Source organism: Paenibacillus plantarum (genome assembly GCF_013141695.1).
Taxonomy (GTDB): Bacteria; Bacillota; Bacilli; order Paenibacillales; family NBRC-103111; genus Paenibacillus_E; species Paenibacillus_E plantarum.
Genome location: NZ_WHNY01000028.1, coordinates 115,344 through 171,780 on the forward strand (window position 1 = coordinate 115,344; position 56,437 = coordinate 171,780).

The following is a 56,437-nucleotide window of genomic DNA, read 5'->3' on the forward strand; positions in this document are numbered from 1 at the left end:
AAAACCAGTCTAAGTATGAGGGCAAGCAGAAGCATGAATCCTAAAAGAAAAAATGTATAGGGAGCTACTCCCCGTTGCTTGAACCAGCTGACCATGCGGCATCTCCTTAGCATTGAACTATCCTTATTATACCTGTCCACACTCTTGCAGAAAAGGAAAAAAGCACCGACGGTTAGTCAGTGCTTAGGTTCAATCTTTTCGATGCGCTCACAAATGTCATGCAACCAATCATAATCCCCTGTCAGTGAGGCACAGAGCGATAAATTTTCTAGTTTTAATCGATTCCATACATAAGTCGCGTTCGCTTCCATGCATAGCATTAATTCCTCTTGTTCGCCTCGAGTTAGCTCTCGGGCTCTGCGTAGTGTCCATAATTCCGCCATACGTTGATGAACGGCTAACATCATTCTTAGCCTCCTGCCGGGTGGAGTCGCTTTCATTAACTAGTATAGACAAAGTTAGGAGACTCGAAACAGTGTCCTACTCTCTTTGTCGTCATGGCTATTTATGTTAAAAAGGAAGAAAGCAAGAGAGCTCGTCCACTCTCTTGCTCCTTCTTGCTTTCAGTTGGGTACGATCATTAAGGGATATGAACCACAGCAATTCTATCGATGGCAACAAAGAAAACCGTACCGTTATTACTTGCTAGAACAACATTCCCATGTTCAATACCAAGAAATTTACCTGTATGATTCGGTGTAGTACCTGCGTGAATTGTGATGACCGTACCAAGTCCGATGCGAGACAAAGTAGCAAATACGGAGCAACTCATTGTGTTTTCCTCCCTTCAAGCTTTATATGATATCGTATGCTAGTTCTTTACTTTTGGTATAGACAAATGAATACTAGGATTCGTATATTTTGAGACTAGTAATCTGACGAAAGGTATACAAACGAAAAATAACCCCTTCAGTCTCAATTCTCATTGAGATCGAAAGGGTTATTGGTTTCTAGCTATGCAGAGGATACTTCTTCAGAATCACTAGCGGAATCCGTGCCTTCTAGGAAGAATTGCACGAGCTTCGCATGTTTTTTCAACGATTTCTCGTGGATGAGGTTGATTTTCCCATTGTCCAATGAGCCAAATACATAGATTAACTCTTCATTGTCATGTGACCAATCGAAGCCTTCTAGCAATTGTAAGGACTGCGTCCACTCATCATTATATTCGCCATTCGGGAATAAGAATCGATTCGCATACAGGGCAATACTTTCCTGAATCACACGGTTCGCGGATGTATATTGTGCCAAACCTGGCTGCTCTGGCATCATTGGTAGAATCGTATTGAAGAATTGATGCAAGATTTCAACATACGTCGATGGATCATGTCGAATTTTACGCTGCAGTTCATAAGAAGGCTGCATTCTGCCTGAGAACAGCATCGTCGCCGTTGCATACAACCAGCTGAAGCATGTAAAGTTGCGGTTAAAAGAGGTCAGGTTACTGCGTCTCTCCACACCCGCTGCCTTCAGATACACATTGTGATCCACGACCTGCTGAATAACCAGATTAAGCGGATCAATGGAGTCAAAGGAATGACCGAGTTCTTTACTAACCAGCTGCACTTTGGAGTTGATATCGCCAAATAACTGCTGCTCTTCTTCCTCCGTTAAGCCGATATAAATTTGCACAGCAAGTTGTGTTTCCATCAGGTCCAAACGTCTACCCTCAAGTTGATTAATCGTGCCTTCTGTTTCCTCAACTTCTTGCTTAATCTCCGCGTCGTCACTAAACTTCCGTTGCTTAATCTTCAGTAGAGCCAGCTTCTTCTCGTAGCGTCGTACTTCTTTCTGCATCTGATCATTTACATAACCAAGCGCTAGAATCCGATGTTGCCCGTCAAGAATGGACAGCTTCGAGCCGTGTCGCAAGAGGAATTCCTTCACTCCTTTGGAGAGTTGGTTCACTTCGCGAAGCGATAAGGTTACAGGACCGAAGAACACATGGTCCAATTCGCGTTCTTGCAAATAAGTCGAAATCTTCCTGCGCTGCATGTTACTCAGCTTCCGTTGAACCATGGGATCGATCATCGTATAGTTCAGCAGGTCCTGAACGCGCAAAGCCACAGTCGCGAGACCGAACTTTTCGCAGAAAGGATGGATAGTCATTTTCAGGCGTAATCCTTCCATTAGCTCACGTCCTCCTTATTCGCAAAACTAGCTTTATAGTCTTCTGCATCACTGATTAGGAATGCATTCTGATCTTGATAGAAGCTCTTAATGTGGTTGTAAGCTTTCATGATACGTGTACGTCTTGGGAGACGATCCTTCTCTTCTCCAGCATAAATACTATTCCAGTTGACATGTGGCAATATTTTCAAAGCATGCTCAAGTGCATAGCGATTAAAGCTGCCTGTTTTCGTCGCTTCTTCATGCATGAAGAGGGCTAACGCAATTTGGATATTCTCAGACCACACAATTTCACCCTTGGTCGGTGATGGTAAGTGTGTCAATAATCCGTTAAAGTAGCCGCCTGCCAGCGAAATAAGCTCCTGCAAATCTTTATCCGCATACTGATAGTTGTTATTACGAGCAGCAGATTTCATTCGTCCTTCAAACAATCCCACTAGAATTTCAATCAACAAATGGTAAGAGAAAAGATACTCCGGCGATTTGCCACGCTCTGAGAACATATCGACAGTTAGCTTCTGCATCGCAGGCGCTTTCGCTGCTAGCTCTGTAGCTGCCACATGATAGAACCGGCGTTGATCACGAAGGACAGCCAAGTTGCCTCCAAGCTTACGAGGAAGCTTGTTAATATCGGAGAACAATTGACGTTCCTGACGCGCATTAATGTCTAGATAGGTCATTGTTGAGATTGGGAACGCATATAAACGGCGAAGCTTTTCCGTAATCTCATCCATTTTGTCATATTCACGACGATCTTTCGCTCGTGCCATCTGACTTTGCAACGTTTCCATAATCCGTTGGAAAGCTGCCAAGCGATGCTGACCGTCAACGACATACAATTTCTCAATTGGCTGTAAGCGAAGGGCTTGTTGGTCCTCATCGTAATGTCCTGCGCCTCTTGCTGAGAAAATGATGCCAGGGAAATAGATTGGCTGGCGATCTTCCAAATATAAATTCACATAGTCAATTAACTTAGAGAGGTTACGCGGAATGATCGCACGTTGTACTTCTAAATCCACCTCAAAAATAGAAAATAGTTTGCTAATAGGTAATGTAGCAGCAATTGTCGCTTGACCGAACGTCTGTCCTAAAATTCCGGGAATCTCTACGTACGATGACGGCTTCTGTTCAGCTAAAAGCTCTGATAGTGAAGAAATGGCATCCATATACTTACCCCTTTCAACGTATAAATTTTCTCAATCTTCTACCTAAATATGTCTCTCATTCTCCTATTTTTACCAAAATCTCTAACTTTCATTCTAAGGACCGAAGCCAATCTCCTATTCGCCTTGCTGCCTCAAGTAATCGAGCTTCTTCTTGCACTAAAGCAATACGGACAAATCCTTCTCCTTCAGCGCCAAATGCATCGCCAGGAATGACAACTACACCTGTCTGAAACAACATTTCCCGGGAAATTTGTCGAGATGTCCATCCCTTGGGGATAGGAGCCCAAATAAACATCGTTGCTTTCGGTGGCGGAATGATCCAACCCGCATCATTTAATGCCGAAATAAAAGAATTTCGTCTTTTCTCATACATACTTGAGACAGAATGATCGCTTTCCATATCTTCTTCTAATGCTGCAATACCTGCTGCTTGTATAGCTCCAAATACACCGTAATCAATATTCGATTTCAGCGTCTTGAGCGCCTTAACTGCATCTGCATGACCTGTTAGAAACGCGATGCGACAACCTGCCATATTGAAGCTTTTCGATAAAGAATGGAATTCAATAGCAACCTCCTTAGCACCTTCAATCTCCAAAATACTCATGGGCTTATAGCCATCAAAAGCCATTTCGGAATAGGCAAGATCATGTACTATAAGCAAATCCTGCTTCTTCGCATACGAAATCAAATACTCGAAGAAAGCACGATCTGCAACAGCAGATAACGGATTGCTTGGATAGTTTAGCAAGATGAATTTCGCCTTAGCAGCCACGTCATCTGGGATGTCCTCTAGTTGGGGTAAAAAATGATTTGCTGCACGCAGCGGTAGTAAATAGGGTTCAACCCCTGCCAAGACAAGACTTGCCGAATATATAGGATAACCTGGATCAGGGACAATGGCCATATCCCCAGGATCACAGAGAGAAAGCGCTAAGTGAGCAAGCCCATCTTGTGAGCCCATTAAAGTTAAGATCTCCGTTTCAGGATCGAGCTTGACACCGAATCGATAGTCATACCATTTGGCTACCGCTTCGCGAAAGGCCAAACTTCCTTCGGATGTTGGGTAACCGTAATGAACAGGATTACGAACTGCGTCTGCCATTGCTTCCAAAATACGATCTGAGGGAGGCTGGTCAGGACTTCCTATACCTAAATCTATGACGTCTACCCCTTGGTTCATAACCTCTCTCTTCCATTCTGCTACTTCCGAAAAAATAGCCGAGCCTAGCTGCTGCAGCCGTCTGGATCCTTTAAATGTCATAGATAGCTTCCTTATTATGTGAAATGTGATGTTAGGAAATGATGCCGACCTGATGAACGAGTCTTATCATATAGAGCAAAAATAAAATTAATACCAAATAGGAGATCCCAAACTTCCAGCGAGTTTTAACGGGTACTTCATAATAGCTTTCTTGCATCCCTAGTGGGGAGTATTCCACTTGAACCTGAAGACCAAGGTGCAAGCCATCCTCTTTATTAATGCGTTCTGCTTTTACCAATTGCACTCTCTTAACAATCGCCTGCACAGGCAAGTATGCGTGCCCTTCAAATCCAATCGCATGCCATGACATAGTCAACGTTTGTCGGCCAGCGCCTGGCCCTTGCAATTCCGAATAGGTGATATAGTCCAAATCACGCGTATGGCTCTCACCTGGGATCATATAGCCTTGTTGCAGCAAATGATTGGCTGGAAATTCGAATCGTGTAGCGACAGTTACGCGTTCTTCTTTATGACGATACCGCACATATTTCTTGTATAAATCCCATGCAAACATCGCCCAGATGATCAAGAAAATAATCTTACTCGAAAAGTAACTATCGATATAGATTATGATGATGAGCCCGCCAACTAAACCAACTAACCATAACCAGCGTGTTACGGCTGTTGAGATTCGTCCGCCGTCCAGGGGATGTATAGGCAGCAAGTTGATCAGATTCAGATAAAAAGCAGCGTAGGCAACAGAAACGATCACTGCTGAATCCAAATAAACACCTACACCAAAAGCAGCTACGCCTCCGAGCGTCCCCAGAATAGGGCCTCCAATACCTATGAAGGCTTCTGTGGCTGCATCAGTTGGATTCTTTTTCATCGTGATCAACGCACCGAGGAATGGGATGAAGACTGGTGCCGACACGGGTAACCCCTTGATCTTCGCTGCAAGCACATGTCCTAACTCATGGATGAGGATCATAAGCACCAGACCAATCGCAAACGGCAACGGCGCCAAGTAAGCGTAAGCCCAAATCGTGATAAACATCGAGATGACAGCGCCGCCAACTTTTCCAAACTTCAAAGCGGCAAGCAGCAGCTTGCCTTGTGATAAGAGGACAGCGATGAATCCGCCAATAGCTAGTGGTGACTTTTTGCGTGTTGGTTTCTGGTTGTCTTCCACGTCCCTATCACCCTTTCGCCCAAACATCCTCAAATACATCTTCTTTGAAGCCTACCGTCACTTTATGTCCATCCGTTACAATAGGTCGCTTAATTAATCGCCCATTCGAGGCTAGCAAATCAAGCATTTGTTCTTGTGACATACCTGCCAGCTTGTCTTTCAAATTCATCTCTTTGTAGACGTCGCCTGATGTATTGAAAAACTTCTTAATCTCAAAGCCACTTAACTGAAGCAAATCTGCTAGTTCCTTCGCTGAAGGCGGCGTTTCAAATAAAGCGATGGAATCAGTAATCTCAATATCGTGTGCTTTCAGCCACTTTATAGTACTCCTGCAGGTCCCACATTTATCGTAACCATACACTTTAACTCCCACGTTGTAATAACTCCTTTATGCCGTATGATGATCAAATAGAACTACTTAAAATTTTGGGCTAATTGCCATGGAAAGTCAAGTAATTGCAAAGAAAAACCATCCAGAAATTGGAGTGATTTTCGATTTTTTACCTTTTATTGGCTAACCATTGCTCAAGATCGGATAAATCGGCAGGTAATGGCGCATTAAATTCGGTCCATTCCCTTGTACCTGGGTGTACAAAGCCTAGTTTAAACGCATGCAGCGCCTGACGCTCTAATCGATCGCTGGCTTCCAGTTCAGCTGCAACGTCCCTATACTGTTCCAGTGTGTACATCTTATCCCCTAACAGTGGATGCCCTAAGTGGCGCATATGCACACGAATTTGATGCGTACGCCCAGTTTCAAGCCAAATCCGAACGAGTGCGGCTTTCTCGAATTGTTTCACGACCTCATAATGCGTTACAGCAGCATAACCATCAGGGCGAACGATGCGTACATGAGGCTGCTCGGGATCACGATCAATAGGTTCATTGATCGTCCCTGATGGTAAGGCTACCGTACCCCAAACGAATGCGAGATACTCTTTTTTCACGAGATGCTGAATCATTTGCTCGGAAATTTGCTGATGTACATAAGGTGTTTTGGCAATGGCGAGGACACCAGATGTTTCTTGATCCAGTCGATGTACCGGACGGAAACGGCACGTAATCCCCGCTTGCTGCCAGTGATACACGACCCCATTCGCAATCGTATTCACATAATGACCATGCGTTGGATGGACAATGATGCCCGCATCTTTCGCTAGAATGAGCAAATGCTCATCTTCGTGAAGAATATGCAGTGGAAGATCCTGAGGCAGAATATCCTCGGATTGCTCTTCTTCCATTCGAATTTCGACACGGTCGCCAGCCTTCACTTTGATATTGATGTACTGCCTTTCCCCGTTAACCGTAATCCCTCGCTCCGTAAGTTTGATGCGGGATAACAATTTGCGTGAGACCATCAATCTTTTTTGGAGCACCGTTTTGAGGATGAATCCTTCTTCCTCTGACGGGACAATGTATACTAATGGTTCATAGTAGCTCATGATTTACGTTTAAACACCTCAGCACTGCGTATATATTCCACATCTGCAATCCCCTCTCGGAAGTTCGCTGTGCGAGCAATCGTGAAGAAAAAGTCCGACAACCGGTTCAAATATCGGCGCACCTCGGGATTAATCTCCTGTGTGCGGGCTAGTGTAACGACAAGACGTTCGGCCCTACGGCAAACTGTACGACAAACATGCAAGGTAGAGGATACAGTCCCGCCTCCAGGCAAAATAAAGCGAGTAATATCTGGCGTTTCGGCATCATATTTATCAATCCAAGTTTCTAACGCTTCTACCATATCTGCCGTTACTTTATAAGGACGCAAATCCTGCTTCAGCAGTGCTAGATCTGAACCGCAATCAAACAGCTCATGTTGAACTTGCAGTAAATCAAGCAATAAATCGGGGTATTTCTGCGGATCCATGAAACTCATCGCTTGACCTAGAAAGCTATTCAGCTCATCCGTCGTTCCATAGGCCTCGACACGATCATCATCTTTGTCCACACGACCACCAATCACACCGGTTTGGCCTGCATCTCCTGTACGTGTATATATTTTCATCTTAGAACTCCTCCCGCCTTCGTAGAATGTGTGACTTCCATCATCTCATAAACTCGCTTCATATCCAAGTGAGCTCGTACATGGTCAGCTAATCGATCAAATGCCGCTTCTCGGCGTTCCTTATACCGTAGTCCTTCTAAGATTGGGGATAATCCCTTTTGCAATCGAATCTGGTTCAACCAAGCTCTACGGAAATCATCATTGTGCAAAATACCATGGATGTAAGTTCCCCACACACGGCCATCTAGTGAGACTGCTCCGTCAGGATGAAGCGAAGTTTCAAGAAGCTCCTCTGAATCGGTGCCTAATTGAGGAGCAATTTGGAAAGGAGGTACGATTTCATGCACATATTGCGTCCGTCCCATGTGGATTTCATAACCATCGATAACCAAATTAGCAGCGAAAAGCGTACTGACGCCTTGCACCCTTACAGTTCGTTTGTCTGGCGTGAACACCGTTTCTGTCGGAAGCAGCCCTAAGCCTTCAAGCTCAGCATGCTCTGATTCGTACCTTCCTGGATCCGAGAGTGTGACGCCTAGCATTTGATAACCTGCACAAATCCCAACAATCCAACCTCTGTCCTCATGAGCAAAAGAAATTAATCGCGCAGCCAGACCCGACTCCTTCAGATAGTGCAAGTCTTCCATCGTATTCTTACTTCCTGGAAGTAAAACGACGTCCGGCTCACCCCATTCAGCTAACGAATCGATGTATCGGAAATGTATGTCGGTTTCTTCTTGCAGCGGATCAAAATCCGTGAAGTTCGAAAGACGAGGCAAGCGAATGACCGCAACGTCCAATTGATCTGAATTCTTTCCTTGTTGGTTCGAAGATCTTCTGCTTAGCGTACGTTTGGAATCGAGTGATGCCGAGTCTTCGTCCTCAATGCCAAGCTGCTGCAAATAGGGAATGACGCCAAGAACTGGCTTCCCTGTTCGCTCTTCCAGCCAATCCAAGCCAGGCTTCAGCAAGCTGACGTCCCCGCGAAATTTATTAATAATAAAGCCTTTCACCCGGTCTCGTTCCTCTGGGGTCAAGATTTCAAGCGTACCCACAATCGAAGCAAAAACCCCGCCACGATCAATATCAGCAACCAGCAGAACCGGTGAATCTGCCCAACCGGCTAGACGCATATTGACGATGTCACGATCTTTCAGATTGACCTCCGCCGGACTTCCTGCTCCTTCTAGAACGACAATGTCATATGCGCTGCGCAAGCGTTCTAAAGCATCTTTCACGATAACTTCCGCTTTGGGCAAATAGGACTCTCTATACGCCCTTGCCTCCAAATCGGCATATGGCTTCCCATGAACAACAACTTGAGCCACCATGTCTTGCTTAGGCTTGAGCAGAATCGGGTTCATATCTGTCGTAGCGACAATTCGGCAAGCATCTGCTTGCACACCTTGCGCTCTGCCAATTTCTTTGCCATCGAACGTAATGTAAGAATTGAGGGACATATTTTGCGATTTAAAAGGCGCTGTCTGCCAGCCGTCCCCCACGAAAATACGGCATAAGGCCGCCGTAAGAATACTTTTGCCAACATCAGAAGCAGTGCCTTGAATCATGAGAACTGCTGACTTTGATTCACTCATGGCCGGTACCTCCGCTAGTAGTTAAGTCGTTCATCATGCTGCGTAAGGCTTGTAGTAAACGCTCATTATCCTCACGAAGACGAATGGCAACTCGACAATAACGTTCATTCAAGCCTGCGAATAACGAAGCATCCCTAATCAGAATCCCTTGATGCCCCATATGCTGTTGAGCTTGTTTAACGCTAATCCCACTCGATACAGGAAATGAAAACAACAAGAAATTCACATCACTTGGCACAACTTCCAAACCGATATGACTTAATTGCTCGATGAGCCAAGGCCTCTCGATGCGCAACCATTCTCTAGTGGATTGTTCGAACGCATCATCTTCCAGAACCGCCCCCCCCATCTGTTGAGCGAGATAATTCACACTCCATTGTACCTGCTGCTGTCGGAGTTGCTGGATAAGATCAGGGTGAGCTACCATAAAACCTAAACGAATGCCTGGGATGGAATAAAATTTTGTCATTGAACGGATCACAATCAGGTCTTGACTTGTAGAGGCAAGTTGCAGCATCGAATACTCCGACTCCTGTGGAACAAAATCCATAAAAGCCTCGTCCAGCACGAGCTTACGCCCGCTCTGAAGCAGTTTGCTTAGCACGTTGCGAGGAATCAGTTTACCAGTAGGATTGTTGGGGTGCCCGAGGAAAAACAAGTCCAGGGCTGGCAGCGCTGCTTCGACATCCTGCCATTGTAATTCGAATTGATGCTCAGGGAGTAAGGGGATATTGATTATCCTGCCACCCGTCTTGTGAACAGCTTCCTCATACTCGCTAAAAGACGGCCTAGCAAGCCCCGTTGTGCTTGGCTTCACTACACGAATGATCAAATCGATGAGCTCTGCGGCTCCATTTCCAACTAAAATACTTTCCGGATCAATCTCGTACTTCTGAGCTAGATTTCGACGAAGCTCACGCACAGCAGGATCTGGATATTTGACGATATCGCGCCAGCTTGCTGTTAGAATCTCTTTGACCACCTCAGGAGGCCCAAGAGGGTTCATATTCGAGCTGTAATCCAGAAATTGTTCCTTCGGCCGATTCCAAGCTTCCTCTGCTGTCCACAGATCGCCTCCGTGTCCATAACGCTCTAACATAATGGTCATTCCTTTCACGAGAAGATGACAGCCCCTACCCTACAGGACAATGATGATGACGGCTAGTAAAAGCACGCTCTCCAGCAGCTCATTTAAAGCGCCATACGTATCTCCGGTAAGTCCGCCAAGCTTGCTGCTGATGTAGGCTGCAATACCGCTTCCAACTAGCGTGGTGATGGTCATAAAGCCTAGAACAATGCTCCAGCTCGGTAACGAAGTTGGGTTCGCAGTGCAAATACATAGCGTAGTCGTTAATAGGGCTACTAATAAAGATATCGTGACATGCTTGCTGTTAACGCCACGGAACAGACTCCCTAATCCCGAATTTGGCCTTGCGTAAGACCAAATTCGAATCGCTGCAACCATGAACCAACGACTCCATATCGGCACGATGGCCAGTAGAAGAAGCAGACTTCCTCGGTCCCCTGTTTGGTAAGTATCCAGCAAGGTATAGAGCAAGGAAAATTTTAGTAACAGATGCAGGACACACACAATAACGCCCATTGCCCCCACACGGCTATCTTTCATAATCTCAAGCATTTGCTCGCGGGGACGGTGACTAAGTATCCCGTCTGCGGTATCCATGAGGCCATCCAGATGCAGTCCACCTGTGAGAATGACCCAGATCGCTAGGAGCAAGACAGCAGCCGGCATCGTTGGCAGCACATAGGAAAGCCCAGCTCCTGCCACCATAAGAAGTAGTCCAATCACGAAGCCCACAAGTGGGTAAAATATGGCGCTGCGCTGAAACACGCGCTCGGTATACTCAATCTGTACCGGAATCGGCAGACGCGTTAGGAATTGAAAGGCGGCTGCACAGGCTCGCAGCCCGTCCATTAAAAAATGAGTACGACGCATAGGAGTCCTCCCATCACTACAAAACTGACGCCGTAGAGCATGCGCACGGCGTTCACGATATCCCGCTGCGTTCGCGGACGCAGCGGCCAGCCCAGGCGGGCGCGCTCACTCGCCGCGCCGCCATAGACGTTCAGCCCGCCGAGCTCGATCCCGAGTGCCCCGGCTACCGCCGACTCAGGGATCCCGCTGTTCGGGCTGGGGTGTAGATGCGCGAAGCGGCGAATCGCCGCCGCCGCGCGCGGAGCTGAGAGGCCCGGCTTCGCCAGGGCCACGAGGATCAGCAGGATCCCGGTGAGCCGCGCCGGGATCCAGTTTAGGGCGTCGTCCCAGCGGGCCGACGCGGTGCCGAAATGACGGTATCTGTCATTTCGGTAGCCGACCATCGAATCCAGCGTATTCGATGCCCGGTATAACATCGCCAGCGGCGCACCGCCGATGAGCGCATAGAACAAGGGCGCGATGACCGCGTCCACGATGTTCTCCGCGACCGTCTCCACGACGGCTCGCGTGAGTTCCTCCTCGTGAAGCGCATCCGTATCCCGGCCAACGATGTAGCCGGTGTACTTGCGAGCATCCGCGAGATTGCCTGCGCGCAGCGGATTGTAGACCAGATACGCAGCATCCTTTAAGCCTTTGATCGCCACCGTCGTGGAGATAAGCCAAGTTGACACCGCATACCCTAACCAAGGATGAATATCATTTGCGAAGTGTACGAGCACAAGTACCACAATAAAACTCAGTGTAATTGTAGAAAGCATGAGCAAGAGACCCTTTATGCGCAGCCTTGTGCGGTGTTCATCCTCTTCGTTGCTTGATGCGGCCTTCCTATGGTGCAGTCTATCTTCCACCCAGCGGATCCAGCGTCCAATGAGTATAACGGGATGCGTGGGCCATTTCGGATCACCAATCAGCCAATCTAATGCTATTGCAGCAGCCGTCATCCAGACGAGTTCCTGCCAAGTATATATCCACATAAGGGCTTCACCATTCCGTACTTACTTGTCTACAAATTAACGGCTACGCTGCCCTCTTAAACGTCTCAAATTGTTTATGAGGACATATAGCCGCCTAATCACATGAAACACAAACATTATTTTTCCACAAAGACTCCTAACACACGGGATTTAAGACGGTATTGGTGTTGTTTATAGATTTGAGGGTCGCGTAGGCTGCACATTTGTATTAAATGGAAAATATACAGCTATTTATGAGAAATTCCTTTGAAAACTCGATTTAACTGTAAAACATGTCGTTAATTTCACCTTTTTTTGTTCATATTGGTTAAATGGACAAAATTAACTACTGTTTTTCCATTTATTCATAATGCGCTCGAAAAATCCCCAAATATAACTGTATAAAATCCATCTATTTGCCTCTGGCCCACCGTATATTTACGATACTTTCAGCTACAACTATTCCCTTTCCACTTAACCCGAACCACACAAACTTATCATTTAGATGTCAAAATAAACGGCTACTCGTCCTTCAAGGACGGAAGATTATATAGACAAATATTTCCAACTTATTATGTGTAACATATAAATTCTTTACAAATAAGCTCTACTTTTTAATTCGATCGGGATACCGACCGTAACCAGAAAAACCTGCTGACAGACTTCAGCCACACGCTGATTCATCCGTCCAGCCAAATCTCTGAATTGACGGCCAAGCGGGTACTCAGGCACAATACCGTCGCCCACTTCATTCGTAACTAAAATAAGTTGTCCACTGTAGGAGGACACGGCATCCACGAGTTCGTCAATTTGATTGGTTACGAGTTGAACTGCATTGTTCTCCTGCTCGTAATAGAGCAGCCAGTTCGTCAGCCACAGCGTCAGGCAGTCTACTAATACTACTGCGCCCTCGCCGCTCTCCTGAAGCTGCGTGAGACAGTCTCGCAGCGCATATGGCTCCTCCCTCGTTTCCCAAGGGAAACCAGAGTGAAGCCTCATCTGCTGGTGCAGACTCACCCGCTCCCTCATTTCCTCATCGTAGATGTGGGAGGTCGCAATGTAAATCCCCTGCTGGCAGCGATGCATGGCCAGCTTCTCCGCGAAGGAGCTCTTGCCGCTGCGCGCGCCGCCCGTTACCAGAACCGCCATCGTGTTCGCCTCCTTCTCTCTGCCTGTTACTCCCTCGAAACGCCTGCGCTTTCGAAGGTCGCCATTTCCTTCATGATCTTGCCTGCGGCATCGATCAAGTTGAACACAAGCACTGCGCCTGTGCCTTCACCCAGTCGCATATCCATTTGCAGCATCGCTGCGAGGCCAACCGACTCGAGCACCTTCGCATGTCCCTGCTCCTGCGATAAGTGCGAGGCGAGCATGTAGGACGCGCTTAGCGGGGCTAATCGGCTCGCCACGAGCGCCGCGGTCGACGAGATGAAGCCGTCGACAATGACCGGGCAGCGATGCTTCGCTGCGCCCAGGATCACCCCAACAAGACCGGCGATCTCCAATCCGCCGACTTTGCTCAACACCTCAAGCGCGTAATCACCGCTTGAGCCTTCTTCTGCACTTGCACTTGCACTCGCACTTGCACTTGCACTTGCACTCGCACTCGCGCCTGCACTGACTCCTGCCCCACGCCCAAGCAACCCATTCACATCCAGCGCCGTATTCACAACCGACTGCTTATGCAGCCAAGTCGCATCGTCAATGCCGGTTCCACGACCTACAGCAATACTAGTGTCTAATCCCGTCAACGCACATAAGATCGCTGCGCTCGCCGTCGTATTGCCAATCCCCATTTCACCCGTAGCGAAAAGCCGGTACCCTTTTGCCACCAAATCGTCCACAATTTCACTGCCAGCTACAATCGCTTGCGTCGTCTCCTCCAAGGTAAGAGCCGCTTCCTTCGCCATGTTGCGCGTGCCTTTTCTAACTTTACAAGAGACGAGATTGGGATGCTCTAAATCCGCATTAACCCCCATATCCACACAAACCACATCAGCTCCAGCATGTCTAGCAAGGACATTAACAGCAGCCCCACCATACAGGAAATTGAGCACCATTTGCGGTGTCACTGCCGCCGGGAAGGCACTGATGCCTTCCTCACAAACACCATGATCACCAGCCATGACAATAACCGCTTTTTTCTCAAAAGTCGGCATCACTTCACCTGTAATCCCAGCGACTTGGCGTGCGATATCCTCAAGCTTACCCAAGCTTCCTTGCGGCTTCGTCAACTGATTCAAATGGTCATTGGCTTGAAGAGCCACCTCTTGATGGATAGGTTCAATCGCGTTAATCAAGTTATGTAAATTGTTCATTATCGACTTCCTCCAGCCTTCATTATTTCCCAGGTTGTAATAAAATCTGCGGAACCTCACTCACGGGGTGTTTAAGTACAATCGGCTCTGTTCCATATACTTCAGCTATTTGTGTACTTGTAATAATTTCTGCAGGTGTTCCAATGGCGGTTACTCGCCCCTCATGTACGATCATCAATCTCGTGCAATACTGCGCTGCCAAATTCAAATCATGAAGAACAGCTATAACCGTTAGTTCCGACTCCTGCTGCCAAGAACGAATATAATCCATCATCTGTATTTGATAACCGATATCTAGAAAAGTAGTCGGCTCATCGAGCATGAGCAAGCTTGGCTGCTGAGCCATCACCTTGGCAAGAGCAACACGCTGCCGCTCCCCACCACTTAGTCGCTCAATCGTGCGATCTACGAGCCCTTCCAACTCAAGCTTTGTGATAATGGCATCAATAAGTCCATCCGATTCAGACGTATCTTCCCCTAGCCAATTTTGGAACGGGTAGCGTCCCATCTCCACGACTTCACGAACCGTGAAGCCAACAGGCGGCAACGCATCTTGCTGAAGTACAGCGAGCCATTTGGCCAGTTCTTTGCGCGAATACGATGATACCTTTTTTCCTTTTAAAAGCACATGGCCATGCATGACCGGATCCATGCCGGATAAGAGTCGCAGTAATGTAGATTTCCCGCTGCCATTCGGACCAATGATCCCAAAAAACTCCCCTTGCTCGACCTCGAAGCTTATATTATCCAACACTTGTTGTTCTCGAAAGCTCTGAAAGAGCCCCTCCACTTGAATCATCGTGATCAACCTCTTAACGTTTTCTTATCTTTATGGAGCAGATAGGCAAAAAATGGTGCACCCAGAAACGCCGTAATCACTCCCAGAGGAATTTCCGTAGGACTTAGGAGAGTTCGAGCTAATGTGTCAGCCCATAACACATAAATACCACCGCAAATCGCGGATAAAGGAATGATTAGTCGATAATCCGGACCAACCAACAGTCGCACCAAGTGCGGTACGATCAGCCCAACAAAGCCAACCACCCCTGCGACAGACACCGCAGCAGCCGTGATCAACGTTGAAGCGATGAGTACAATCAGTTTCGTACGCTCAACATGAACACCGAGATGTGCAGCCTGACGCTCTCCTAATGCCAGCAGGTTTAATGATCTCGCATAGCTTAGCAGAATCACTATACCGATTAGTAGATAAGGTAAAATCATATACGTATATGCCCATCCACGCATCGATAGACTGCCCATGAGCCAGAAAATAATTTCATTCACCGTTTGGTTCGAAATCGAAACTAAGAACGATACAAACGCCCCTAGAAAGGCTTGCATCACAACGCCGGATAGAATCAACGTTTCCATCTTTAGCTTCCCATCAATCATTGCTAGCTTCAAAACCAAGAACAGGGAAATAAGCCCCGTCGCGAAAGCCACAATGGGGATCGACCATTGTCCGAACCAAGCGAACTGCAGCCCGAAATAAATAAGAACTGCAGCCCCAACAGAAGCTCCTGAAGATACGCCCAACGAGTAAGGGTCGGCAAGCGGATTGCGCAGAACCCCTTGGAAACCAGCACCAGCTATGGAGAGTACAGCCCCTACAAGAATACCCAGTAACATGCGAGGGATTCTTACTTTATTAATGATTTGTTCCGAAGATTGCGGCCAGTTCACCTCGACATGACTTCCTATCCAAGGAAGATGCTTCGCTAGAATCCCCACGATTTGTGAAAGTGGAAGCTGTGCCGACCCGATGGATAAACTCACCACAATAGAAAGAAGAAGGAGTAGAACGCCTACTCCTCCTCCAAACATCAATTTTCTTTTCATTATTTCACCAATTCAGGATAGATCCCTTTCGCCATTTCCAGTAGTCCATCCGTCAGTCTCGGACCTGGGCGGCTTACGGAGTTCTGGTCAAGACCTATCACACGTTTATTTTTCACGGCGTCAATCGTATCCCACCCACCGCGCGTACGAATAATTTCTTCTAACGGCTTCTTACTCTTGATATCAACAATCCCGTTTGCGAATAAGATCACGTTCGGGTTCTGTTGAATGATTTTCTCTTCACTGATTTCATACCAGCCTGCTTTATCCGCAGCAACATTAATCCCCCCAGCTAGGGTAATTAATTCATCCATGAACACACCGCTTCCTACGGTCCAGCCTGGAGCAAATTCCATGTACACTTTTTTCTTATTCTCTTGCTTCACATCTTTTACAGCATCGACAACTTTCTGACGATCCGCTTTCATTTTGGCGACAACTTTCTCCGCTTGCTCTTGATGATCGGTAATCAGTCCAAACGTTTGAATATTATTGATCGCTTCATCAAGTGTTTTGGGATCTACTTTAAACACGTTAATGTTCATCGCACGCAGGTCATCCACTGCTTTAGCATTCATGGAAACACCAGTGATAACAATATTCGCATTCGTAGCAATGACTGCCTCCATATTGGGCTTCGTAATGCTGCCTAGCTTCGGCTTCGATTTTGCTGCTTCCGGATAATCGTCATAATCCGATACACCGACAATATTCGCTTCTAGTCCAATCGCAAACAGCGATTCTGTCTCTGATGGCGAGACCGACGCGATTCGTTCTGGCGCTTTGTCGAACGTAAACTCTTTACCTGTCGCATCTTTTACTTTCAATGGATACGTCGTTTTCTTCGCAGCGGCAGGAGTTGCCGATGTTACGGGTGCCTTCGTCCCCGCACCACCTAGTTTCGATGGATCCGTAATTTCTGTTTCCTTCTTCGCACATGCCGCTAACGAGATCGCGGTCGCAACCGCTAATGTAAGAATAAGACTTTTTTTGAAATTGCTCTGTTTCATCACTTAAACCCTCTTTTCCATATTTTCAATTTACAGCCAACAAAAAGTCCCCTTGTTCACTAGGAACGAAGGAGACGATAAATCGCGGTATATGGCAACGAACTTACGTGCGCTGCTTCCTGATTTAACGCGATCCTTTTCCTCGAAGGATGTTGTATCGGAACCATAGGCAGGTATTCTGACTCTCCAGACTTTCACAAGTCTGAATTACAGTGGCGGGACCGTGCCGGATTTAAACCGGCTTCCCCTTAACTAATAATGTTCCATTTGGAATATTACCAGTACCTACAGTTGCAAATTATACATTGATGCTATTTGTCGATTATAAATGTTCTCTTATTTTTGCGCAATAATTTGGATAACTTTCAACGCCTCGTCCATTTTTGGAGCATTCTGAGGAATGAACGCGTATAATCCTTTACCTTCAAAGCCCTGCTCTTTCATCCATTTGTTTCCAGTAAGTGGAATGCCGTACAGATGCTTCTCCGCAGCCTTACCTTCTTCTTTGATCTCGATAACCCCATCTGGATAATCCTTAGGGTTGATAATATTATCCAATGAAACGAATCCCGCTTGGTTGCTGAGGCCTTTGAACTGCTCTTCTCCCAAGATGAAGATCCCGTTCCCACCAGCAGCTAGCTCAACAATCATTTTTTCCAATGAAAAAATAGGTGATGTATTCAGCTTCACTGTAGGAAGTTCTCCTACCTTGGATTTCAGAGATACTTCCAGCTTCTCAGCTGCTTCACTTGGAAACCCGTTAGGTCCCATCATAAATACCGATACATCTGCCTTCGGTCCACCACAAGCTGTAAGCATTAACATCATTCCTAGCATGACAACGAATAACCATTTTGCTTTCATGTGTATGTATTTCCCTCCGTCACGTACTCTCTCTTTATCGATAGTCGCCAGAAAAGTCGGTTTTCACCGACTTTTCTTTCCAGATGTCATATATTCATTTATTTTTTGATCCAGTATCGTACTTAATTCAACTACCGCATCAGATGTCATTTCTCGACCTTCCATGACCATCTGTTCCATTTTACGTCTCAACGTATTGATCTCTTCTTCAAGTAAAGCTAGGGAATTTTGCTTCTTGGCATTTCTGGTCAGCCAACGCTGTCCGAACTCTTGCTCGCGAATTTGAAATTGCTTCTGAAAGTTAGTAAGCTGATATTCCATAAAAGCCATGCTCATCCCTCCTTACTCTTAGAATACCAGTTTTCGTCTCCTATGAACATATGAATTTACAAAGAATATTATAATTTCCGTAAGAAATTACCGATTCTCTCTAATGCTTCATTCAGTTGGGAAACACTATAGGCATAAGAGCATCGTAGAAATCCTTCTCCACCTAAACCAAATACATCACCAGGCACTGCAGCTACCTTAGACTCATACAAAAGTCGCTGTGCGAATTCATCCGAAGTTAATCCTGTTGCCACAATGCTTGGGAACGCATAGAATGCACCCTGTGGTTCATGGCATTCAAGTCCGACTTCACGGAAGCCTTTGACAACTAATCGTCTCCGTTGATTATAAGATTCAATCATCCGGTCTTTCTCTTCCAAGCCATTCGTCAACGCTTCATGTGCGGCTACTTGCCCCATGACAGGTGCACACATGACCGTATATTGGTGAATCTTGGTCATAGCCGAGATGAGCTCTCTGTGACCGCAAGCATACCCCATCCGCCAGCCTGTCATTGCGAAAGCTTTGGAGAATCCGCTAACGAGAATCGTCCGATCCTGCATCCCAGGAACTGCTGCGAAGCTCACATGCTTCTGGCCGTACGTCAGTTCCGCATAAATTTCATCGGAGATGACAATCAGATCATGTTCTTCAACAACTTTGGCAATCGGCAGCCAATCTTCATACGTCATAATGCCGCCAGTTGGATTACTAGGATAGCATAGAATTAATATTTTGGATTTTGGCGTAATCGCATCGCGAAGTGCCTTTTCCGTCAATTTGAACTGATCCTTCGCAAAAGTTTCGATCCCCACTGGCACACCACCACTAATGGCCGTGATTGGCGAGTAAGAAATATAACAAGGCTCAGGAATCAGAATCTCATCCCCAGGTGTAATGAGTGAACGCAGCGCTAGATCAATTGCTTCACTGCCGCCTACCGTTACAAGCACCTCGTTCGAAGGCTCATATTTCACTTTAAAGGATGTATACAAATAGTTTGCAATCGCTTCGCGGAGCTCAGGAATACCAGAGTTTGGCGTATATTTCGTTCTGCCGCGCTCCAAGGAATGTACAGCTGCTTCACGAACGTGCCAAGGTGTGGAAAAGTCAGGTTCGCCAACACCTAGCGAGATGATGTCCTCTTTACTATTGCTTACGAGATCAAAAAACTTCCGAATCCCAGAAGGCTTCATTTCACGTACCGCAGGAGCGAGGTAGTCCTGCATCGATTTTTTGCTTGATTGAATCGTAGTTTCATCCTTGATCATAGCGCTACCTCTCCCTTACGGCGAAACAAGCATTCGGTGATCATCTTCCTGATCTTCGAAAATAATGCCGTCTTGTTTGTATTTTTTCAAAATAAAATTCGTTTTCGTAGAAAGCACACGGTCGATTGGCGATAACTTGTTGGAAACGAATGAAGCCACCTGTTTGAGCGAGCTCCCCTCAATTTCAACGAGCAAATCATACGCGCCCGACATGAGATAAACCGATTTGACTTCCGGATATAAATAGATCCGTTCCGCAATCGCATCAAACCCGCGCCCGCGCTCCGGCGTAATTTGCACTTCAATTAGGGCGGTAACCTTTTCGTCATCTACTTTGCTCCAGTTCACGACTGTCGCGTATTTGACAATGACCTTATCCGCTTCCATCTCGCTTATCGCTCGCGCAACATCGGCCTCCGCCGTTCCTAACATGGTGGCGATCAGATCCGCGCTCCTGCGGGCGTCTTCCTTTAGTAAATCGAGAATTTTAAGCTTCAAAGTATCCATGGTTAAACCTACCTTTCTGAGATATGTTTCATTCATCCATTCATCTTACAATGAATTGCTGTCCTAATTCAATTACTGATCGCGGAAGAAAGGCAGAATATTTATATATATTCGAAAATTCCACTAGAATTGGCAAAATAAAAAGCCACTGGATAACCATCCAAGTGACTCTAGCGCCCATTTCCACCTCGTACAAGGGTTAAAAGAGATCCATACTTAAATATCGCTCACCTGTATCTGGTGCAATGCAAAGCACTCGCTTTCCTGCTCCGAGCTTTCTTGCAACCTGCATCCCCGTCCATACTGAGGCTCCAGCCGAAGGACCGACAAGGATGCCTTCCTTGCTCGCCAAATCCCTCATCGTTTGGATGGCATCCTCATCCGCCACTTGCACGATCTCATCATAGACGTTTGTGTTCAAAATAGCCGGAACAAAGCCTGGACTTGTCCCCACGAGCTTATGTGGCCCAGGGCTTCCACCAGACAGTACTGGTGACCCCTTTGGCTCCACTACATAAATCTGGATATTCGGCAAATGCTCCCGAAGCACTTCACCAGTCCCTGTAATCGTACCTCCCGTTCCTGAGGTAGCAACGAAAGCATCCAACCTGCTCTCCATTTGCTGCAAAATTTCAGGTGCAGTCGTAATGCGATGAATACTCGGATTCGCTGGATTCTCAAACTGCTGTGGAATAAAACTTCCAGGGATTTGATCCCGTAACTCCACAGCTTTCTCAATTGCACCTGGCATCCGTAATGCGGCTGGCGTTAGAACGACCTCAGCGCCGTATGCTTTCAGGATATTTATGCGTTCCTTGCTCATATTGTCCGGCATAATCAAGATAGCCTTATAGCCCTTGGCCGCTGCATTCATGGCAAGTCCGATCCCTGTATTTCCGCTTGTAGGCTCAATGATTGTTGCACCTGGCTGAAGCTGTCCTGACTTCTCAGCCTGATCAATGAGATTCCAAGCAGCTCGGTCCTTGACGCTCCCGCTCGGATTGAAATACTCCAATTTCACATACAGCTCAGCAGCTTCCGGTTCCAACAAGCGATTTACGCGCACCGCGGGGGTATCTCCGATCAGCTCTGTGATGCTATTCACCATTTTTGGCGGCATTGGTGTCCCCTCCTCATACCATACTCATGCTACTCACATTTTCAGCCTGAAACCTAGCCGCTGTCAAGACTTGGCTGCAGGTAACTGGTTTCGAATAAATACCCATGAGAAGAAAGTGGAGCTTCCGATGACGAGTAACAGCACATTGATGACAAGGGGCTCCTTACTCCAAGAAATAACACATATGAATAAAAGCACGCCACATACGCGCCCCACATTCAGTGATAACTCCCGCAAAACAATGTACTCTTCCCGTTGTTTGGCACTTTCATCATCCGATCCAATCAAATCAAACACTGCGGATACCATTGGAATCGAGTACATGGGAAAAAAGAGTGCAGAACCAATCCCGAATATCAGCAAGGTGCTGAACGACATTTTCCAAAAAAATGGCAAGATTACAAGAACAACCATCACCGAGCCGATGAACATACTCTTTTTACGAAAAGAAGGTCGAATGAAGCGCCCTGCTGCCCAGAAGCTAACTAACGCTACGGATGAAGTAATTAGAGCGAAATTACCTAAACTTGCTTCACTTGAAGTCGATATGTACACGAGTAATCCAATCATAAATCCAAATACACCTTCTCGCACGCCTTGAAAAAGTAAAGCCAGACTAACTCGCTTCCAAGGTGTTTGAGGTTGCCTAAGGATTCGCAGCGGCAAGAGCCACTCGTAAGTGCCACTCAATTTCCGTTTCTTCAGAAAAAAACTAACCACAACGCCTAATAGAAATATGCCTAACGAGATGGAAAAGATAAGACGATACCCTGCTCCGTCCCCTAATGAAACGATGAGTAAACCTGAAATCCACGGAGCAATAATACCAGCACCTGCGCCCAATAGGCCAACCCAACCATTGAATCGATCACGATTATCTGGATCTGTCACTTCAAAGTAAACAACGTTAAAAGATATCCAGAACAAACCTACAGAGATTCCTTGGACCATACCTAACCAAACGAAGTAATGGACACTGCTAGTCCCCATCCAGAGCACCAGCATGTAAAAACACGCTGATATGGATACACCAATACGCAAACAATTCATTTTATTGTGTTCTTTCACCCACTTCCCGGCTAACCAAAAGGTAATAGCCATCGTCAAATGGGTCGTTAAGGTGAACCAGCCGATTAACGTAAAGTCGTTTTTGGCTTTCCATAAATAAACACCGACGAATGTACCTGATAAGGCATTGGCTCCGCCGAATAGTGCATGAACAACGAGCAGAAGGATCGCTTGAGCGTCCAGCTTTCCTTTGCTTTTCACATTCGTTTGATTCGTTTGCATATTCCTCCTCCTAACTAAGACCGAATATGGGCTCTTGTTAAGCTTCCCCTTTGGAGTGAAAATATGAGGCACATGCATGCAAAAAAAACCGAATCCACGAGGACTCGGTTCCATTTTCAACGATCTTATTCTGATTTGATGCGTTCAACCATCAGCAATCGGTCCGTATCTGAGAGCACTTTCTCAACTCGGAAACATGATGGACACACATAAACATCCGTCGTGAAAGGGCCTGTTAAGAACGCACTTCCCAACGTTTTGGGAATCGTAGGTGTGAAGGAAGCTCCGCTTGTCACTTCAGTTCCAGCAAGCAGCAAGAATTCATGACAACTCGAGCATTCCGGTGCTTCTTCCTGCTCATCTGTTAATTGTTGAACCTTCTCGCCATACTTATCAAGCGGCTCATCGGAATCATCCCAAGCCAATGATAAATCCTCATCGGATTCGGCATATTCTTGCTCATTGAAACGAAGCTTCTGCCCTGTTTGCTTAACCTTCAAATCAATGCTGCGGTAATCATTCAATTCATTAAAACAGTGTGGACACTCATCCTCAGGCCCAATTTCGGGATCCCAAACGATCTCGGTTTGGCACCATGGACATACAACTTCTTCACTACTACTCATTGCGAAATCCTCCAGCTAATTGCATCTATGCATATTTCCATACATAATAAACCCCTGCCGCTACAAACACAAGCGCAATAGCAAACAAGGTTCCCCACAGGTATTTCATTGTTCAAGCCTCCAAGACTATGTATGATACTAAGTTACACAAGCTCCAACCACATAGGATAAGGAGACAGACAACGTTAAGGATAAGAAACCTACCGCACGATTATCCTTCTTAATTTCCTCATCAATTTTGAAATAAGGCGTTAGGAACTCAAAGATAAAGTAGGCAACCAACAACAGCACGAAGCCATATCCGGCCCAAACGAGAGAGTGAATCATGGTGTCATTGTTTAAAATGGCGAAACGGAATAAGTTGCAAATCCCAAAAATTTTCCCACCAGTAGCCATGGCAACCGATAGATTTCCTTTTTTAATTTCAGCCCAATCATCATACTTCGTAACCATTTCGAAGATGGTAAGGAAAACAACAAGCGCGACCACTGCTACAGCAAAAAAAGCAAGCGTTGCTAAATACGGATTACTTAACAAGACATCCACCTCTTCGTTCATATCATCTCCTGCCTTCCTTTACACAAGTAGAGAGACTCGAACTAAATCCCTTATTCCCTATATATGGTAGTAGAGACTGAGTATGACTCAGTCTCTCGCAGGTACAACTAGTATAACATTAGGATTGTTTTTTTTCAGCAAGCTTAGCTTTCATTGCAGCCAATTCATCATTGATTGCACTGCTGCTTGAACCTAAACCGTCAAGCTCATCGTCCAAGCTGCGGTTTTTGGCACGAATTTCTCCGCTTGCTTGTGCTTCGGCTTCCATTTGCAACACTTTTTCGCTCATGCGATCGAAACCTTTAGCAGCATTGTCTGTACCAAAGCCAGACATTGCTTGGTTGATTTGTTTTTGTGCTTTCGCTGTTTCTGCGCGAGCAATTAATAAATCCTTTTTGTTTTTCATTTTGTTGAATTCGTCTTTCATCTCTGTCAATTGTGCACGAAGTTGATCCGCATTCGTTTTGGCTAGATCATATTGACGTTTCAATTCATCATAACGACCTTGGTGCTCTTTCTTATCTTCCAGTGCGCGGCGGGCCAAGTCTTCATTCCCTGCTTCCAGGGCTTTCATAGCCTGCTCTGTACGTTTTGTAACCATTTCTTCGGACTCTTCAAATTGTAGTTTAAATTTCTTTTCGATAGCAATTTGTTTCGCAACTGCCGTCTCAGCTTCCAAAATATCTTCTTCCATATCGCGTAAAAACTGATTTAACATTTTGACAGGATCTTCTGCCTTATCCAATAAATCATTAATTGAAGCCATTGTCATATCACGAAGTCTTTTGAAAATTCCCATCTAAAATTCCTCCTAAGGTTTCATACTCTTTTATATCTATTTCATACGCATTACCAAAGAATGAGTTTCAAAAAGGATCAAAAATTTATAAGTTATTTCAATTCGACAACTGTAACCCCAGCTCCGCCTTCATTGTAATTACCCATCCGATAGCTTTTCACGTGTCTATGTCGACGCAAATATTCTTGCATCCCCGTTCTAAGCACACCTGTGCCTTTACCATGAATTAAATACACTTGGCCAAAATTACTCAAGAAGGATTCATCTAAGAAGCGGTCTGCCTCAATCAAAGCTTCTTCCATATTCATGCCGCGCATATCCAATTCCATTTTGACATTATCATCGCGCGTTCGCTTCAGCGTCGTTGCCACTTTCTGCGGTTGCTTTGACTGAGGCGCATTGCCAGTTTTCTCAAGGTTGGATAACTGAACTTTCATTTTCATAATACCCATTTGAACATTGGCTTCGGTTGTTCCTACTAGCTCAACAACGTGTCCTTTCTGTCCTAATGAAATCACCCTGACTTCATCCCCTGCTTCAATTTGCTCGGGACGCTTCTTCAAAGCACGCACTTGCTTGCTGCGCAGTTCTGGTGTCGCTTGATCCAGACGTCGCTTCGCCTCAACTAGCTTGTGGTCCTTGACCCCTCCGGCTTCTTCCAACGCCATGCGACGCAGGTCCGCGATGACCTCGTCGGCTTCGCGGCGAGCTTTGATAACAGCTTCGCGTGCATCGCGCTCCGCTTTTTCGAGCAGCTTATCACGTTGCTCGTCGAATTTGAGCTGCTGCGTCTCCAGTGATTTGCGCATCGCTTCAGCTTCTTTGCGCAGCTCTTCCGCAGCATAACGCTCAGATTCTGCGATCAGACGATTCTCCTCGAGGGATGCTATCATCGACTCTACGCGCTGATCTTCCTCTCCTACCTGCGTGCGCGCATGTTCAATAATGCGACGAGACAATCCAAGTCGCTCAGCAATAGCAAAAGCATTACTTCGCCCAGGAACACCGACTAACAAGCGATATGTCGGGCTAAGCGTTTGAATATCAAACTCCATGCTAGCATTAATCGTGCCTTGCTTTTGATAAGCATACGCCTTCAATTCGGAATAATGCGTAGTTGCAATAATGCGGCAGCCAATTTGATGAATGTAGTCCAAAATTGAAATCGCAAGTGCGGATCCTTCAGCAGGATCGGTACCCGCGCCTAGCTCATCCAGTAATACTAAGCTTTTCGGTGTCATATCGCGTAAAATGCTTATGATATTCGTCATATGACTGGAAAACGTACTTAAGTTTTGCTCAATACTTTGTTCATCGCCAATATCCGCATAAATGGCATCGAACACGCAAAGCTGTGTCCCTTCTTCGGCGGGTACAAACAGTCCAGACATCGCCATCAGACTCAGAAGTCCAACAGTTTTAAGAGACACCGTCTTACCGCCTGTATTCGGGCCTGTGACGATAATTTGTGAGTAATCATTGCCTAACTCCAGATCGAGTGGCACAACGGCATCCGCCGCGATCAGCGGGTGTCTTCCTCTTTTAATCTTAATAAATCCTCTATCATTCAATCTTGGCATTGTCGCCTTTAATTCTCTTGCTAAACCTGCTTTGGCAAAAGTAAAATCAAGCTCTGCCAACTGATCCACATCCAACACAAGTACTTCCACTTGTTCAGCAACTAGCTCAGTCAATGCCCGCAGTATTTTCTCGATCTCAGCTTCTTCTTTAAATTTGAGTTCACGAATTTTATTATTTAATTGCACGATCGCATCTGGTTCGATATAGAGAGTCGCTCCTGAAGCCGATTGATCATGAATCATACCGCCAAAGCTGGAACGATACTCTGATTTCACAGGAATAACGAATCGGTCATTTCGAATCGTAATGAGCACATCCTGCAGCATCTTTTGGACAGAAGAGTTACGAATCATTTGTTCCAATCTTTCGCGAACTCTACCTTCACCTGTGCGAAGCTCACTTCGAACTCGCCCTAATTCAGGGCTAGCTCCATCCACAACTACTGCCTTCTCATCAATGCAGCTATTAATTTTATCTTCTAGTTGTTTATTTTCTGTCAACAATTCCACTTGCCCTTTTAACATAGGGATCGCATATTCCTCATGTGCAGCAAGTACAAATCGCTTCAATCTACGCGATCCAAACATCGTGGTTGAAATCTCCAGCAACTCTGTTGGATTTAACATGCCACCAATTCTAGCTCTATGCAGAGGCGCACGAATATCTCGGATGCCTCCGAAAGGTGCATTACCTTTTAACCTCTCTACATTTACCGCCTCATCTGTAGCTTGTAAGCGAAGCTTAACGAGTTCGAAATCCCCTTTAGGCTCCAGCTTCTCAGCTGTCTCTTTACCTAATGATGTCGAAGCATGATGAGCTACTTTATGTAAAATCTTCTGATATTCTAATGTTTTTATTATTTTCGGATTCAATGTTCCAACCTCTTTTCTCTAACCTATATTATAAACCAAATAGATCCTGATTAGCTACGGAGACAATGATTATATGGAAGTTACTGCCCGCCATAATTATTACAAAGTTGGTTACACTAAGCCCACGCATCTAATCCTCTGCCAAAAGGAATTGCAAATCATCACAATCAAAGCATTCTGCTCAAAAAATCGTTTTTTTGTCAATGGTTCCATACCATGACAGAAAGAAGGAGGTTCACGACATGCATCTTCTTGGACATCTGGTAAGGTTTATTGTTTCAGCTTTGGTTTTAATGTTTGTAAGCTGGTTAGTCCCTGGATTTAAAGTCGGTGGTTTCTGGAGTGCATTTTTCTTGGCGCTCGTTATCGCAATCGCGGCTTGGATCATTGAAGGAATCTTCGGCAAACAAATCACTCCATTTGGCAGAGGTCTCGTAGGTTTTATTGTGAGCGCATTAGTCATTTGGGCCGCTCAATTTATTGTGACCAATGTGTCTACGAGCATGATAGGTGCCATTTTAGCTGCTTTAGTCATAGGGATCATCGACCTATTCATACCTGTAAAAACCCCTTTCGAACAAGGGCTCACAGGCAGAGAAGACCGTCGATAAACTTGTCAGTTTCCATAACTGATAACTAAGGTAAAGCCAAAAAAAAAGATCGGCCTGCAGCGTTCTCACTCGCCGGGCCGATCTTTTCTTTGTGGTTTCACCAGTTTGTCACTGTAATTTGGAAATAGGTCGTGTACAATAATGAGGATATTATTATGTATACGGAGGGGTACCCATGAAAAAACTTACAATTCTTATGATGGGACTAGCAGTACTTATTGCCATCACAGCATGTGGAAACAAAGACTCCAAAACAACACCAGCAGCAACTACACAAACTACTACAACGCCAGCCGCTACTACGAAAGCTGCAGCAGGTGGACAAGAAGTTGTATTAAAAGCTACAAATTTTCAATTCGATAAAACCGAATACCGCATCAAAAAAGGCGAGTCTGTCACAATCACACTTGACAATTCTCAAGGTATTCACGGAGCATCCATTAAAGAGTTTAACATCAACCTCAACAATGGAAATAAAACCGCTACCTTTACACCAGATAAAACAGGATCATTCCCTATCACTTGCTCCATCATGTGCGGATCTGGCCATGCGAATATGAAAACGACGTTAATCGTTGAATAATTACTAGTGCTTGCTCAATTAAACCTTTTCACGACTTCTGTGATAAGGTTTTTCTTTATTTTCAGACGACTTGAAAATATCGTAAAAAATGCGGATACAAAAACACAGATATACACGCATGCATCCACTTTTTAAACATATCTTCTTCAGCATATTTAACGTCTCTAGAAGTCCTAAACAGGAAGCTTGCTAGAATACTCGTATTCTTCTTAACTCTGATGCTTTTCTCTTCACTCTTTGGTTGCTCAATATTGCCTGCTTTAGATTCTGTAGCCAGCATTTCTGTCTTAAGCTTCCCCATACGGGCATATTGCTTGTGTAAGGCTAATTGAATTTTTTCAAGTATCAACTTAGCAGTCCGATAGTTCACACTAAGCAAATTTGCAAAAGCTGGGACCGAATAGGTCAATTCATCTTGAATCAATATTCGAATGGCCTTGAACCAGAGTAATAAAGGCAACTTCGATTTATGCATGACAGTACCAGCAGTAATAGATATTTGAGTCCGGCACTCCTTACATTCGAGTAAACCGCGTGTTTTCACTTTATAAAATGAATTATGATCGCATCTTGGACAAGAGAACCCATTCGCCCAGCGACTTCTCATTAAGAACTGCTCACACTCTTCCTCTGATTGGAAAGCATTACTCATTGAACCTATTAGATGCATTTCCATTATCAGATCCACCCCATCAATAGAACTTGTGTTCCTATATATTATATCGAACATTTGTTTCCATGTAAAGAAAAAAATGTTTATTTTGGCGAGAGTACTCTGGATTATTATCTTTTCTGAGATACCTACAATTGATAGAGTCCACTTTATTGAAATGTAATTGCCATGCACCACTCGCGGAACTTGTATGGGGGAAAGATCGGTAGCTGCTTTGAATGGAGGAGGAGTCTTAAAAGGCAGAGTTACAGTGTGGGCTTGATTTGGATGACGTAGCGTTTAGATGACTTGTGTAGTTGAGATTGAGAAACTCTTTCGAAGTAGCGTAGCCCAAAGGGCTTGGTTTGGAAAACGAATTGTTTACCTGATTTGTGGGAGAGAAAGTCTTTCGGGGATATGCAAGCAATTATCTATTAGGGGAGAACAGATTAAATCGAAGTTGTAGATACTTCAGAAAAAGTATTTTGCGATATAGATAGCCCGGACGGGTGGACGACTTCCCTATCCCTATCCCTATCCCTATCCCTATCCCTATCCTATCAAAGGGTTTCTCCCCGTAAAACAAATAAAAACTACCCCATTTTTTTCAAATGGCAGTAGTTTCTATAGAGAGATTCCTTGTTTCCACAGGTCATGGAGTTTACCCGCAACCTGCGGCAGCTCGTTAATCAAATAAGGAGCTATAGATGAGCTTGCTAGCAGCTTCTGGGAGCCATCTGACGGGATGATGGTCATGACATTTACAGCAATTACAATGATGAGCAGCGCTTCTGCTAACCCCAGTAATGCGCCGCTCCAACGGTTAATGACGCTTAGTCCTGGCGTTTTGGCAAGAAGATTCAAGGCTCTGCCAATGATCATAAGTGCAAGTTTAACACCAAAAAACAGGAGCGCAAAGGCAATGGCATTTAGAATATAAGTATCTAAATTGAGTCCTTTTACGATGAATTCATATTTTTGATAATTTTGATAGGTTGGTAATGAGATCGCACTCTTGAGTAACGGAGCAAGATCCTTGTAAAAATAAAAGGCAACTAGATAAGCTAGGATCATACCCGAAATAGAAACGATTTGTGAAATAAATCCTCGAAAGTAGCCAATCAACAGTCCTAAGGCAATGACCGACATTAAGACGTAATCTAATAGGTTCACTGTCACTTAGGGCTACCCAATTGGACTATCGGCTTCTACAAGCTCAATCCATTCGTTGTATTCGATTTGAAGCTTCGCATATTCTTCACGCAATTTCCGATATTCCTCTTTGACCGCATGAAGTTCTTCTTGTTGAGCTTCGTCGTTCATACTCAGCTGTAGAAGCTCTTCCTTTTCCTGCTGTGCTTGAGCCCAAATAAGTTCTTTCTCTTCTTGGAACTCTTGTGCTCGTGTTTCTCGTTCTGTCTGCATTTGTGCAAGTAATTGTTCAATTTTCCCTTGATAATGCTGAATGATCGCTGCCTTCTGCTCCTCAAGCTGTTGTTGGAACGATGCTTGTTGTTTGTGATAGTGACCTTCTAGATCACCCTTCGCCTCTTCGAATCTGCGGGTTTTAGCCTCTTCTTCTTCCTGATATAACAACGCGAGCGAGTCGATATCCTCTTTATAAGCGCTTGCTGCTACTTCTAACTCAGCTTGATGTTTCTGTTTAATCACATGAATCTCAGCATGGTGGCCTCGCACAATGGCTGCTATTTCGTTATGATTTTTCGTATTGTTCAAGGTTAACTCATCTCGGTGCTGCTTAGAGAGCGATTCCAATTCATTTTGATGTTTCTCTGAAATTGCACTCAACTCAAATTGGTGCAGTTCCGAAACTGCTTGCAGTTCACTTCGATGGTTCTTTGTAATTACACTCAGTTCATTTTGATGGTTCTCAGAAATTGCACTCATTTCATCTTGGTGTTGATTTGTGAGTGAAGCAATCTCATTTTGATGATTTTCTGTCAATGAAGCAATCTCGAAATGGTGCTCATCAATTTGATTCGCTAATTCACCTTGGAGTTTATCCGTAATGGCTGTTAACTCCGTTTGATATTCATCTGAAATTGTTTCAATTTCATTGAGATGACTATCTGAAATAGCTACTAATTCTGCTTCATGCTCTTCTGTTTTGAGTGCGATTTCCTCTTGTTGTTCTTCAATCAAGATCGCGATTGCTATTTGATGTTCCTCTGCCAAAAGTGTTATTGCAGCTTGATGACCGTCTGTAAGTGTCCCAATAGCAGATTGATGCTCTTGTCTCAAAGACGCTATTTGAAGTTGATGCTCTCGAGCCATGGAAGCTTGCACTTCCTGATGTTGCACGGTTATAGATTTGATTTGTGCTTGGTACTGCTTATGGATGACATCGATATCAGATCCGCTTTGCTTAGATAGTAATGCCAACGCTTCTTGGTGCTGAAGTTCTGCGTTTTCTTTATCTTGCAGATGTAGCTGGATAAGCGATTGTTTCTCTTCTTGAAGCTGTTGGTGCAAACTTTCATTTTCTTTGCGATGCGCGTCCGCAATGGCATCCAACTCAACTTTATGTTGTTCAGTTAACTTTAGAAGCTGTTGCGATTTATGTTGCTGCGCTTGCTCAAGCTGCTTTTTGCTTTGTTGATGCTGTTGCTTTTCTTGATCAAGCAGCTGCTTGCTTTGTTGATGCTGTTGTTTTTCTTGGTCAAGTTGCTGTTTGACTTGTAAGCCTTGGCGTTTCTCCTGGTCAAGCTGTTGCTTGAGTTGATCTATTTGTTTATTTGCTTGCTCTTGTTGTTGTTTCACTTGATCATGCTGTTGTTTCACTTGATCATGCTGTTGTTTCACTTGATCATTCTGTTGTTTAGCTTGTTCGATCTGTTGCTTGGCTTGTTCAATCTGTTGTTTCGTTTGATCAATTTGTTGTTTGGCTTGAGCCTGCTGTTGCTTTGCTTGTTCGAGTTGTTGCTTGGTCTGGTCTAACTGTTGATTACCAAGTTCATATTTCTGTTTCATTTGCAGCATTTGCTGATTCGATTGTTCTTGTTCTTGTCTTACCTTACTAATTTCTTGCTTATATTGTTTTTCTAGTTCTGGGATTTGTTCCAACTTCCCTTTTTGCTCAGCGAGTAAGGCTTGGTTCTTGTCGTCCTCTTGCTTCAATTCATGATACCGTGTTGTTAGCTTCTCGTAGGCGATTTTCGTCGCTTCTTGCTCTTTCTGAACTTTGCTAAGCTCTTCCAAAACTTCATTCATTCGGAAGCACTCATCAGCCATGTTTACTGCGGCTAAAACAGCGATCCGCTGCGAATCCAAACGAGGGTAGCCTTTGGCAATACGGAACATTTGGTCATTCACATATTCTGCAACGGCCTTCATATGGTTGGTGCTTGTATCTGCTTTGAGCTTGTATTGGTGTCCATATATATCAACAGTAATTCTTGTTTTATCTTCAGTAGTCAAATTAAAATCCTCCCTTAAGATGAAAGGCTGGCCCTATCGAGAATAATTTCGATAAGACCAGCCTATATTCCTGCAACCTATAAGGAAAGTTACACTATTTTCTTAACTCTGCCTCAAATTGTTGTTCAAGTGTTGTCACAACTTTGGCGTGGAGGTCAGTTACTTCTTCATCAAGCAAAGTTCTGTCAGCATGACGGTACACAAGTGCGATTGCTACGCTTTTACGATTAGCACCAAGGCGCTCTCCCGTGTAGATATCAAATACCTGAATGGACTCCAACAATTCCCCTGCAACTTTAGAAATCGCTTGCTCCATAAGTCCAACTGGGACGCTTGTATTCACTACTACTGCAATATCACGTCCGATAGACGGATAACGAGGTAACAGCTTATAAACAATCTCCTCGCCAGCAGTTTCCAAGATAGGCGCTAGTTCAACTTCAAGCACATAAGTATCGTCCAGATCACGCTGTTGTTGCGCAGTCGGATGTAGTTGACCTACACGACCAATTACTTTTGGACCTTCAGCGGAAGCTAGTGAGATTTCTGCAGTACGACCTGGGTGGAAGCCTTCTGGTGCTGCGGACGTATATGTCAGTCCCTTAATGCCAAGGTACCCCACTAAACGATCAAAAATCCCTTTGATGTCGTAGAAATCAACAGCTTCTGCCTTCTGAGCCCAGTGAGCTTGTCGGCGTTTGCCTGTCAATACGATAGACAGTAACAGCTTTTCTTGCGGTAGAGCCGTAAGCGCTGCTTCGTCCGTAATAAATGCTTTGCCAATTTCGAAAATGGCGACATCATCCATTGTACGATTGCGATTATAGCTAACAACATCAAGCAAATGTGGTACTAAGCTTGTGCGCAGTTGACTGCGGTCTTCGCTCATCGGCATCGCGAGTGAAATCGGCTTCGCTGCCCGGTATAAACCAGGAATAGCATCGACTTGTGCTTGTGGATTCGCTTCAGCATCTGTGCCACCGTGTGAACGCGGGTTGGTGAAGGAATACGTAATCACTTCATTCAATCCGCTTTGTGTCAAAATATTGCGTGTAATCCGGCGGATGGATTGCTCTTTGGATAGAGACCCTGGCGTCGTAACACCGGTCATCAAGGTTGTCGGGATGTTATCGTAGCCGAAGAGACGTGCCACTTCTTCGATCAAATCGACATCACGCGTAATGTCTCCGCGGCGGCTCGGCACATGCACGAGCAGCTTGCCTTCGCCAGCTTGCTCGAATGTGAAATGCAAGCGCGAAAGGATTTGCCCCATCTCGGTCAAGGAAAGCGCTGTGCCGAGATAGTTGTTCACGCGGTCAGCTGCTAGCTCGATGCTGACCGACTTGTGCGTTCCGCTAGCGGCTTCTACGATGCCGTCAGCGACTTTACCGCCTGCGTATTGCGCAATCAGCGCAGCAGCACGGTTCAACGCCGGAATCACCGATTCCGGGTTCACTTCTTTCTCGAAGCGAAGGCTCGCTTCCGAGCGAAGACCTAGCTGGCGCGATGTGCGGCGCACAGAGCTGCCAGCGAACTTCGCGGATTCAAGGAGGATCCGCGAAGTTCCATCCGTCACTTCGGAGTTGGCTCCGCCCATAACTCCGGCGATCGCCACAGGCTTGGTGCCGTCCGTGACGAGCAGCATGTGCGGTTCTAGGGTCCTTTCCACATCGTCAAGTGTAACGAGCTTCTCGCCAGCTTCAGCGAGTCGTACGTCGATGTGTCCGTTGTTTAGTTTCTCCGCGTCGAACGCGTGAAGCGGCTGGCCGTACTCCAACATCACGAAGTTGGTGATGTCGACGATGTTGTTGATGGGGCGGATGCCCGCAGCCATCAAGCGGTTCTGGAGCCACAGCGGTGAAGTGCCCACGCGCACGCCTTCGATCAGGCGAGCCGCGTAGTGCGTGCACTGCTCCGTCGCTGTGATCTTCACGCTGATGCGGTCCGCAGCCTTCACACCGGCAGTTCCTGCCGCTTGAAGTGCAGCTTCCGCATCTGGCAGCTTAACTTCGCGGCCAAGGATCGCCGCGATCTCGTATGCCGCTCCGAGCATGCTCAAGCAATCGGAGCGATTCGGCGTCAAGTCAAGCTCCATCACTTTGTCGCTAATTGCCAATACGTCTAGAATCGATTGGCCGATTTCCGTATCCTCAGGCAGGACAAGGATACCTTCTTGAATTTCTTTTGGAAGCAGCTTGTCGTTAAGCCCCAACTCTTTCGCGGAGCAGATCATCCCTTGGGATTCAACACCACGCAGCTTAGCGCGCTTGATTTCCAGCCCGCCCGGCAGGACGGCGCCGATCATCGCGACAGGAACCTTTTGTCCAGCATCAATATTTTTGGCACCACACACGATTTGCAAGTCTTCGCCTTGTCCGGCATCGATCACACAAACGCTCAGTTTGTCGGCATCCGGATGCTTCTCGCGGGATTTTACAAATCCGACTACAACATTCGATACTCCTTTATTACGATCCTCGACGATATCCACTTCGATACCGCTGCGGGTTAATTTTTCAGCTAATTCTTCGGCAGTGAAGCCAGTAACGTCAACATATTCCGATAACCATTGATAAGAAACTTTCATGCTTTATACCCTCCTTTTCCTAATGCTTACACATGTAAAAATTGCTTTAAGAAACGCAAATCATTCGTATAGAAATGACGAATATCTTCGATGCCATATTTCAACATTGCGATACGCTCAACACCCATACCGAATGCGAAGCCTGTGTATTCCTTCGGATCATAGCCACCCATTTCAAGAACTCGCGGATGAACCATGCCCGCTCCGAGAATTTCCAACCAACCTGTTTGCTTACACGTACGACAGCCTTCACCGCCACACATGGCACAGCTAACATCGACTTCAACACTCGGCTCTGTGAACGGGAAGAAACTTGGACGCATACGGATTTTGGTTGCTGGGCCATACATTTCTTGTACGAACTGAAGCAATGTCCCTTTGAGGTCACTCATCCGCACATTGCGGTCAATGACCAAACCTTCAATTTGTTGGAACATGTGCGAATGAGTCGCATCGTCGTCATCGCGGCGGTATACTTTGCCTGGGCAGATGATTTTGATCGGAACTTCACCTTTACGCTTCTCCATTGTTCTTACTTGAACAGGGGATGTTTGCGTACGCATCAAAATTTCTTCCGTAATATAGAACGAATCCTGCATATCACGAGCCGGATGATCCTTCGGCAGATTCAAAGCTTCGAAGTTGTAATAGTCTTGCTCAACCTCTGGACCCTCTGCAACGGTGTAGCCCATCCCGATGAAAATATCTTCAATCTCTTGAATAACTTTGCTTAGCGGATGTATAGCACCTTGCTGGGAAGGACGTCCTGGCAACGTAACGTCGATCATTTCAGAACGAAGTCTGTTTTCAGTTTCTTCCTTCGTGTACGCGGCTTGTTTCTCTTCAATAACAGCTTCAATCGCTGCACGAACATCATTCGCCACTTGGCCGATAACTGGTCTTTCCTCAGCACTCAACGCGCCCATGCCGCGAAGAACCTCGGTTAACGGTCCTTTTTTGCCCAAATACTTAACTCTTAAATCGTTCAGCTCCTGCTGACTTGCAACAAAGCTTAGCTCCTGCAGCGCTTCCTGCTTCAAAGCCTCTAACCGCTCTTTCATCGAAATCCCTCCTGATTTAGGCCTCTGAATCGCCCTTTATAAAAACACAAAAAAGACTTTCCGCTCCCTCGCAAGGGACGAAAAGCCGTGGTACCACCCTAATTAGATTCGTCTATGTCCAGTTGACAAATAAACGAGTCTCACTTCATTCCAGATAACGGACGATGTGTCCGGTTCCCTCTAATGAGAAGCTGCTTAGCACTTCTGTTCAAAGGACTGCTCGGGAGCGAACTTCCGCAGCCTGATTCTCGGGGCCAGCTCTCAATCATCGGCTTTCCCTCCCTGTCAAGAAGCACTGCATACTCTTCTCCGTCAAAGCATTTCCACGTATATGTACCAGTTATTATATGCAAGATACAAAGGATATGCAAGTACATCACTCCTTGGTTTTCTGAAATTTTCAGAAATGACCTATTGACTTCATTCATCGACAGGTTTATATTTTACTTAAACAGTTTAACTATTACTTAATTTAATTATTATATTGTTTAATTATTAGACAATTCTAACAATTTATAAGGAGGTTATGACTTGGAAGATGAATTGACTGAATATACCAATCGCTTCCGAACAACATTTGAGTTGGCTCACCGCAAAATCAGTCAAACCGTGCTCGCGGAATTGAATTCCGAGCTTACGGCTCCTCAAATATTCATGTTAGCGATGATCTCGAAGGAAAACACACCGAAGCAATCACATCTTGCCGATAAATTGGGTGTTAAACCAAGTGCGATTACGGTCATGATTGATCGACTTGTCCAAAGTGGGCATGTTATACGTAAGCACCATGAGACGGACCGTCGTATTGTTCTGGTTGAAAATACAGCAGAAGGATCCGCAGTACTTGCTCAAGCCAACGAAGTTCAGAAGAAAGTAATTGCCCGTGGATTATCAAAGCTTCCTCCGGATGAACTTCATATTTTCGTAAGTGCATTCGAAAAATTAACTTCATTTTATTAATTTCATTACAACATAGGAGTGATACACATGGAAAATATTCAAAAAGCAGCGCCTAAGGATGTCTCCGAAGCAGCTGCACCTGAGCTCAAAAATAGGGGGCTCCTCCTCACCGGTTTGATCATTGCCATGCTCTTCGGAGCCTTGGACGGTACGATCGTAGGAACAGCAATGCCGCGTATCGTCGGTGAATTCGGTGGACTCGGACTGATGACCTGGTTAACGACAGCATACATGCTGACTTCCACGGTTATCGTACCCATCGCTGGTAAACTGGCTGATTTAATGGGCCGCCGCGTCATTTATGTAACAGGACTCATCATCTTCATCGTAGCTTCAGCGCTTTGCGGAATGTCTCAGAATATGACTGAACTTATTTTGTTCCGCGGACTGCAAGGTCTTGGTGGTGGTATCATGATGCCAATGGCCATGATTATTATCGGGGATTTATTTACAGGTAAACAGCGTGCCAAATGGCAAGGTGTTTTCGGAGCGATCTTTGGTTTATCCTCCGTTATCGGGCCGCAAGTTGGTGGCTGGATCGTAGATGCTTGGGACTGGCGTTGGGTATTCTATATCAACCTGCCTGTTGGTATTCTAGCTGTTATTCTTATCTCTATTGCCTTACCGAAGCATAAATCAGTAGGAAAAGTTAAGTTCGATGTACCAGGTATCGTCACGATGATTGTCGGTGTAGTGAGTTTACTTCTTGCTCTCACATTTGGCGGTAGTGAGTATGCTTGGGGCTCTTGGCAAATTATTGGTCTGTTCATACTAGCTGTCGTATCATTAGTTTCGTTCGTCTTCATTGAAAGTAAAGCACAAGAACCAATCCTTCCAGTTCGTTTGTTCAAAAATAGAACCTTCTCCACCATAAATGGCGTAGGCTTCCTGATGGCGGTTGGCATGTTCGGTGCTATTATGTTCGTTCCTCTCTTCATGCAAGGGATTGTCGGTATTAGCGCGTCCGCTTCTGGAACTGTCATGACACCGCTCATGATTACAATGATTGCTGCCAGCGTCGCTTCAGGCCAATTAATTGATAAGATTGGTGTTCGCAGACAAATGCTCATCGGTATGATTGTCATGGCTGTTGGCTTTGTTTTACTTAGCACAATGGGTATTTCTACAACGAAGTTGATAGCTTCTAGCTACATGGTTCTACTTGGTTTAGGAATGGGGCTTGTCATGCCAATTCTGACACTCGCTTTACAAGAAAGCTTCCCGAAATCGGAGCTTGGTGTTGTAACGTCTTCCAGCCAATTTTTCCGTCAAATCGGTGGTACCTTCGGGATGACGATTCTCGGCGCCATTATGAATCATAAATCAACCGTTTTACTTGAACAAAATCTAGAGCCAGTAGTGAAACAGTTCCCCGCGGAAGTAGGGAGCCCGTTAATTGATATGATCCATAAGAACCCGCAGTCGCTTTACTCCTCCCTATTAAGTCCTGAGGCGTTGGCCAAATTGCCAAAAGAATTAGTGGAGAAGTTGCCAATCATTAAAGATGCGCTTGTTGCCTCTCTCCATCAAGTGTTTATCTACGGTCTGGTATTCGTGCTACTCGGCGCGGTCCTTACGCTATTCGTTGGGAACATTAAGCTTTCCGACCGTAAAAAGAAAAAAGAAGATGACGGTGAAGATGAGAACCAGGTTTCTCCTCATCTTGCTCATTGAAAAAAGCTCCCTTCCTCTAAATGAGGTTGGGAGCTTCTTTTCTCTTAATCAATTGTCCCGATCTGGCTCAGAGGGAAAATGCGAAATACGGCTTTGCCGATAATATCTTTTTCAGCTACAAAAGGTGTTGCCGGCCACAAATGAGAATCATAGCTTTCGTTGCGATTATCGCCTAAGAAGAAGTATTTTCCTTCGGGCACAGTTACTTGATGGAACGTATACGTCATAGGCGCTTGGATATAGGGCTCGTCTACCTTCGCTCCGTTCCTATATAAAGCTCCATCTTTGACCTCAATCGTATCACCAGGCAATCCAATCAGACGCTTCACATAGCGATCTTCATTCCCCTCGATTGGCGGCCAAAACACAACGATATCGCCGAATTCGAAGTCGGTTAAAGGCTTCATTTTCTCAACAATCAGCTCATCTTTTAATTGAATAGTAGGCAGCATGGAACCTGTTGGAACTGTCATTGCTTGAGCAACATAGGTATTGACGACAAGCGCGATAATAATGGCAAACGCTATAGTAGGCACCCATTCTTTCAATAGGCCTAGCACATATTTTTTGAACAATAGAAACAACATCCTTTCGCCTTAAATTATTCCTATTTACACAGTAACCCATTTATGAAAAGCTTACATTAAGGTGAGATAAAATAAAATGTTGTTGTATAATGAATTTGGATACCCTATATAAGGAGAGTGCTACACATGAAATTTCGTAGACTTGGCAAAACAGATCTGAAAGTTTCCATCGTTGGTGTTGGTACTTGGCAATTCGGCGGTGAATGGGGATTAACCTATACACAAGCAGAAGCAGACGCGATTTTGGATCAAGCTGCTGAGCTTGGTATCAACTTAATAGATACGGCAGAATGCTATGGAGATCATCTTTCCGAGTCATTCATCGGTAATTACTTATCCCGCCGCGATCGCGATAAGTGGGTTGTAGCGACGAAGTTCGGTCATCATTTCCATGATTTATTCACACGCACTGATGAGTTTAGCGCTGAATCCGTCATCAAGCAGCTGGACGCATCTCTACAAGCTTTACATACGGACTATATTGACTTATACCAATTCCATTCCGGACCTGATGCTTTATTCGATAATGATGATCTATGGACGACCTTAGATAAACAAGTACAAGCTGGCAAAATCCGTCACCTAGGCACGTCGATCGGCAGCAATGCCAATATCCATCAGACTGCCGCTTCTACGAAGGTGAATTCCAAAGCAATTCAAGTTGTCTACAACCGTCTGGATCGCGCGCCGGAAGATCAGGTTTTCCAATCTTGTATCGATCAAGACCTCGGCGTACTCGCACGTGTACCGTTAGCCAGTGGCTATCTCAGCGGTAAATATAAGCCAGGTGCTGTATTTAGCAACACGGACGTTCGTCATCGTCACGATGCTGACAGCGTGAGACATAAGCTAGAGGAAGTTCAGCGCATTCAGCAAAACGAAGTGCCTGAAGGCATGGATATGGCCAAGTGGGCATTGGCTTGGTGCTTGAAGCATGACGCGGTTACATCCGTTATTCCAGGCTGCAAAAACCCTGAGCAAGTCATTGCGAATGCAGCTGCGACAGAGCTGATCAGCGACAATCATCCGCAGGCTTGGAAAGCCTAGAGAAGAGGAAGGACTGACTTCGCCATGCCTCACCAACAGCACGATGAAACCTGGAAGAAGCTTCATAGCCACATCGACGAATGGGTTGCTGTTAGTACAACGCATACGTCAGAAGGTCATGTCGCTTCCTATATCCCTGAGCTGGCTAATGCTTCTGGGGATATTCTCGGTATATGCATCATGGATAGCGAAGGGCAAACTATCCTATCCGGTGATTCTGACTTTCGCTTCACCTTGCAAAGTATTTCGAAAGTTTTTTCACTCATTCTTGCGCTCATGGATAATGGCGAAGACGTTGTATTCTCCAAAGTTGGGATGGAGCCGACTGGCGATGACTTCAACTCGATGCTGAAGCTCGAGCTTATCGAGCCAGGCATCCCTTTCAATCCGCTCATTAATGCGGGAGCGATTGCGATCTCTTCTTTAATCGCAGGGAATAGCACGGATGAACAGGTTGATCGGATCTTGCATTTTTTCAGAGATATTGCGGATAACCCTTCGCTCTCCATTAATCAAAATGTGTTCAAATCCGAGTCAGATACCGCTCACCGCAATCGGTCTTTAGCTTATTTTCTTAAGGATAACGGTGTCTTGGACAAGGAAGTGGATGATGTCCTTCGTGTGTACTTCAGTCACTGCTCTATCGAGGTGAATTGCACGGATTTAGCCAGAATGGCCCTCGTACTCGCGCATAACGGCGTAGATCCGATCCGCAAGCAACGTCTCATTCCGCGGCGCTTCGTGCAAATTGCTAAGACCTTCATGTTCACCTGCGGGATGTACAATGCCTCTGGCGAATTCGCCATGAATGTCGGACTGCCTGCGAAGAGCGGCGTGTCCGGCAGCATCCTGACGATGGTGCCAGGGCAATACGGCATCGGCATCGTTGGACCCGCACTGAACCGTAAAGGCAACAGCACAGCAGGTGTGCATCTGCTTGGCATTCTGTCGCAGGAGTTCGACTGGAGCATGTTTTAACGCTTTTAACGCAGCTACCTCCATGCGTACAAAAAGAACCTTCCCTTCTGATTATCTTCAGTCGCAGGGAAGGTTCTTACTTATGTGTATGTGTAATGTTGTATACCCTTATTGCATCGATCTCTTGATTCGTTGTAGGGCTTCTATCAATTCATCAACTTCATGCTCATTCAATCGAATCGTCACATAGTTCGGCGAAATGCCGCCGTCATTGATTTCAATTAGAGCTGAATCATCTTTGTCATCGAGTTTAACAGAAAGATGGTCTTTATCTAGGATTTGAACCCAAGCCATGGTTATCCTCCTCGCATAGTCAATCTACCTTTTCAAACTTAATACACAATGAAGTCTTTGGTATACACCGTCTCATTATCTTCTGTATCCATGACGCGCATTTCTAACTCCCAATTGCCAATAAAAGGCAGGTAAGGCCCTTCCGATTTGTAACTAAATTTAGCAAAACCGTAGGACTCCTCTTCCTTATTATCTGTATAGATCGTTAACGGGATAGAAATCGGTGCAATCTCTTTATCATCCTTATTATGCAAAATCAAAAGAACCTGCTTAGGTTGACCTGATTTTTCAGGCAGCCATACTTTGGCGACGAAGTTGTTATTTCCTGGAATTTTAGGCGTAATATCGACCGAAACATGGACCTTTTCTCCCATCTGATGCCACTGAAGCGGCTCATTCGCAGGAATTGGTGCCATATACGTAAGCAGTCCGACAAGCACAACAATGATGACCATTAGGGATAGATCTAGCTTGACCCAAACGATCGATTGATTGACTTGCTTCTTGCGTAGGAAGAGTCGAATCACGAACCCCAGCACGGCCACAAGCACCACTACGCCTACCTTCACAAGCAGGAGAATTCCCCACGTTGTGTAAGTCAAGTAACGCAGACTCGGTAAGAATAGCAAAACTGACAGGATCCCTGAAACGGTTAAAACAACAATCGAGATCAGTGCAAATTTGGAAAACTTCTGCATGTAACTTCCCAGACCCGTCTTGTTATGGCGCCATTTCACATACAGCAGAATTAATCCGCCAACCCAACAAGCTGCGGCTACAAGATGAATAAAATCGAGCCCAATCGTCGCCCACAGAGGTGAGAAGGAGGCTGCGTGGCCGCTGAAGCTTTTGACTGCCAGAAGAGCCAAAGCCCAACTCACATCCAACCATGCCGCCCTGCCCAGTATTACAAAGCCTATGAATGATAAGACGAGTAGCAGTACCCAAGATATCCCGATATTGGTCGCGCTCAGCAGCTGCCATATTTCATCCACACCACCGCCGCCCAATAGATCCTCAATATGAGTGAAAATGAGCAGTAATAGGGCAACAATATGACCGCGTTGAAGATTGAGCGACCAACTTGAGACCGATTTCTGAGCTTCCTCACCTTGGGTTCTCACCAATCGTAACCAGAATGCCCAACCCGTCAAGGCCAGCAGCATCAGAAACCATAAGCCGCGGGAAGCGTATTGCAGGAGCCCCTTGGTCGTCAGTGGTCCTGCGCTGTGATCGTGTCCTGAATGAGCGGATGGTACATCGAGTAGATCTTCCTGAGGCGGATTCCCAACCGTGATCGGATAACTTCCACCCACAGGATGACCATCCGCTGAGATGACGTGATAACTAATCAAATACACACCTTCTGCCAGCTTCGGCACATCCAGCTTGATACCCATTTGATCCTTATTCATCATCGCTTTGCGATTCGTTACTTCCGCTCCGCTATGATCATAAACCTTAATATAAAAGAGTCCGCTGTCTAATTGTTCATTGAACGTGACGGACACCACAGCTGGCGAGCTTTCAAGCTTTGCTCCCGCTTCTGGTGTCGCTTCAACTAGTGAAGCATGCGCAGAGACGGATTGGGGCGCAAGGACAGCACTCATCAGCATGATCGCTAACACAGTAATCACGCCTAGCGGCAGCCGCAGGAACCACATTTTACTTCGTTGATGTAATATTCCCATTCGTATCCCTCTAATCCGCTATCGGTCTACGACCAGCAAAACCATCTTGCTCGCCGTGATAATAACGAATCTTATCCTCTCCTTGCTTCCAACACAGCAACACTTCTTGTCCATTCATGAACGCCGGGAAATCAACAAGTCCCGTATCGATATCCTTCAGCTCAATGCCCGTCTTTTGAAAGCTTTGAATGAGTCCACGCGCTTCAATTTGAAGAAATTCAAGCGCAGCTTCCATAACGAAAAAGGGATCCTTCTCCGTGCTAGGCTTTTCCGCATATTCATTCTTCTTATGGCGTAACTCCATATATTTGTCCTCAAATTCACGCTTCAAGGCTTGCATCTTCTTCAATTCCTGATCAACAAATGGCAATAAATGATTGGCCTCTTCCAAAGAGAACCATCTCTTCTCCGACATAACGCACCTCCATATCCTTTATTTTAGCAAAAAAATAAACGAACTACGAATCCCACTAATCCGTCTCAGCCTTAACATGAGAGTGATGATGCCCATGATGATGGCTGTGTCCATGACTTTGACTATGCTCGTCCACATGTGTAACAGACAGCTCTGCGTAAGCAACACCTTTTAACACTTGTATGCGCTGCTGCAGCTCCCGAAGCTTCTGAACTTCACCGCGCACGACGAGTATTTCCAAGCATTGCTGATGGTTTAAATGGATATGCATCGTTGAAATGATGGCATGATGATAGTCATGCTGAAGATCCATTAAGGTGATCGGCAAATCACGGCTATCGTGGTCATATACCATAACAATGGTGCCCGCGACCATTTCTGTTGGCTGCATACTGCTTGAGGTCAAAAGCGCCTTGCGTGCCAGATCACGAATCGCCTCCGAGCGATTATCATACCCTTGTAAGGAAATTAACCGGTCGAATTGCTCGATTAGAGACTGCGGCATCGAAATTCCAAAACGTACCAGATTGTCTTTATCCGACATGCATCTTGCTCCTTCATCTGTATCTTCGTCTATCATTCTACTGTATCAGAAAGTGCTGGAGTCGCAAACCTCATTGAAGGGAAATTGAACCACCGACAGCTTACATATGGCGAAAAAGCAAAAAAAGGAGAGGACATGTCCCTCCTTTTCTAGATAAGTTTCATTAATTGTTTGACGCGATTCTCCAGCTCCACGAGTGAGAACGGCTTCGTCATATAATCGTCGGCTCCCATTAGCAGACCTTTCGCCACATCCGCTGCCTTCTTCTTACCAGAAAGCATCAGTACCTTCAGATCCTTGGATCGCACATTCGTATCCGTCTTGAGCTTCTCTAAGATCGTAAACCCGTCAAGTCCTGGCAAGATGCCGTCCAAAATACAAGCATCGAACACTTGATCACTCAATAGCTGCCATGCCGCTTCACCATCAGAAACCTGCGTAATTACAATCGGCAAGTGCTCCAATTGCGAAATCAGAATCGCTCTGAGAATCGGATCATCGTCAACGATCAAGAGCTTTTTCTTCTGCAGCTGGGCGTTCGCATGGGCAACCAACTTCGTGAATTGTGCACCCTCATCTTCTAAGTCAGCCAGAACAATGCGATTCTTACCTTGCTGTTTCGCTTGATACATCGCATCGTCTGCTTTCGCTACCCACTCCGCAATCGTCATCCCTACCTGCCATTCGGCTACACCAGCTGAGAACGTAATGGAGAACGTTTGACCCTCATTCTGCGCTACGGGCTTCATACGAACTTTATCTAAAATATCCTGCATAATAGACCTAGCTTGATCCACAGTCGTATTCGGAAGTGCGATGACAAACTCTTCACCGCCAAAACGAGCCAATAAATCTGTCGAACGCAGATTGACCTGCAACAGATGCGCCAGACCTTGGAGAACCAGATCCCCTACATGATGGCCATACGTATCATTGACGTTTTTAAAGCTGTCAATATCGATAAACACGAGAGAAATTGGCGCTGGGTAGCGCTCGATACGCTGCAGTTCTAATCCAATTTGCAGATCAAAATAGCGGCGATTAAACACACCCGTCAGCGGGTCGCGGAAAGCCAGCTGTTCAAAATTCCGGGTCCGCTTGAGGAGTCCATAGATACGCGCTGCCAATTCCTCATATTGGAATGGCTTCGTCACATAATCATCCGCCCCTAGATGGAAACAACGAACTTTATCGCTGATATCATCACGACCGGATAACACGATAAGCGGCAACCATTTCAGCGTAGGATCTTCTTTGAGAAAATCGAATAGCTCATAGCCTGACTGCGGATGCATCATAAGATCTAGCGTAACCAAATCATACGTATGCTCGCGCAGTAACTTTTTCGCTGACTCCACATCAGCAGCTTCATCAACCACACAATCATCGAGTTGCAATCGTCTAGTCAAATAAGAGCGAAGCGCATCGTCATCATCAACGAGTAAAATACGACTTCTGAGCGTTCGAAGCATGGAGCCTGAGGCAGGATCCTTCTCCTCATCCAGCTGAATTTCCGTTAAGCCGATATCCAGTTCCATTTTCAATTCAAGCAATAACTCATCCGTTCGTTCAATACTCTCATGTACAGGGCTCATCGAAAGAAGCAACTCATTGTCGGGCTTCTCAATCGCTAGGGTCCATTCCCATTTCCGCACCATGTCTTCCGCTAGTTTACCAATTCGTATATAACCAAAGACTGGCGCACTACCTTTGAGTGTATGTGCAATCCGATAGCATTGTTGCAAATCCTCTAGGATCGGCTTCATCTGAACCGCTGTCAGCAAGGACTGCAACTGCTGCAGTTGCTTGTCATATTCACGAATAAACAGTTTTTTTCCTTGTTTGAGGATTCTTGCATCACGATCGGATTCAGAAGCTGAATCCTTGGCTCTCTCTATATTCCTATGGCTCATAGCAGACAATCACCCTTTATAAGCTTAATCTAGCTGATTCCAGCGCATCCATCTTCTCCAACTTAGCGTTGCAATAGCTGTCCGACGGTATCTAATAATTGAAGTGGACTGAAAGGCTTTACAATGTACGTGGTGACACCCGCTGCCTTCGCTTTCTCTTTATCTTTCTCCAGTGCTTTCGCCGTCAGCAGAATCACAGGCAAGTCCTTATTCACATTATCACTTTGTCTCAACCAGGAGCACACCTCTACGCCCGTACGTTCCGGCATCATGTAATCCAGAATAATTAAATCGTAGGCTTCCTTGCTGAGCTGCTCGATCGCTTGTTGACCATCCTCAACCTCTGTGATGAGATATCCCTCATCCGATAACGTCTCCGTCAGCAGAAAGCGAAGTGCCAATTCATCATCGGCTAGCAAAATTTTGTAAGCTGACATGTTCTCTCTCCTCGAGTCCATAAATTAGTACTAATTATAGCATCATATCTGAGGCCAAGATAGGAAAATGTCGGAAAAACTCGAATAAAGTCGCGCCTACTTATTGTGCAGGTAAGATTTCCAAGAGGAGCCATGAATAGCTGGAAGACCGCGCGGATTAGGATAACAATACACCCAACCTTCCTTCTCCAAAGTGGCATCTTTTACCCAAATTCGCTCGTACTCATTATCAGCATGAGCTGGACTGTAGTACGTTTCCAAAATGTCCATAGCGGCCAGTCCCTCTTCGGTCACTTCAATCCATTCCCCTTCAACCACATGCTCATCGTGCGTACGAACTAATGCAGGGTAAGGTCCTACATCATATAAACGTCCATAGATCGTGCCAGGTTGTACTTCCCGTAAATACGGAGAGACAACATGATGATTGCTTTCCCCCACCAGTAACGTGCCATATACAAATACAGATATCATCTCTCTACTCCTCCTATACACTTACATCCTCTGTATGAGTAATTTCGGCATGGAAACTAAGTTTTCCTACAAAAAAAAAGCAGCATCACGAAGGATGCCGCTGCTATGCCTGATTGGCTGTTAATTCACGTGTTTTGACGATAATTTTGCGGATGCTGTCTTCGGACAAATGAAACACCTTGATCAGCTCCAACACCGTCGAACCCGTTTGATACAATCGGAAAATCTCACGATTTCTCCGCTCAATAATGATGCGAGTGCCGTTATTTTCTCCCCAGCCAGCGCGTTTCTGCTCTTTCTTAGGGATATAGACGATTTCGCCTTGGATATATTCTTGTAATTGTTTTAATAGGTTAGGGGGAAGAACATCTTTCCCGTTCTTATAACTCATGGATGAAAACCTCCTCAAATTGTCGCAAAGCTTAACTTTGACTGATTTGCAGAGAGTATCTTCATCGCCCCTTAACCTCCTACCATTCTCAAAAATGGAATAAAAAAAACACGATCATAATCGTGCCTGTCGGTTGTATATGCAATTATACAATTCAGGTGAACGGTTATTCCACGAATGATATTCAGTTAGGAGACGAGTACCTCTGCGGCGGCCGCAACATTCATCGCTACTGTCATTGTCATTGTGTTCATTAAAAAGCACTCCCTTCACCGTAGTTTATTGTTACTGTTGTGTTCACTTTGTGTTCACATTTCTCATTATATGTAAAAAGCTTCTCGCTGTCTACTCGTTCGTAAAAGTTATGCGAGGGCCTAGTGGCCCCCGCTTGGAACAGTGACCTCTGCTTACGCAGAGATCACCTCTGTTTGCGTTGTAATCACCTTGATCACTCCTTTCCGAAAGAATTAGCCGGCCGGCTACATACCTATTAACTCATATTGCCGAGCTGGTCTCAAGTGAAAGAATAGTTATAGGGATTCTTTCCTTGTGAGAGGGAGTGAGGAGTTTCGCCGCTCATAGCTCGCGGCTTCTGCGAGTTAGCTGGAATAACTTCAGCTTAGCGCGGATTGAGCTCGGTTTCTTCATAAGTCGGAGGAAAATCGCAAATTGGCGAGTTAGCTGTAAAAACTACATCTAATTCCCTCATTTTTCGGAGAAAAACAGATTTAACTGGAAAACCTACAGCTAAATTTCGAATTTAACCCGCTTAATGATGAAATCGGATAAATTAGCTACAGGAAATCCAGTTATTTCCCAAGAAAGTGATAAAACCCTCTAATTAGCTGTAGTTTTCCAGTTATTTTACTTTTGAGCACATTTTTGAAATGAGATGGTATCTTATAGAAACGTGCTGCGAATCGCACTCGTCTAGTTGGTTACACATTAAAAAAACCTAGCTTTTACGCTAGGTCCCAAGCGGCTTGACTTCGATGCCGCTTTGGTTCAACAGCGCGCGGATGTCGCGCGCGAATTCCACGGCGTGCACCCCATCGCCGTGGATACAGATCGTGTCCGCGCGCATGCTCAGGTCCTCTCCCGTGAGGGAGAGGACCTTGCCTTCGCGGACAAGCCGCTCCACCTGCGCCGCAGCCTCGGCGGCGCTCTCAAGAAGCGCCCCCGCTTGGTCGCGGGGTGTCAAAGAACCGTCCCGCTGGTAGCTGCGGTCCGCGAAAGCCTCGCTCGCGGTCCGCAGCCCCGCGGCGGTGCCCGCCCGCAGCAGTTCGCTGCCGGGCGGGCCATACAGCGTCAGCTCCGCGCTGACGCTGGCCGTTGCTGCCGCAATCGCGGCGGCTAACTCATGGCGCTTCGCGGCCATGTGGTAGAGCGCGCCATGCGGCTTGACGTGCTGCAGGCGTCCGCCTTCGGCGTGGACGAATGCCTGCAGCGCCCCGAGCTGATACAACGTCAGCTCGTAAGCCTCTCCCGGCGTGATCGCGATCTCGCGCCGGCCAAAGCCTTGCAGATCGGGGAGGCCCGGATGGGCCCCGATCGCAACGCCCTTGCGCAGGCACAGCTGAACTGTGCTGCGCATGGTTGCGGGGTCGCCTGCGTGGAACCCGCAGGCGATGTTGGCGGAGCTGACGTAGTCGAGCAGCTCCGCGTCGCGGCCAAGGCGATAGGCGCCGAAGCCTTCGCCCATGTCACAATTCAAGTCAATGCGCAGCATGACGATTTCACTCCCCATTTAGATGAATGCCACTCAGCATCATTATTCACTCATTTTTTACTCGTTTCATCATTACTCATTTCTTTCATCACTCATTGCATTCCTATCTCAACTTACTCTTACTCAGCTCATTCTTTACTCATCCCACTCCCACTCCGCACATTTCCTACTCAACCCACTGCAAAGTGGAAATATTTTCATTCTTCGGAGTATGGGAGTGGAGAGGCGTGGGGGCACTATCGGCAGATGCATGGGAGTCATTCAAATAAATGAAGATCATTTGCGTAGATTTACGAAATAACTGTATTTTCTCCATCTAATCAAGGAGTATTTGAGCAAATTTACCAATTAACTGTATATTCTACAGTTAATATTAGCCATTTCCTTCCCAACTGGTGATTTAAGGGAAATTAACGGGAGTTTTTCCATTTAAATGCCAAAAACATTACAAAATGCCGAAAATAGCTGGAGTTTTTCCATTTAAGTTGCTGAGGGGGAGGCAGTTAGGGCTCGTCAGACCTCATATCGCTCTTAAAGCTAGTCGGGTTAGCCAGGTTAGCCGGATTAGTCCAGTTAGTCCAGTTAGTCCAGTTAGTCGAGTTAGTCCAGTTAGTCAGCTACTTAGGCTTCGTAGGGTTCCTCGGGCTATGGGGTTCGTAATGTTCACAAACCCCTCAACCAAGTCTTTATCCCCGCCCCAAGTACCTTAAGATCCATCGCCTGAAGCAGCAACTGCTCCTGTGCTTCCAGATGCGTAACCTCCTGAAAACGCAGCTGTCCACCTGGCTTCACCTGCGCCACCAGCGGTAGATCTGCCGTGATCACGTGACCGATGCGTGGGTAGCCCCCAGTTGTTTGGCAATCCGCCATCAGGAGAATGGGTTGTCCACTTGCGGGAACTTGGATCGTGCCTGCAACGACAGCCTCAGAGATCATTTCGTAGGATAAGCCAGCTTCGAGCTCAAGCTTAGGCTCACTCGATAACCGATACCCCATTCGATCGGATTGTGAGGTCACGAGAAAGCTTTGAGAAAGCAATCTCGACCAGCTGTTAGGTGTAAATGAAGAGGCTTCCTTCCCCTTCACGATCCGGATTGTCGGATTGTCGCGATAATAAGGGAGGATCGTTGAACTGACAAACTTGCCGCGTCGTTCAACCTCGTTCACAACCTCAGAAGCCAACCCATCCTTTTCTGCTTCCAATACATCCCCAGCACGAAGTGCCCTTCCTTCATATCCACCAATAGCCGCTCGCTGATAGGTGCTGCGACTTCCGAGTACGTAATCCGCCTTGAACCCGCCATACACAGCTAAATACGCCCTACACCCTTGGGCTGCATAATGGAGGTGCAGCTCATTGCCTGAATAAATTATAAATGGCTGCCATAGTGGTGCTGCCATGCCATCCACTTCTGCTCCCATGTCTGCTCCGCAAATGGCCACCAGCATATCACGCTGTGCAACTAGAATTGGCCCTTGAAGTGTCATTTCCAAGGTAGCGACTTCCGGGCCATTACCAACCAACAGATTGGCTGCCCGGTGTGCAAACCGATCCATCGGTCCAGACACTATGACACCATGTTTTCGAAAACCATAGCGGCCCTCATCCTGAATGGTGGACAAAAGACCTGGTTTAATGACCTCAAAGCTCATGACTCGCATTCCCTTTCTCTAACGCATGAAACTGCTCTGATGTGATCGCCACAAATCTCACTTGATCACCAACCTTGAGAAAGGATGGGGGAACGATGTCCGGACGAAACATACGGAGTGGCGTACGACCAATAAGTTGCCAGCCTCCCGGTGTTTCAAAAGGATAGATGCCCGTCTGCGCCCCGCCTATACCGACAGAACCTGCTGGAATTTGTGTGCGCGGCACTGATTTACGCGGTGTAACAAGGCGTTCATCCATCCCGCCCAAATAAGGAAAACCAGGCGCGAAACCAATCATATAAACGGGATACACACGAGAAGTATGCCAAGACACAATTGCTTCCGTGCTCACCTGATGATAATCCGCTACATCTACTAGATCGGGTCCAAATGCCGCCTCATAGCAGACCGGGATCTCCCTGATAGCTCCTAACTGCACAGCTAATCCCTCATTGTCTTCTTGCCTGTACGCATCTAATAACTGCTCAATGCTTTGCAGGACTTCGTCATAGGGAAGCCAATCTGCTGTCCCATTGGGTCGCCCACTTTTTAACACAACGTCAGAAGAATAGTTATAAATGCGGAATGCATCATAATAAATTGTAATGGTTGTATAAGCGGCGACCAGCTCAATGAAGCCATCCTGCCAGTTATTTTCCAAATAATTCACGACTTGCCTGACCTTATGCAGATTCGTTAACGAAATGTCCGCACCTATACGAATCACGATCGCTGAATCTCCAAGCGGATGGCATTCGTAGGCAAGCTTGGTCATGCGAAATGCTGCTTTTTCAACCAATTCGCGCAAACATTAGGCCAGACATACGCTTCTGGATGATCGTCTGCAATTCCAATGCCGTGTTTTCCTGATTCGAAGACATGCAGGTCGAAAGGAATTTTATTGCGGCTAAGCGCACTAGCAAACAACAAGCTATTTTCAACCGGAACCGCTGCATCATCTGCTGTGTGCCACAAGAAAGTTGGCGGCGTATCTGTCGTTACTTGAAGTTCATTGCTTAAATTCTGTACCAACTCTTCACTAGCATCTGCGCCTATCAAATTAATTCGTGAACCTTGGTGCCCATTCATTCCAAATGAAATAACTGGATAACACAGCACCATCAGATTCGGACGGGAGCTATGATGTTCAATTGGATCCGCGGAGGTTTGATCTCCCGCATCGTAGTGCGTACCCGCTGTTGCTGCCAAATGTCCGCCTGCCGAAAAACCAAGAATGCCAATTCGGTTCGCATCGACTCCCCATGCCTCGGCATGATGTCTCACAGTACGAATAGCCCGCTGCGCATCTTGCAAAGGAACAGGATGTTTATAGGGTGCTACGCGATAGTTCAACACATAAGCGGATATGCCTAAACCATTCAGCCATTTGGCAATAGGCTCGCCTTCATGAGGGGCACGTCTGCCGTAACCACCGCCTGGACATACAATAACTGCTGCACGTAAGCCGTCTCCCTCTGCTGGATATAAGGTTAAGCTTGGGCATCCTTGGTTTTCCTCACCTTGACTGTCTTGTGTAGCTCCTGGCCATAATTCAATCGTTGTCCCTGTATTCAATGTGAAACCCCCTCATGTGATTAACGTACTAAGTTAATAATAGCCAATCCTTACCCAGTAGAAAAGCATCTATTTCAATTCTGAAGGAGCGATTCAACATGATTGTAGTTACAACAGAAAACATTGCAGGTTATGAGGTTACAGAAGTTCTAGGCAGTACCTTTGGTGTCGTCGTGCGGGCACGAGGCATTGGCGGAGATATTATGGCCTCTCTGAAAGGGTTAATCGGCGGAGAAGTCACGCAGTATACGCAAATGGTAGAGGATGGACGCAGGCAAGCTATGGACCGACTGGTCAAGAATGCTGCTGCCATGGGTGGCGATGCGATTGTCATGATGCGGTTCGACAGCGGGGATATTGGTCAAAATATGAGCGAAATCGTCGCGTATGGCACTGCCGTTCGGACGCGAAGGCTATGAGCGGGAATTTCTCCATTTTGCTCGTATACGGCTTGTGGGTTCTAGGCTTCCTTATTTTACTTCTTCTAGGTTATCTCGTTTACGACAAACGGTACAAAACGGATGGAGCCGCGACACCACAATCGCCTCCAAACGGCTTTCTTTCTACACCTGAAGTTTTCATAGATCCCAAAGATGGATTCACCTATCGGGTGTACTACAATCCTCGAACGGGAGATCGTGCTTATATTCGTGAAAAGTAACCTGCTTTTCAGAAACCAAAAGCCTGGCAATAGCTGAGGATCTTACGATTCTCTCGCTCTTGTCAGGCTTTTGTTATGCAAACGAACTATGTCCAAATTACTTTCCAGTTATGGTTTACACTCGCTTCAATGGTACCTCGTTCCATAATGTAGCCTGCCAGAAGCTCTGCAACATCCGTTGGAATATCTTTCACAACTGGCTTATTCTGAAACATGGCGTAGTTGCCCCCGCCTGCAGCTCGGTAATTGTTCATGACCACATCGAAAGAGGCTTCGAGCTTAATCGGTTCCCCTTCATAATCCAGCTGAACAACCCGATCCCCGACTGGACGAGAAACGTTTAACGTGTAGGAGATTCCCTCCCACATATCGTAATTGTAATGGGCAGGCTTCGGTTCCATGAAGGACTTGCTTACTTGCAGCTCTCCATTTTCCGCTAATTCAAAATACTCGGCAGACTGCTCCAAGGCATCCTTAATATCTTGACCTGAGATTCGAATGACCTTGAGCGTGTTCGGGTAAATGTAGTTGGAAACGATATCCCGCATCGTAATATCCGATGGAAATCCAGGTGAAACGTTATCGAATAACGCCGTGTTTGAAATCTGGGCACCTGACAGCTCCATTTGGACCTTGTTAATAAACTCAATCAGCGCGTTGTCCTCTGTACGAATCTCCATAGGATCTTTCACAAGCATGTCCCCCGTAAGCTTTCCGATGGGTTGATCCAGCCATAGCTGTGTCTTTGCCTCGTAAGAACTGATCTGCGTGAGCAGCACCTCATCTGGCTCCACATTCGCAACTGATAGAAGCTCCGATTGCTTGGAAGCAATGCGCCATTTTCCTTCTACCTGCTCAAGCACGATGTCCACCTTCCCAAGCGTAACCCCAGCTGTGCCAGGTTGAACGATGGTTACTCCGTTAATTTGGGCCCCAGCAATGCTTCGATGCTGATGACCTGTGAGTAGAACGTCTATCCCTTCTACTTCCATACATAGTTGGTACCCTTGATTCTCGCCTGTCAGCGGTTCCGTAGGCTCACCAGTTGCGATATCTCTTTCAAATCCACCATGATAGGAAACAACAACGACATCTACCTGTTCCTGCTCCTTAAGGAATGGTACCCATGCTCGAGCGGATGCAATTGGATCTTCAAACCGTAAGCCTACGATATGTTTCGGATCTTCCCAATTCGGAATATAAGGCGTTGTTAATCCAAGAATTCCTACACGCACACCATCCGCAAATTGCTTAACCAAATACGGTTTTCCAAAGAATGGCTCTCCCGTCTCCTCATTCACAATATTGGCACACAACCAAGGGAAATTAGATTCCCGAACGGCTTTCTGGAGCACGTCCATGCCATAATTGAATTCATGATTCCCGAGTACTGCTCCATCATATTTCAAATAGTTTAGACCTAGCACCATGGGATTCATGGGTTCATTATCCAAGCGCGCATGGTGATAGGCGAGTGGCGTTCCTTGGATCAAATCCCCGTTATCCAACACAATAACATGCGCTTCCTTGGCGCGTTCCTGTGTGATTAAGGTGGCGATTTTCGTCAATCCTACATCATTGGGATGGTTATTTGCATAATGAATGGGAAACATATTCCCATGGAGGTCGCTCGTTTCTAAAATCGTAATGTGACTAGTTTTCTCTTGCCCTGCCTGCTTCAAGCGGTTCACTCCATTGCTTTTTATTGTAAAGTTTTACATATCATCTGTCATTTTAACAAATACTTCACACTATCTTCCATATCTCTTGTGATAATGTTATAGTACAACATAAAAGCAAATATTTAAACGGAGGTCAAAAAAGATGAAAAAATTAACAGTACTTAGCTTGTCCATGATTGTAGCTGCAGGTGCACTTGTTGGCTGCGCGAAAAAAGACGAAACTCCAGCTGCTTCATCAACTGCAGCAGCAACAACAGCGGCAAGCGCTACACCAGCAGCAGCGGCAGGCTTCGTTCCGAAAGAACTTAGAGTACAATTCGTACCTTCCCAAAATGCAGAGACACTTGAAGCAAAAGCTAAGCCGCTTGAAAAATTGCTTGGAGATAAATTAGGAATCCCAGTTAAGGTTTCCGTGTCCACAGATTACAACGTTGTTATCGAAGCGATGTCTTCCAAACAAGTTGATGTTGGTTTCTTGCCGCCAAGTAACTATGTTGTTGCTCACGATAACCGTAAAGCTGCTGATCTTCTTGTACAAGCACAACGTTTTGGTGTTGATGATACAACAGGTCAACCAACGAAAGATCTTGTAGATTTCTACAAATCGATGATTGTTGTCAAAGCCGATTCCCCAATTAAATCCGTAGCTGATTTGAAAGGCAAGAAGATGGGCTGGCAAGGTGTTACTTCCGCAGCTGGTTACATTTACCCTGGTCTTGTTTTGAAAACCGCTGGTGTAGATCCGGTTAAGGATGTAACAGGCGTTCAATTCCAAGGACACGATAAAGCGATTATCGCACTTCTTAACGGCCAAGTTGATGCAGTAGGGGTGTTCCAAGATATCCGTACTAACATGATTAAAGATTACCCAGATATTTTCAAACAAACGAAAGTTCTTGCTTTCTCCGATAAAATTCCAAATGATACAATCGCTGTTCGTTCCGATATGGATGCGGCTTGGAAGAAAAAAATTCAAGATGCTTTCATCGCGATTGGTAACGATCCAGAAGGTAAAAAAGTGATCATCGATGTATACACACACCAAGGTTATGTAGCTACAACAGATGACAAATTCAACATCGTTCGTGAAGCAAATAAAGCAATGGGCTTGAAATAATTTCAAAATAATTGTAAATTAAATTACACACGACAGAACAAACCACCGCAGCATGTGTCTAACATCCATGACGCGGTGGTTTTTCCCTTCTAAAATTTACATTCTATACCAGACTTTCCTTGCATATTATGAATGTGGCACGCCCGTCCAAGCTTTTCGTTTACTTTCAACTATCAAACGTTTACTAAGTCGGTCGTGTCATAACTCATTGTGGGGTGAAAAACGGGATGTACGAAATGCTGATCATGCGTAAAACAGAAGTGATTATTCGGTGCGGCACCGATGAAGTTCGAGGCGTCATTGCGCAGTATTACCCAGAATTTCAGCTTTTAAAAATAAACAACATTATGATCCCAATCACCTTAATTGACCAAATTGAAATTACAGGGCCGGATGAACCTCTCACACAAGCCTCGCATCGGCTACGTGAGCCTCGTATCCTCCACTTGGTTGCGCAAGGCGGGGTCATCAGTAAGTAAATGGCTCTTGA

At 45.8% G+C, this 56,437-nt stretch carries 58 protein-coding genes and 1 riboswitch (1 of these 59 running past the window's edge); of the genes, 10 read left to right on the forward strand and 48 right to left on the reverse strand.

Annotated elements, in window-relative coordinates; all coding sequences use genetic code 11:
* From GC096_RS09735 to GC096_RS09875, 29 genes are all read right to left on the reverse strand, one after another.
* Positions 1-95: the start of a glycosyltransferase family 39 protein gene (locus GC096_RS09735; protein ID WP_246302666.1), read on the reverse strand. 3,142 nt of this gene lie to the left of the window's left edge; the window shows 95 of its 3,237 coding nt (coding positions 1-95); it begins with the start codon at positions 93-95; its stop codon lies off the left edge, out of view.
* Between the two features lie 81 nt (positions 96-176).
* Complete coding sequence (locus tag GC096_RS09740) at positions 177-407, reverse strand: DUF7667 family protein (protein WP_235550349.1); 231 nt, start codon at positions 405-407, stop codon at positions 177-179.
* Between the two features lie 173 nt (positions 408-580).
* Positions 581-772 carry a hypothetical protein gene (locus tag GC096_RS09745; protein ID WP_171630049.1) on the reverse strand — a complete coding sequence of 64 codons (192 nt, stop codon included), beginning with the start codon at positions 770-772 and terminating at the stop codon, positions 581-583.
* A 182-nt stretch (positions 773-954) separates the two neighbouring features.
* Entirely contained in the window at positions 955-2,130 is a 1,176-nt protein-coding gene (locus GC096_RS09750; RefSeq protein ID WP_171630050.1) for a DNA sulfur modification protein DndB, read from the reverse strand.
* Positions 2,130-3,296, reverse strand: a complete 1,167-nt coding sequence (locus GC096_RS09755) for a DNA sulfur modification protein DndB (RefSeq protein WP_171630051.1) — start codon at positions 3,294-3,296, stop codon at positions 2,130-2,132. The genes GC096_RS09750 and GC096_RS09755 overlap by 1 nt, the downstream gene beginning before the upstream one ends.
* An 88-nt stretch (positions 3,297-3,384) precedes the next feature.
* A complete protein-coding gene (locus GC096_RS09760) occupies positions 3,385-4,560 on the reverse strand; it encodes an aminotransferase class I/II-fold pyridoxal phosphate-dependent enzyme (protein ID WP_171630052.1) in 1,176 nt (391 codons plus the stop codon).
* 31 nt (positions 4,561-4,591) lie between these two features.
* The gene (locus tag GC096_RS09765; RefSeq protein ID WP_171630053.1) at positions 4,592-5,692 is read right to left on the reverse strand and encodes a site-2 protease family protein; all 1,101 of its coding nucleotides are present in this window, start codon (positions 5,690-5,692) and stop codon (positions 4,592-4,594) included.
* 7 nt (positions 5,693-5,699) lie between these two features.
* Positions 5,700-6,065 (reverse strand): arsenate reductase family protein, encoded by a 366-nt coding sequence (locus GC096_RS09770; RefSeq protein ID WP_171630054.1) that lies wholly within the window; start codon positions 6,063-6,065, stop codon positions 5,700-5,702.
* Between the two features lie 127 nt (positions 6,066-6,192).
* Positions 6,193-7,134: an RluA family pseudouridine synthase gene (locus GC096_RS09775; protein ID WP_171630055.1), complete on the reverse strand. Its 942-nt coding sequence runs from the start codon at positions 7,132-7,134 to the stop codon at positions 6,193-6,195.
* A complete protein-coding gene (locus tag GC096_RS09780) occupies positions 7,131-7,700 on the reverse strand; it encodes a cob(I)yrinic acid a,c-diamide adenosyltransferase (protein WP_171630056.1) in 570 nt (189 codons plus the stop codon). The genes GC096_RS09775 and GC096_RS09780 overlap by 4 nt, the downstream gene beginning before the upstream one ends.
* Positions 7,697-9,295: a cobyric acid synthase gene (locus GC096_RS09785; RefSeq protein ID WP_171630057.1), complete on the reverse strand. Its 1,599-nt coding sequence runs from the start codon at positions 9,293-9,295 to the stop codon at positions 7,697-7,699. The genes GC096_RS09780 and GC096_RS09785 overlap by 4 nt, the downstream gene beginning before the upstream one ends.
* Positions 9,288-10,403: a threonine-phosphate decarboxylase CobD gene (cobD, locus tag GC096_RS09790; RefSeq protein WP_246302674.1), complete on the reverse strand. Its 1,116-nt coding sequence runs from the start codon at positions 10,401-10,403 to the stop codon at positions 9,288-9,290. The genes GC096_RS09785 and cobD overlap by 8 nt, the downstream gene beginning before the upstream one ends.
* A gap of 30 nt (positions 10,404-10,433) precedes the next feature.
* A complete protein-coding gene (gene cobS / locus GC096_RS09795) occupies positions 10,434-11,252 on the reverse strand; it encodes an adenosylcobinamide-GDP ribazoletransferase (RefSeq protein WP_246302667.1) in 819 nt (272 codons plus the stop codon).
* Complete coding sequence (gene cbiB, locus GC096_RS09800; RefSeq protein WP_376769484.1) at positions 11,231-12,193, reverse strand: adenosylcobinamide-phosphate synthase CbiB; 963 nt, start codon at positions 12,191-12,193, stop codon at positions 11,231-11,233. Before cbiB ends, cobS begins: the two co-directional genes overlap by 22 nt.
* 606 nt (positions 12,194-12,799) lie before the next feature.
* Entirely contained in the window at positions 12,800-13,354 is a 555-nt protein-coding gene (cobU, locus tag GC096_RS09805) for a bifunctional adenosylcobinamide kinase/adenosylcobinamide-phosphate guanylyltransferase (protein ID WP_171630060.1), read from the reverse strand.
* A gap of 26 nt (positions 13,355-13,380) precedes the next feature.
* Positions 13,381-14,523 (reverse strand): nicotinate-nucleotide--dimethylbenzimidazole phosphoribosyltransferase, encoded by a 1,143-nt coding sequence (locus tag GC096_RS09810; protein ID WP_171630061.1) that lies wholly within the window; start codon positions 14,521-14,523, stop codon positions 13,381-13,383.
* A gap of 22 nt (positions 14,524-14,545) precedes the next feature.
* Positions 14,546-15,322 (reverse strand): heme ABC transporter ATP-binding protein, encoded by a 777-nt coding sequence (locus GC096_RS09815; protein ID WP_171630062.1) that lies wholly within the window; start codon positions 15,320-15,322, stop codon positions 14,546-14,548.
* Between the two features lie 5 nt (positions 15,323-15,327).
* Positions 15,328-16,365, reverse strand: a complete 1,038-nt coding sequence (locus GC096_RS09820; protein WP_171630063.1) for a FecCD family ABC transporter permease — start codon at positions 16,363-16,365, stop codon at positions 15,328-15,330.
* Positions 16,365-17,375 (reverse strand): ABC transporter substrate-binding protein, encoded by a 1,011-nt coding sequence (locus GC096_RS09825; RefSeq protein ID WP_171630064.1) that lies wholly within the window; start codon positions 17,373-17,375, stop codon positions 16,365-16,367. The genes GC096_RS09820 and GC096_RS09825 overlap by 1 nt, the downstream gene beginning before the upstream one ends.
* 151 nt (positions 17,376-17,526) lie before the next feature.
* Positions 17,527-17,679: riboswitch (cobalamin riboswitch) on the reverse strand.
* 32 nt (positions 17,680-17,711) lie between these two features.
* Entirely contained in the window at positions 17,712-18,239 is a 528-nt protein-coding gene (locus tag GC096_RS09830; RefSeq protein ID WP_171630065.1) for a hypothetical protein, read from the reverse strand.
* A 63-nt stretch (positions 18,240-18,302) separates the two neighbouring features.
* Positions 18,303-18,569, reverse strand: a complete 267-nt coding sequence (locus tag GC096_RS09835) for an aspartyl-phosphate phosphatase Spo0E family protein (protein WP_171630066.1) — start codon at positions 18,567-18,569, stop codon at positions 18,303-18,305.
* Positions 18,570-18,637: 68 nt separating this feature from the next.
* Positions 18,638-19,840 carry an aminotransferase class I/II-fold pyridoxal phosphate-dependent enzyme gene (locus GC096_RS09840; protein WP_171630067.1) on the reverse strand — a complete coding sequence of 401 codons (1,203 nt, stop codon included), beginning with the start codon at positions 19,838-19,840 and terminating at the stop codon, positions 18,638-18,640.
* A 15-nt stretch (positions 19,841-19,855) separates the two neighbouring features.
* The gene (locus GC096_RS09845; RefSeq protein WP_171630068.1) at positions 19,856-20,347 is read right to left on the reverse strand and encodes an Lrp/AsnC family transcriptional regulator; all 492 of its coding nucleotides are present in this window, start codon (positions 20,345-20,347) and stop codon (positions 19,856-19,858) included.
* A 199-nt stretch (positions 20,348-20,546) separates the two neighbouring features.
* On the reverse strand, positions 20,547-21,467 hold the full coding sequence (gene cysK, locus GC096_RS09850; RefSeq protein WP_171630069.1) for a cysteine synthase A: 921 nt from the start codon (positions 21,465-21,467) through the stop codon (positions 20,547-20,549).
* Between the two features lie 63 nt (positions 21,468-21,530).
* Positions 21,531-22,757, reverse strand: a complete 1,227-nt coding sequence (locus GC096_RS09855) for an MFS transporter (protein WP_246302668.1) — start codon at positions 22,755-22,757, stop codon at positions 21,531-21,533.
* A 125-nt stretch (positions 22,758-22,882) separates the two neighbouring features.
* Positions 22,883-23,383, reverse strand: coding sequence for a hypothetical protein (locus GC096_RS09860; RefSeq protein ID WP_171630070.1), 501 nt, complete (start codon positions 23,381-23,383; stop codon positions 22,883-22,885).
* Between the two features lie 138 nt (positions 23,384-23,521).
* Positions 23,522-23,941 carry a DUF350 domain-containing protein gene (locus tag GC096_RS09865; protein WP_056609395.1) on the reverse strand — a complete coding sequence of 140 codons (420 nt, stop codon included), beginning with the start codon at positions 23,939-23,941 and terminating at the stop codon, positions 23,522-23,524.
* 118 nt (positions 23,942-24,059) lie between these two features.
* Positions 24,060-24,740 (reverse strand): PspA/IM30 family protein, encoded by a 681-nt coding sequence (locus tag GC096_RS09870; RefSeq protein WP_171630071.1) that lies wholly within the window; start codon positions 24,738-24,740, stop codon positions 24,060-24,062.
* Between the two features lie 92 nt (positions 24,741-24,832).
* Positions 24,833-27,193 carry an endonuclease MutS2 gene (locus GC096_RS09875; RefSeq protein WP_171630072.1) on the reverse strand — a complete coding sequence of 787 codons (2,361 nt, stop codon included), beginning with the start codon at positions 27,191-27,193 and terminating at the stop codon, positions 24,833-24,835.
* Between the two features lie 242 nt (positions 27,194-27,435).
* Between GC096_RS09875 and GC096_RS09880 the strand changes: the two genes are divergently transcribed.
* Positions 27,436-27,804, forward strand: a complete 369-nt coding sequence (locus tag GC096_RS09880; RefSeq protein ID WP_057315456.1) for a phage holin family protein — start codon at positions 27,436-27,438, stop codon at positions 27,802-27,804.
* Positions 27,805-27,979: 175 nt separating this feature from the next.
* On the forward strand, positions 27,980-28,387 hold the full coding sequence (locus GC096_RS09885) for a cupredoxin domain-containing protein (protein ID WP_171630073.1): 408 nt from the start codon (positions 27,980-27,982) through the stop codon (positions 28,385-28,387).
* Positions 28,388-28,448: 61 nt separating this feature from the next.
* Here the strand turns inward: GC096_RS09885 and GC096_RS09890 are convergent, their stop codons facing one another.
* From GC096_RS09890 to pheS, 5 genes are all read right to left on the reverse strand, one after another.
* The gene (locus GC096_RS09890; protein WP_171630074.1) at positions 28,449-29,063 is read right to left on the reverse strand and encodes a transposase; all 615 of its coding nucleotides are present in this window, start codon (positions 29,061-29,063) and stop codon (positions 28,449-28,451) included.
* A gap of 600 nt (positions 29,064-29,663) precedes the next feature.
* A complete protein-coding gene (locus tag GC096_RS09895; protein ID WP_312886236.1) occupies positions 29,664-30,218 on the reverse strand; it encodes a CvpA family protein in 555 nt (184 codons plus the stop codon).
* 6 nt (positions 30,219-30,224) lie between these two features.
* Positions 30,225-32,477 carry a cell division protein ZapA gene (zapA, locus tag GC096_RS09900; RefSeq protein ID WP_171630075.1) on the reverse strand — a complete coding sequence of 751 codons (2,253 nt, stop codon included), beginning with the start codon at positions 32,475-32,477 and terminating at the stop codon, positions 30,225-30,227.
* Between the two features lie 94 nt (positions 32,478-32,571).
* On the reverse strand, positions 32,572-35,064 hold the full coding sequence (pheT, locus tag GC096_RS09905; protein ID WP_171630076.1) for a phenylalanine--tRNA ligase subunit beta: 2,493 nt from the start codon (positions 35,062-35,064) through the stop codon (positions 32,572-32,574).
* Positions 35,065-35,090: 26 nt separating this feature from the next.
* On the reverse strand, positions 35,091-36,125 hold the full coding sequence (gene pheS / locus GC096_RS09910) for a phenylalanine--tRNA ligase subunit alpha (RefSeq protein WP_171630077.1): 1,035 nt from the start codon (positions 36,123-36,125) through the stop codon (positions 35,091-35,093).
* 531 nt (positions 36,126-36,656) lie between these two features.
* Between pheS and GC096_RS09915 the strand changes: the two genes are divergently transcribed.
* Entirely contained in the window at positions 36,657-37,085 is a 429-nt protein-coding gene (locus GC096_RS09915) for a MarR family winged helix-turn-helix transcriptional regulator (protein ID WP_171630078.1), read from the forward strand.
* 126 nt (positions 37,086-37,211) lie between these two features.
* A complete protein-coding gene (locus GC096_RS09920) occupies positions 37,212-38,759 on the forward strand; it encodes an MDR family MFS transporter (protein WP_246302676.1) in 1,548 nt (515 codons plus the stop codon).
* Between the two features lie 44 nt (positions 38,760-38,803).
* Here GC096_RS09920 and lepB read toward each other — a convergent pair whose 3' ends face one another.
* Positions 38,804-39,334 carry a signal peptidase I gene (gene lepB / locus GC096_RS09925; RefSeq protein ID WP_246302669.1) on the reverse strand — a complete coding sequence of 177 codons (531 nt, stop codon included), beginning with the start codon at positions 39,332-39,334 and terminating at the stop codon, positions 38,804-38,806.
* 138 nt (positions 39,335-39,472) lie between these two features.
* On the opposite strand from lepB, the gene GC096_RS09930 reads away from it, so the two are divergent.
* Positions 39,473-40,393 carry an aldo/keto reductase gene (locus tag GC096_RS09930; RefSeq protein WP_171630081.1) on the forward strand — a complete coding sequence of 307 codons (921 nt, stop codon included), beginning with the start codon at positions 39,473-39,475 and terminating at the stop codon, positions 40,391-40,393.
* A gap of 24 nt (positions 40,394-40,417) precedes the next feature.
* Positions 40,418-41,371 (forward strand): glutaminase A, encoded by a 954-nt coding sequence (gene glsA / locus GC096_RS09935; RefSeq protein ID WP_171630082.1) that lies wholly within the window; start codon positions 40,418-40,420, stop codon positions 41,369-41,371.
* Between the two features lie 108 nt (positions 41,372-41,479).
* On the opposite strand, the gene GC096_RS09940 is transcribed toward glsA, so the two are convergent.
* The 12 genes from GC096_RS09940 to GC096_RS09995 form a co-directional block, all read right to left on the reverse strand.
* On the reverse strand, positions 41,480-41,665 hold the full coding sequence (locus tag GC096_RS09940; protein WP_171630083.1) for a hypothetical protein: 186 nt from the start codon (positions 41,663-41,665) through the stop codon (positions 41,480-41,482).
* A gap of 38 nt (positions 41,666-41,703) precedes the next feature.
* A complete protein-coding gene (locus GC096_RS09945; protein WP_171630084.1) occupies positions 41,704-43,356 on the reverse strand; it encodes a copper resistance CopC/CopD family protein in 1,653 nt (550 codons plus the stop codon).
* A 10-nt stretch (positions 43,357-43,366) separates the two neighbouring features.
* The gene (locus GC096_RS09950) at positions 43,367-43,771 is read right to left on the reverse strand and encodes a DUF2203 domain-containing protein (RefSeq protein WP_171630085.1); all 405 of its coding nucleotides are present in this window, start codon (positions 43,769-43,771) and stop codon (positions 43,367-43,369) included.
* A 55-nt stretch (positions 43,772-43,826) separates the two neighbouring features.
* Entirely contained in the window at positions 43,827-44,315 is a 489-nt protein-coding gene (nikR, locus tag GC096_RS09955; protein ID WP_171630086.1) for a nickel-responsive transcriptional regulator NikR, read from the reverse strand.
* A 149-nt stretch (positions 44,316-44,464) separates the two neighbouring features.
* On the reverse strand, positions 44,465-46,228 hold the full coding sequence (locus GC096_RS09960; protein ID WP_171630087.1) for a diguanylate cyclase: 1,764 nt from the start codon (positions 46,226-46,228) through the stop codon (positions 44,465-44,467).
* 62 nt (positions 46,229-46,290) lie between these two features.
* On the reverse strand, positions 46,291-46,665 hold the full coding sequence (locus tag GC096_RS09965; protein WP_171630088.1) for a response regulator: 375 nt from the start codon (positions 46,663-46,665) through the stop codon (positions 46,291-46,293).
* A 96-nt stretch (positions 46,666-46,761) separates the two neighbouring features.
* Positions 46,762-47,139, reverse strand: coding sequence for a gamma-glutamylcyclotransferase family protein (locus GC096_RS09970; protein ID WP_171630089.1), 378 nt, complete (start codon positions 47,137-47,139; stop codon positions 46,762-46,764).
* A 103-nt stretch (positions 47,140-47,242) separates the two neighbouring features.
* Complete coding sequence (locus tag GC096_RS09975; RefSeq protein WP_028556449.1) at positions 47,243-47,530, reverse strand: CD3324 family protein; 288 nt, start codon at positions 47,528-47,530, stop codon at positions 47,243-47,245.
* A 967-nt stretch (positions 47,531-48,497) separates the two neighbouring features.
* On the reverse strand, positions 48,498-49,259 hold the full coding sequence (locus GC096_RS09980) for a LamB/YcsF family protein (protein WP_171630090.1): 762 nt from the start codon (positions 49,257-49,259) through the stop codon (positions 48,498-48,500).
* A gap of 663 nt (positions 49,260-49,922) precedes the next feature.
* Positions 49,923-50,912, reverse strand: coding sequence for a 5-oxoprolinase subunit C family protein (locus GC096_RS09985; protein WP_171630091.1), 990 nt, complete (start codon positions 50,910-50,912; stop codon positions 49,923-49,925).
* A complete protein-coding gene (pxpB, locus tag GC096_RS09990) occupies positions 50,902-51,687 on the reverse strand; it encodes a 5-oxoprolinase subunit PxpB (protein ID WP_171630092.1) in 786 nt (261 codons plus the stop codon). Before pxpB ends, GC096_RS09985 begins: the two co-directional genes overlap by 11 nt.
* Positions 51,684-52,487: an alpha/beta hydrolase gene (locus tag GC096_RS09995; protein WP_216626078.1), complete on the reverse strand. Its 804-nt coding sequence runs from the start codon at positions 52,485-52,487 to the stop codon at positions 51,684-51,686. The genes pxpB and GC096_RS09995 overlap by 4 nt, the downstream gene beginning before the upstream one ends.
* A 98-nt stretch (positions 52,488-52,585) precedes the next feature.
* On the opposite strand from GC096_RS09995, the gene GC096_RS10000 reads away from it, so the two are divergent.
* Together GC096_RS10000 and GC096_RS10005 are read left to right on the forward strand one after the other, a co-directional pair.
* Positions 52,586-52,906 (forward strand): YbjQ family protein, encoded by a 321-nt coding sequence (locus GC096_RS10000; RefSeq protein ID WP_171630093.1) that lies wholly within the window; start codon positions 52,586-52,588, stop codon positions 52,904-52,906.
* Positions 52,903-53,148 (forward strand): HD family phosphohydrolase, encoded by a 246-nt coding sequence (locus GC096_RS10005; RefSeq protein ID WP_171630094.1) that lies wholly within the window; start codon positions 52,903-52,905, stop codon positions 53,146-53,148. Before GC096_RS10000 ends, GC096_RS10005 begins: the two co-directional genes overlap by 4 nt.
* An 86-nt stretch (positions 53,149-53,234) precedes the next feature.
* Here GC096_RS10005 and GC096_RS10010 read toward each other — a convergent pair whose 3' ends face one another.
* Positions 53,235-54,830, reverse strand: coding sequence for a bifunctional metallophosphatase/5'-nucleotidase (locus GC096_RS10010; protein WP_281366773.1), 1,596 nt, complete (start codon positions 54,828-54,830; stop codon positions 53,235-53,237).
* A 142-nt stretch (positions 54,831-54,972) separates the two neighbouring features.
* On the opposite strand from GC096_RS10010, the gene GC096_RS10015 reads away from it, so the two are divergent.
* Both GC096_RS10015 and GC096_RS10020 read left to right on the forward strand, forming a co-directional pair.
* Positions 54,973-55,947, forward strand: a complete 975-nt coding sequence (locus tag GC096_RS10015; protein WP_171630095.1) for a phosphate/phosphite/phosphonate ABC transporter substrate-binding protein — start codon at positions 54,973-54,975, stop codon at positions 55,945-55,947.
* 227 nt (positions 55,948-56,174) lie between these two features.
* On the forward strand, positions 56,175-56,426 hold the full coding sequence (locus tag GC096_RS10020; protein ID WP_171630096.1) for a hypothetical protein: 252 nt from the start codon (positions 56,175-56,177) through the stop codon (positions 56,424-56,426).
* The last annotated feature ends 11 nt before the right edge of the window (positions 56,427-56,437 follow it).

Bases quoted from the DNA above. Each gene is read 5' to 3' on its own strand.
- GC096_RS09860 (WP_171630070.1), bottom strand. From the start codon at position 23,383: ATGAGTAGTAGTGAAGAAGTTGTATGTCCATGGTGCCAAACCGAGATC.
- GC096_RS09950 (WP_171630085.1), bottom strand. From the start codon at position 43,771: ATGTCGGAGAAGAGATGGTTCTCTTTGGAAGAGGCCAATCATTTATTG.
- cbiB (WP_376769484.1), bottom strand. From the start codon at position 12,193: ATGACGGCTGCTGCAATAGCATTAGATTGGCTGATTGGTGATCCGAAA.
- GC096_RS09835 (WP_171630066.1), bottom strand. From the start codon at position 18,569: ATGGCTTTTATGGAATATCAGCTTACTAACTTTCAGAAGCAATTTCAA.
- GC096_RS09785 (WP_171630057.1), bottom strand. From the start codon at position 9,295: ATGAGTGAATCAAAGTCAGCAGTTCTCATGATTCAAGGCACTGCTTCT.
- GC096_RS09965 (WP_171630088.1), bottom strand. From the start codon at position 46,665: ATGTCAGCTTACAAAATTTTGCTAGCCGATGATGAATTGGCACTTCGC.
- GC096_RS09885 (WP_171630073.1), top strand. From the start codon at position 27,980: ATGAAAAAACTTACAATTCTTATGATGGGACTAGCAGTACTTATTGCC.
- pxpB (WP_171630092.1), bottom strand. From the start codon at position 51,687: ATGACCAAGCTTGCCTACGAATGCCATCCGCTTGGAGATTCAGCGATC.
- GC096_RS09845 (WP_171630068.1), bottom strand. From the start codon at position 20,347: ATGGATACTTTGAAGCTTAAAATTCTCGATTTACTAAAGGAAGACGCC.
- GC096_RS09960 (WP_171630087.1), bottom strand. From the start codon at position 46,228: ATGAGCCATAGGAATATAGAGAGAGCCAAGGATTCAGCTTCTGAATCC.
- GC096_RS09980 (WP_171630090.1), bottom strand. From the start codon at position 49,259: ATGCTGCGCATTGACTTGAATTGTGACATGGGCGAAGGCTTCGGCGCC.
- GC096_RS09945 (WP_171630084.1), bottom strand. From the start codon at position 43,356: ATGGGAATATTACATCAACGAAGTAAAATGTGGTTCCTGCGGCTGCCG.
- GC096_RS09750 (WP_171630050.1), bottom strand. From the start codon at position 2,130: ATGGAAGGATTACGCCTGAAAATGACTATCCATCCTTTCTGCGAAAAG.
- GC096_RS09780 (WP_171630056.1), bottom strand. From the start codon at position 7,700: ATGAAAATATATACACGTACAGGAGATGCAGGCCAAACCGGTGTGATT.
- cobS (WP_246302667.1), bottom strand. From the start codon at position 11,252: ATGCGTCGTACTCATTTTTTAATGGACGGGCTGCGAGCCTGTGCAGCC.
- cysK (WP_171630069.1), bottom strand. From the start codon at position 21,467: ATGCCGCCAAAAATGGTGAATAGCATCACAGAGCTGATCGGAGATACC.
- GC096_RS09870 (WP_171630071.1), bottom strand. From the start codon at position 24,740: ATGGGAATTTTCAAAAGACTTCGTGATATGACAATGGCTTCAATTAAT.
- GC096_RS09820 (WP_171630063.1), bottom strand. From the start codon at position 16,365: ATGAAAAGAAAATTGATGTTTGGAGGAGGAGTAGGCGTTCTACTCCTT.
- GC096_RS09930 (WP_171630081.1), top strand. From the start codon at position 39,473: ATGAAATTTCGTAGACTTGGCAAAACAGATCTGAAAGTTTCCATCGTT.
- GC096_RS10005 (WP_171630094.1), top strand. From the start codon at position 52,903: ATGAGCGGGAATTTCTCCATTTTGCTCGTATACGGCTTGTGGGTTCTA.
- GC096_RS09745 (WP_171630049.1), bottom strand. From the start codon at position 772: ATGAGTTGCTCCGTATTTGCTACTTTGTCTCGCATCGGACTTGGTACG.
- GC096_RS09760 (WP_171630052.1), bottom strand. From the start codon at position 4,560: ATGACATTTAAAGGATCCAGACGGCTGCAGCAGCTAGGCTCGGCTATT.
- GC096_RS09970 (WP_171630089.1), bottom strand. From the start codon at position 47,139: ATGATATCTGTATTTGTATATGGCACGTTACTGGTGGGGGAAAGCAAT.
- cobU (WP_171630060.1), bottom strand. From the start codon at position 13,354: ATGGCGGTTCTGGTAACGGGCGGCGCGCGCAGCGGCAAGAGCTCCTTC.
- pheT (WP_171630076.1), bottom strand. From the start codon at position 35,064: ATGAAAGTTTCTTATCAATGGTTATCGGAATATGTTGACGTTACTGGC.
- GC096_RS09815 (WP_171630062.1), bottom strand. From the start codon at position 15,322: ATGATTCAAGTGGAGGGGCTCTTTCAGAGCTTTCGAGAACAACAAGTG.
- GC096_RS09830 (WP_171630065.1), bottom strand. From the start codon at position 18,239: ATGAAAGCAAAATGGTTATTCGTTGTCATGCTAGGAATGATGTTAATG.
- GC096_RS09810 (WP_171630061.1), bottom strand. From the start codon at position 14,523: ATGAACAATTTACATAACTTGATTAACGCGATTGAACCTATCCATCAA.
- glsA (WP_171630082.1), top strand. From the start codon at position 40,418: ATGCCTCACCAACAGCACGATGAAACCTGGAAGAAGCTTCATAGCCAC.
- GC096_RS10000 (WP_171630093.1), top strand. From the start codon at position 52,586: ATGATTGTAGTTACAACAGAAAACATTGCAGGTTATGAGGTTACAGAA.
- GC096_RS09755 (WP_171630051.1), bottom strand. From the start codon at position 3,296: ATGGATGCCATTTCTTCACTATCAGAGCTTTTAGCTGAACAGAAGCCG.
- GC096_RS10020 (WP_171630096.1), top strand. From the start codon at position 56,175: ATGTACGAAATGCTGATCATGCGTAAAACAGAAGTGATTATTCGGTGC.
- GC096_RS09880 (WP_057315456.1), top strand. From the start codon at position 27,436: ATGCATCTTCTTGGACATCTGGTAAGGTTTATTGTTTCAGCTTTGGTT.
- GC096_RS09740 (WP_235550349.1), bottom strand. From the start codon at position 407: ATGATGTTAGCCGTTCATCAACGTATGGCGGAATTATGGACACTACGC.
- GC096_RS09985 (WP_171630091.1), bottom strand. From the start codon at position 50,912: ATGAGCTTTGAGGTCATTAAACCAGGTCTTTTGTCCACCATTCAGGAT.
- pheS (WP_171630077.1), bottom strand. From the start codon at position 36,125: ATGAAAGAGCGGTTAGAGGCTTTGAAGCAGGAAGCGCTGCAGGAGCTA.
- GC096_RS09940 (WP_171630083.1), bottom strand. From the start codon at position 41,665: ATGGCTTGGGTTCAAATCCTAGATAAAGACCATCTTTCTGTTAAACTC.
- GC096_RS09840 (WP_171630067.1), bottom strand. From the start codon at position 19,840: ATGATCAAGGATGAAACTACGATTCAATCAAGCAAAAAATCGATGCAG.
- GC096_RS09920 (WP_246302676.1), top strand. From the start codon at position 37,212: ATGCTCTTCGGAGCCTTGGACGGTACGATCGTAGGAACAGCAATGCCG.
- GC096_RS09865 (WP_056609395.1), bottom strand. From the start codon at position 23,941: ATGAACGAAGAGGTGGATGTCTTGTTAAGTAATCCGTATTTAGCAACG.
- GC096_RS09890 (WP_171630074.1), bottom strand. From the start codon at position 29,063: ATGGAAATGCATCTAATAGGTTCAATGAGTAATGCTTTCCAATCAGAG.
- cobD (WP_246302674.1), bottom strand. From the start codon at position 10,403: ATGACCATTATGTTAGAGCGTTATGGACACGGAGGCGATCTGTGGACA.
- GC096_RS09975 (WP_028556449.1), bottom strand. From the start codon at position 47,530: ATGAGTTATAAGAACGGGAAAGATGTTCTTCCCCCTAACCTATTAAAA.
- GC096_RS09825 (WP_171630064.1), bottom strand. From the start codon at position 17,375: ATGAAACAGAGCAATTTCAAAAAAAGTCTTATTCTTACATTAGCGGTT.
- nikR (WP_171630086.1), bottom strand. From the start codon at position 44,315: ATGTCGGATAAAGACAATCTGGTACGTTTTGGAATTTCGATGCCGCAG.
- GC096_RS10015 (WP_171630095.1), top strand. From the start codon at position 54,973: ATGAAAAAATTAACAGTACTTAGCTTGTCCATGATTGTAGCTGCAGGT.
- GC096_RS09775 (WP_171630055.1), bottom strand. From the start codon at position 7,134: ATGAGCTACTATGAACCATTAGTATACATTGTCCCGTCAGAGGAAGAA.
- GC096_RS09855 (WP_246302668.1), bottom strand. From the start codon at position 22,757: ATGCAAACGAATCAAACGAATGTGAAAAGCAAAGGAAAGCTGGACGCT.